Below are 55,866 nucleotides of genomic sequence, written 5' to 3' on the forward strand. Positions count from 1 at the left end.
TGTGAACGTGTTGTGGGCGATGCTCCGCGACGAGGCGGTCTACCAGCCCGCGTCTACCGTCGCGGCGGCTTGACAACTTCATTGAGATTCCTCCTTTTGTGTGGACACTCCTCCTTTATACCCCCTGGGGGTATATCTGTGAAGTGCGTCGACCGGTGCCCGGTGTTCGAGGCCCTCCCGGTAAACTGCTGTTCGTCCGGTGTCCGTCCCCGGGCGCCAGCACTACTACCGAGGAGCAGCACGTGGCTCGTGTCGTCGTCGAAGTCATGCCCAAGGCCGAGATTCTCGACCCCCAGGGCCAGGCCATTGTCGGGGCGCTGTCGCGGCTGGGCTTCCCGGGCGTATCCGATGTCCGCCAGGGGAAGCGCTTCGAGCTCGAGATCGACGGCAGCGTCGACGACGCCGAGCTCGAGAAGATCGCGGAGGGTCTGCTCGCCAACACCGTGATCGAGGACTGGACGGTGCGCCGGATCGACGGTGAAGCATGAGCCGCATCGGAGTCATCACCTTCCCGGGCACGCTCGACGACGTCGACGCGGCCCGCGCGGTCAAGCTCGCCGGCGGTGAGGCCGTGAGCCTGTGGCACGGCGACGCCGACCTCAAGGGTGTCGACGCGGTCATCGTGCCCGGCGGCTTCTCCTACGGCGACTACCTGCGTTGCGGCGCGATCGCGCGCTTCGCGCCCGTGATGGGCAAGGTCGTCGAGGCGGCCAAGGGCGGCATGCCGGTGCTGGGTATCTGCAACGGCTTCCAGGTGCTGTGCGAGGCGGGCCTGCTGCCCGGCGCACTCACCCGCAACGAGGGCCTGCACTTCATCTGCCGCGACCAGTGGCTCAAGGTCGAGTCGAACTCGACCGCATGGACCTCCCGCTACGAGGCCGGGGCCGAGATCCTCGTTCCCCTCAAGTCCGGGGAAGGCCGCTACCAGGCGTCGCAGGAAGTGCTCGACGAACTCGAGGGCGAGGGTCGCGTCGTGTTCCGGTACGCCGGCGACAACCCGAACGGCTCGCAGCGCGGAATCGCCGGCATCGCGTCGGCGAACGGTCGCGTCGTCGGCCTGATGCCGCACCCCGAGCACGCCACCGAGCCGCTCACCGGCCCCAGCGACGACGGCCTCGGCATGTTCTACAGCGTTCTGGACGCGGTCGTCTCCGCCTGACCGACCCCGGCGCCACGGTGATGGGTGCCTCCCTGTTGCTCGACGACAGGGAGGCACCCATCGCTCGTTCCGGGGCCGAAATGTCTCCGCGGAAATGTTCCTCTCCTGTATCGAATGTCTTATTCTCGCCTGATGGATGTGCAGGCCGTTCACGACAAGCTCGAGATCAAAGAGCTGCTCTACCGCTACGCGCGGTCCGTCGACACGAAGGACTGGGAGGCGCTCGCCTCGGTCTTCACCGACGACGCGCACCTCGACTACAGCTCCGTCGGGTATCCGCCGGGGTCGCGCGACGAGGTCGTCGCGATCCTGTCCCGCGCGCTCGACGCGGTGCCCATGACGCAGCACTTCATCAGCAACATCCAGATCAGCCTCGACGGCGACCGGGCCGACGTGACCGCGATGTTCTACAACCCCATGCAACTGCCCGGAATGGACGCGCTGTCGTTCTGCGGCGGCAACTACCACCATCGCGTCGTGCGCACCGCCGACGGCTGGAAGAGCGAGCACCTGGTCGAGGAGAACCTCTGGTTCGTCAACCCGCCCGCTCGGCAGAACGCTCGGCAGAACTAGAGATCCCGAGACAAGGACGAGGGGCTCCGTCGCTGTCCCGATCAGCGGCAAAGCCCCTCGTCCCGAGTGTCCGGGAGCCGACCCCCCGATCGGGTCCCGGATCGATACCGGAATCCTCCCCCAAGGCGCGGTATCGATGATCATTCTGCCCGCTTCACCCACCAGTTTCCTGAGTAGGAATACGCATCTTTGTGGTGTTTCCTTGTGGCGGTCCCAGGCGCCACAAAGGCACACGGGAAGCGTTAGCTTCACTGCATGGCACTCAGCATCGGCATGATCACATTCGACAGCACCGATCCCGGACCGCTCGCCACCTGGTGGGCCGAGCAGACGGGCGGGCGCATCGACCAGGACAACGGTGGATTCTTCTACATCGTCGCCCTGCCGGACTCGCCGCAGCGGCTCGGCTTCCAGAAGGTCGCCGACCCCACGCCGGGCAAGAACCGCGTCCACCTCGACCTCGGCACCGAGAACCTCGACGACGAGGTCGCGCGGCTCGTGGCCGCCGGTGCGACCGAGGTGCATCGCGAGGACATGGGCGCGTTCCGCTGGGTGACGCTGACCGACCCGGACGGCAATCACTTCTGCGTCGCCTCCGGTCACTGAATATTTGCCGGTGTTGCGTTGTGGCGGTCCCAGGCGCCACAACGCAGCACCGGAAGCGGCAGCTTCACCTGGTGTGGATTCCTCGCGGTGGTGCGAGGATGCAGGAATGTCTTCTCTCACACGCGCCGACGCCCAGGGGCTGTGCAATTTCGTCGACCTGTCACCGTCACCGTTCCACGTGTGCGCGACCGTCGCGGCCATGCTCGCCGACGCCGACTTCGACGAACTGGCCGAGACGCAGCCCTGGCCGACCGAGCCCGGGCGGTACTACGTGATCCGCGGTGGCTCGCTCATCGCGTGGACCACCGAGGGGGAGGGCGCGACGGACGCGTCCGGCACGACCCGGCCGTTCCGGATCGTCGGCGGGCACACCGACAGCCCCAACCTTCGGGTCAAGCAGCATCCGGACCTGGTGTCGGCCGGCTGGCGGACCGTCGGCCTCGAACCGTACGGCGGGGCGTGGCTGAACTCGTGGCTGGACCGCGACCTCGGTGTCTCCGGCCGCCTGACGGTGCGCAACGGCGGGACCGCCTCGGACGTGCTCGTGCACGTCGACGACCCGATCCTGCGGGTTCCGCAGCTCGCGATCCACCTGTCGGAAGACCGCAAGGGCGTGCAGCTCGACCCGCAACGCCACGTGAACGCCGTGTGGGGCGTGGGTACCGAACCGCGGTCGTTCATCGGCTATCTCGCCGACCGGGCCGGGGTGGCCGCGGACGCGGTGCTCGGCTGGGAACTCATGACCCACGACCTGGCGCCGAGTTCGCTGGTCGGGGTGGACGGCGATCTGGTCAGCGCACCGCGCCTGGACAACCAGGGCACCTGCTACGCGGGCGTGCACGCGCTGCTCGCCGCGGCCGAGCACGTCGTCCGGAACCCGGGCCCGTCCCCGATGCTCGTGCTGTTCGACCACGAGGAGGTCGGCAGCATGTCGGACCGCGGGGCGTTCTCCGACCTGTTGAACTCGGTGCTCGAGCGGATCGTGCTCGCGCGCGGCGGTGGTCGCGAGGAGTTCCTGCGCACCCTGGCCGGGTCGATCGTCGCCTCCGGGGACATGGCGCACGCGACGCACCCGAACTATGCGGAGCGGCACGAGCCGTCGCACCGGATCGAGGTGAACGGCGGACCGGTGCTCAAGGTCAACCAGAACCTGCGGTACGCGACGGATGCGGCCGGCGCCGCGGCGTTCGCCCTGGCCTGCGACCAGGCCGGGGTGCCGCTGCAACGCTACGTGCACCGCGCCGACCTGCCGTGCGGTTCGACGATCGGGCCGATCACCGCGTCGCGCACCGGGCTGACCACGGTCGACGTGGGCGCCCCGCAGCTCGCGATGCACTCGGCCCGCGAGCTGATGGGCGCCGCCGATGTCGGCTCCTACGCGGACGCTCTGGCCGCCTTCCTGACGCCGGCGGCCTGACCGATCCGGTCCGGCCGGATCGGGCTCACGTCCGGCGGTGGTACGCGACCGCGAGTCGTGCGAGTGCCACGGCTCCGACGAGCAGACCGAAATCGCGCAGCGCGATGTCGTAGTAGCCGGAGTAGGTCAGCAGGTTGACGATGATCCCGGCGAGCCATGCGGCGACGACCCAGGCTCCGATCCGGGGTGCGACGGCGACGAGGATGCCGGCTGCGATCTCGATGACACCGACGAGGTACATGGCCTGCTGCGCGGTGCCGGGGAGGATGTCGTCGATCCACGTGGCCAGGTAGCCGGGCCAGTCGGTCAGCAGGTTGGTGAACTTGTCGAGCCCGAACAGGATCGGGGCGACGGTGAAGACCGTGCGCAGTGCCAGAAACGCCTGATAGCCGGGGTCGTGGAGGTCTGCGCGCGCGGTGATCGCGGTGGGGGATGAGGTGGTGGACATGACGGGTCTCCCTCTGTCCGAGTTCTAAAAACTATCTGCACTGATTTTAGAATCGGCGGCGACATTTAGTCAACGAAAATCGGTTTTACAATCGAGGGATGGACCGCGCGCAGCAATCGGGGATCGCCGCCCTCGCGGCACTCGGCGAACCCGCCCGGAGCCGGCTCTACGACTACGTCGTGAGCCGTCGCGAACCGGTGGGACGCGACGAGGTCGCCGCCGCCCTGGGTATCGCCCGCACGACCGCCGCCTTCCATCTCGACCGGCTCGTCGAAGAGGGGTTGCTCGAGGTCGAGTTCGCCCGCCGGAGCGGGCGCGCCGGGCCGGGAGCCGGACGCCCCGCGAAGCTGTATCGCCGGGCCGCGCGACAGATCGACGTGACTCTGCCCGCGCGGCGATACGAACTGGCGGGCCGGTTGCTGGCGGACGCCGTCGACGAGTCCGACCGCACCGGCGAATCGCCGCGCGCGATCCTGTCGCGGCGCGCGACCGAACTGGGCCGGCGGATCGGGGAGGACGCCGCCGGCGAGCGGACGACCGAGGTCCTCGCGGACCACGGATTCGAACCGCTCGACGACGGGGACGCCATCCGCCTCGGAAACTGCCCGTTCCATGCGCTGGTCGACGGGCACACCGACCTGGTGTGCGGTATGAACCTCGACCTGCTCACGGCACTGCTCGACGGCCTGGGCGACCGCACCCTGCGCGCGTGCCTGGATCCCGCGCCGGGTTTCTGCTGCGTCCGATTGGTGCCGTCCGACCGGATCGACCCCGCCTAAGGCCCACGTGGAGCCGTCCGCGATGCGAGACTGAGTGCACCTTCCCGCCGAGGACGAACGGTGGTGATCGATGATGAGCGGTCCGTCGTTCCCCGACCATCTGCTGACGGTCGACGAGTGGGCGGCCCTGCCCGAGTACGAGCGCTACCGGCTCGAGCTCTGCGAAGGGGTCCTCGTCGTGACCCCGCACCCCGGATACCTGCACCAGCACGTCACGTTCGCACTGGTCGACGCGCTCGCCGAGCAACTCCCCGACGAGCTGTGCGTCCTCGGCGACGTCGAGGTGCTGCTCCCCGGCGAGCCGCCGACGGTCCGCTGCCCCGACGTGATCGTCGTCGACCGGGCCCTCGTCGAGGCCGATCCGGACCGTGCGACCGCCGCCGATGTGCGGCTCGTGGTCGAGGTGACGACCGCCGGAAGCGGGCGGACCGACCGGGTCACGAAGTTCTCCGAATACGCGGAGAGCGGGATTCCGCAGTACTGGATCGTCGATCTCACCGAACCGGCCGTGCTCGCGGCGTTCACCCTCGAAAACGGGTGGTACCGATTCGACGGCGAACAGGCGGGAACGATGACGCTGCCCGTGGCCGGTCGTGACGTGACCGTGGACCTGGAAGCGCTCACCCTCACGCGGGCGAACGCCCGCGGCGTGTCCGCCGACGCACCGGTGGCACCCGATGACGGTCCCCCCCGATAGACTGGCCGCGGCAGTGCGCGCCCGGCCTGCCGTTTCGATCCCAGAGTGAAGGGACCCGACGCCCAGTGTCACCGCAGGTGGATACCGTCACCCACGCCGCCGAGACTTCCGATCTTGCTCAGCCGTACGCCGAGCTGGGTCTGAAGGACGACGAGTACGCCCGCATCAAGGAGATCCTGGGCCGCCGTCCCACGGACGCCGAACTGGCGATGTACTCCGTGATGTGGTCCGAGCACTGCTCCTACAAGTCGTCGAAGGTCCACCTGCGCTACTTCGGGGAGACCACCACCGACGAGATGCGTTCCTCGATGCTGGCCGGCATCGGCGAGAACGCCGGTGTCGTCGACATCGGCGACGGCTGGGCGGTGACCTTCAAGGTCGAGTCGCACAACCACCCCTCGTACATCGAGCCCTACCAGGGCGCGGCCACCGGTGTCGGCGGCATCGTCCGCGACATCATGGCGATGGGTGCGCGCCCGATCGCGGTCATGGACCAGTTGCGTTTCGGTGCCGCGGACCATCCCGACACCCGCCGCGTCGTCGACGGCGTGGTGCGCGGTGTCGGCGGCTACGGCAACTCCCTCGGCCTGCCCAACGTCGGCGGCGAGACCGTGTTCGACGCCTCCTACCAGGGCAACCCCCTGGTCAACGCGCTGTGCGCGGGCGCGATGCGCGTCGAGGACCTGCACCTGGCGTTCGCGTCCGGCACCGGCAACCGCATCATCCTGTTCGGTGCCCGCACCGGCCTCGACGGCATCGGCGGCGTCTCCGTCCTCGCGTCCGAGACGTTCGACGACAGTGCCGGCGGCCGCCCGAAGAAGCTGCCGAGCGTGCAGGTCGGCGACCCGTTCACCGAGAAGGTGCTCATCGAGTGCTGCCTCGACCTGTACCGCGAGAAGCTGGTCGTCGGCATTCAGGACCTCGGCGGCGCCGGCCTGTCCTGCGCGACCTCCGAGCTCGCCGCCGCCGGTGACGGCGGCATGCGCATCCACCTCGACCGGGTCCCGACCCGTGCGAAGGGCATGACCCCCGCCGAGGTGCTGTCCTCCGAGTCGCAGGAACGCATGTGCGCGGTCGTCGCGCCCGAGAACGTCGAGGCGTTCATGGCGGTCTGCAAGAAGTGGGACGTGCTGGCGACCGACATCGGTGAGGTCACCGACGGCGACCGCCTGGTTATCACCTGGCACGGCGAGACCGTCGTGGACGTGCCGCCGCGCACCGTCGCACACGAGGGCCCGGTCTACGAGCGTCCCGTGCAGCGTCCGGACTCGCAGGACGCGCTGATCGCCGACACCACCGCCGGCCTGAAGCGCCCGGAGACGGCCGACGAACTGAAGGCCACGCTGCTGAAGATGCTCGCGTCGCCGGCGCTGTGCAGCCGCAAGTGGATCACCGAGCAGTACGACCGCTACGTGCGCGGCAACACCGTGCTGGCGGAGAACGCCGACGCCGGTGTGGTCCGCATCGACGAGGAGACCGGCCGCGGTATCGCCCTGGCGACCGACGCGTCGGGCCGCTACACCCAGCTCGACCCGTACGCGGGCGCGCAGCTCGCGCTCGCCGAGGCGTACCGCAACGTCGCCACCACGGGCGCGACCCCCAAGGCCGTGTCCAACTGCCTCAACTTCGGTTCGCCGGAGGATCCGGCCGTGATGTGGCAGTTCCAGCAGGCGGTGCGCGGCCTCGCCGACGGATGCGCCCAGCTCGGCATCCCGGTGACCGGCGGCAACGTCAGCTTCTACAACCAGACCGGCTCGACCGCGATCCTGCCGACCCCGGTCGTCGCGGTGCTCGGCGTCATCGACGACGTGCATCGTCGTATCCCGACCGGCCTGGGCCTCGAGCCCGGCGAGACGCTCATCCTGCTCGGCGAGACCCGCGACGAGTTCGACGGATCGATCTGGGCGCAGGTCGAGCACAACCACCTCGGTGGTGTGCCCCCGAAGGTGGACCTCGAGCGCGAGCGGCTCATCGCGGAGATCCTCGTCGCCGGTTCGCGCGACGGCCTGATCTCGGCGGCCCACGACCTGTCCGAGGGCGGCCTCGCCCAGGCGGTCGTCGAAGCGGCGCTCGCCGGTGAGACCGGTTGCCGGATCCTGCTTCCCGAGGACGCGGACCCGTTCGTCACGCTGTTCTCCGAATCCGCCGGCCGGGTGCTGGTCGCGGTGCCGCGCACCGAGGAGTCCCGCTTCACGGGGATGTGCTCGGCGCGCGACCTGCCGTGGGTGCGGATCGGTGTCGTCGACGAGGGTTCGGATTCCGTGGAGGTGCAGGGTCGGTTCGCGGTGACCCTGGCCGAGCTGCGAGAGGTCTACGAGGGCACTCTTCCCGCTTTGTTCGGGTAGCCATGGCCAGTACCCAGGTCGATCGGTTGGCGTTGATCGAGGCTCGCCAGGGCCGGGTCATCGCCGCGGTCACCGATTTCGGTGACCGTCACCCCCTCACCGCGCGGGTGTGGGGGTGGCTGAGCCTGGATTTCACCGGTATCGCCTTCGCGGCGTTGTTCTTCTGCTGGTCGCTGTCGCCGTCGCTGCTGCCGCGCGACTGGTTGTTCCAGGGTCTCATCGGCGGTATCAATGCGGCGATCGGCTACGGCGTCGGATGTGCGGTGGGCTGGGCCGTCTACCGGTTCGTGTTGTCGTGGGCGCGTTGGTGGCCGCCGCCGATCCCCGTGCTGCGGGCGATCAAGGTCGCGGTGCCGGTCGCCGCGATCGTCGCGTCTCTGATGGCGTTGGTGTTCTCGGCGGTCCAGCAGCGTCAGCTCGCGGCGCTGATGGGCGCGGAGGGCACGACGACCAGCGGCTACCTGCGCACCCTGGCGCTGGCGCTCGCGGTCTCCGGCCTGCTCGTGGCCCTCTGGCGCGGTCTGCGCGACATCGGCAGATGGATTGCGTGGCAACTGATCCGGCGTCACCTTCCGGCCGGTCTCGCGCGCACCCTCGGCGTGCTCGTGGTCGTGCTGGTGACGGCCATGCTCATCGACGGCGTCCTGATCCGGGGGGCGTACGCGATCGTCAACTCCGCGTTCAGCATCCAGGACGCCGAGACCCGGCCCGGTGCCGTCCAGCCGATGAACCCGGAGAAGTCCGGCAGTCCCGAATCGCTGGCCCCGTGGGACACCCTCGGTTTCGAGGGGCGCAACTTCGTCTCCCGCGGACTCCACGCCGGCGAACTCGAAGCCGTCAACGGCACCCCCGCGAAGGAACCCATCCGCGTGTACGTCGGGCTCGGCACCGCCGACACCGTCGAGAAACGCGCGGACCTGGTGATCGACGAACTCGAACGCACCGGAGCCTTCGACCGCAAGGTGCTGGTGATCATCCCGACGACCGGTACGGGCTGGGTGAACCCCACCGCCGCGCAGGCCATGGAATTGGTCCACAACGGCGATCTCGCGATGGTCGCGTGGCAGTACTCGTTCCTGCCCAGCTGGATCTCGTTCCTCGCCGACCGGGACAAGGCCGCCGAAGCGGGCCGGATCCTCGTCGACCGTGTCCACGAACGCTGGCTCGCCCAGCCGCCCGACCGGCGACCCGAGCTGTACGTCTACGGGGAGAGCCTCGGAACCCAGTCGGGGGAGGGGGCTTTCGACACCCTCGCCGACATCCGCGAGACCGTGGACGGGGTGCTGTGGGTGGGGCCGCCCAACGCCAACCGGCTGTGGCATCAGCTCGTCGATCGCCGCGACCCCGGCACGCCCGAGGTGCAGCCGGTGTACGCCGACGGCATGGTCGTGCGGTTCACCGACGACGCGGAAGACCTCGACAACCCGCCCAGCCCGTGGTTGAACCCGCGCGTGCTGTACATCCAGCACGCGTCCGACCCGGTGGTGTGGTGGTCGACCGACCTGCTGTTCACACGGCCCGACTGGCTGTCCGAACCCCCCGGGCCGGACCGGCTGCCGCAGATGCGCTGGTTCCCGATCGTCACGTTCTGGCAGGTTTCGGCGGATCTGACGAACGCGGCCGGCGTACCCGACGGGCACGGCCACAACTACGGCACCGAGGTGCTCGACGGATGGGTCGCGGTGACCCAGCCGGAGGGCTGGACCTCCACCGACACCGAACGGGTGCGGTTCGCGCTCGAGGCGCTCGCCGGCACCCAGGGGCCGGAGAAGTGACCCGCTTCGGCCTCGTGGGACCGGCTGTCGCGGCGGGAGCGGTCGTGTGGAGCGCGACCCTGCCGTCGGCACCGCTCGGCGCGCACGGGCGGACGTGGGCGTCGGCAGGGGTGGGGGTGTGCGCGGTGGTCGCCGCCCGCGCGTCGGGCATGAACCGCACCGAGCTGGGGCTCGACCCCGCCCGCGTCCCGTCCGGATTGCGCTGGGGCGGTGCGGTCGCGGCGGCGGTCCTCGGTGGCTACGCGCTCGCCCTGACCGTGCCCGCAGTGCGCGACCGGATCGCGGACTCGGCCGGAGCCGGCCGCGACGACTTCTGGACCTGGATCACGTTGCACATCCCGGTGGGGACCGTGCTCGCGGAGGAACTGCTGTTCCGCGGGGTGCTGACCCCGCTGGTGAGCCCCGCGGTGCACGCCACCGCGTTCGGGTTGTGGCACGTGCGACCGGCGAGGATCGCGGGGGACAGCGTCGCCGGGACGGTCGCGGTGACCGGCCTGGCCGCGCTCGGTTTCGACTGGTTGCGCCGACGCAGCGGCAGCGTCCTCGCGCCCGCCCTCGCGCACCTGGCGATCAACACCGGGGGAGCGGCCGCGGCACGTCTGATGGGGACCCGGCGCCGCCTGCGCGTGTCCTAGGCTGCCTACCCGTGGCACCCCGCAAACCCGTCGACCCCGCCGAACTCAGAGACGCCCTGCTCCGGGTCGCGCCGTGGCTGCGCGGCGAAAGCGACGACCGGCCGGCGCGGGCGGATCTCGCCGCGGCGGTCCGGCTCAGCGCGCGCACCCTCGAGCAGGTGGCGCCGGGAGCCAGCGTGGAGGTACGGGTACCGCCGTTCGTCGCGGTGCAGTGCATCGAGGGGCTGCGGCACACCCGCGGCACGCCGCCGAACGTCGTCGAAACCGAGCCTCGCACCTGGCTGCTGCTCGCGACCGGTCTGCTCGGATACGACGACGCGGTCGCGTCCGGGAAGCTCGATGCGTCCGGGAGCCGGGCCGCGGAGATCGCGCACTGGCTGCCGCTGATGCGGGTCGTGTGACGAGTCCCGGATAGGGGTTACCGGAACCTGCTCGTAGAATGGGTATGCCCCGCCCTTGTCCAGCCCCAGGGAGCACCCCGGTGACCAGTGCCGATCTGTCGGTCCACACTCGCAATCTTCTCGCCTCCGACGAACCCGAAAACGAGCCTCGCGAGGAGTGCGGCGTCTTCGGAGTCTGGGCTCCCGGCGAGGACGTGGCGAAGCTCACGTACTACGGCCTCTACGCGCTGCAGCACCGCGGTCAGGAAGCGGCCGGCATCGCCGTCGCGGACGGCTCGCAGGTGCTCGTCTTCAAGGATCTCGGACTGGTGAGCCAGGTGTTCGACGAGCAGACGCTCGCCGCGATGCCCGGCCACATCGCCGTCGGCCACTGCCGCTACTCGACGACCGGGTCGACGACCTGGGAGAACGCCCAGCCGATCTTCCGGACGACCGCCGCCGGCACCGGTGTCGCGCTCGGCCACAACGGCAACCTCGTCAACACCGCGGAACTCGCCCAGCGGGCCCGTGAACTGGGCATCATCGACCCCGCCCGGCCCGGTGCCGCGACCTCCGACTCCGACATCGTCGGTGCGCTCCTCGCCCATACCGTCGCCGAAGGCACCCTCGAGCAGGCCGCGATGAAGCTCTTCCCGAAGCTGCGCGGCGCGTTCTGCCTGACCTTCATGGACGAGCACACCCTGTACGCGGCGCGCGACCCGTGGGGCATCCGCCCGCTGTGTCTGGGCCGCCTCGACCGCGGCTGGGTCGTCGCGAGCGAGACCGCGGCCCTCGACATCGTCGGCGCTTCATTCGTCCGCGACATCGAGCCCGGTGAGCTGCTCGCGATCGACGCCGACGGCGTGCGGTCGTCGCGGTTCGCGAACCCCGAGCCCAAGGGCTGCGTCTTCGAGTACGTCTACCTCGCCCGTCCCGACTCCACGATCGCCGGCCGGTCGGTGCACGCGACGCGCGTCGAGATCGGCCGTCGTCTCGCGAAGGAACACCCGGTCGACGCGGATCTGGTGATCCCGGTGCCCGAGTCCGGGACACCCGCCGCGGTCGGCTACGCGCAGGGTTCGGGCGTGCCCTACGGGCAGGGCCTGATGAAGAACGCCTACGTGGGCCGCACCTTCATCCAGCCCAGCCAGACGATCCGTCAGCTCGGTATCCGGCTCAAGCTCAACCCGTTGCGCGAGGTGATCCGCGGCAAGCGGCTCGTCGTCGTCGACGACTCGATCGTGCGCGGCAACACCCAGCGCGCCCTGATCCGGATGCTGCGCGAGGCAGGGGCTCTGGAGATCCACGTGCGGATCGCGTCCCCGCCGGTCAAGTGGCCCTGCTTCTACGGCATCGACTTCGCCTCCCCGGCAGAGCTGATCGCCAACGGCAGCGGCACCCGCGACGACGCCGCGCACGTCTCCGAACACGACTTCGACGAGATGGTCGAGATGGTGCGCCGCTCGATCGGCGCCGACTCGCTCGGCTACATCTCCATCGACGGCATGATCGGCGCGACCGAGCAGCCCGCCTCACGGTTGTGCGCGGCCTGCTTCGACGGTCGCTACCCGATCGCGCTGCCGAAGGAGCACGCCGTCGGCAAGGACGTCCTCGAGGGCGTCGTCGACATCGAATCGGATACCCCTACGGTCCTCGACAACGACAACGCGGACGCGTTGAGCCGTCCCTGAGGTCCGGACTTTTCTCTCCTCGCGCACCGACGGTCCCGGCCGGTCCGGTACCGTAGGTGCGCGGCCGGCTGCTTTCGGCGTGCACACGCGCGTCCGAACGACGGTGCCGGCACACCTGTTCACCACAACTCGAGGCTGGAGCCGACAACCCATGACCGAGGACACAACCCCCGGAGCTTCCTACGCAGCGGCGGGCGTGGACATCGAGGCAGGCGACCGAGCCGTCGAACTGTTCGCGCCGCTCGCGAAGAAGGCGACCCGACCGGAGGTGCTCGGCGGCCTCGGTGGATTCGCGGGCCTGTTCGCGCTCAAGGGTGACTACAAGGAGCCCCTGCTGGCGTCGTCCACCGACGGGGTCGGCACGAAGCTCGCGGTCGCGCAGGCGCTCGACAAGCACGACACCGTCGGTCTCGACCTCGTCGCGATGGTCGTCGACGACCTGGTCGTGTGCGGCGCGGAGCCGCTGTTCCTCCAGGACTACATCGCCGTCGGCCGGGTCGTTCCGGAGCGGGTCGCGGAGATCGTCGGCGGTATCGCCGAGGGCTGCATCCAGGCCGGTTGCGCGCTGCTCGGCGGCGAGACGGCCGAGCATCCCGGTGTGATGGCGGACGGCGACTACGACCTGTCCGCGACCGGTGTCGGTGTCGTCGAGGCCGACAAGCTGCTCGGCCCCGACCGGGTCCGTCCGGGCGACGTGGTCATCGCCATGGGCTCCTCGGGTCTGCATTCGAACGGCTACTCGCTCGCCCGCAAGGTGCTGCTCGAGATCGGCAAGATGAGCCTGACGGCGCACGTCGACGAGTTCAGCCGCACGCTCGGCGAGGAACTGCTCGAGCCGACCCGCATCTACGCCAAGGACTGCCTGGCGCTCGCCGCCGAGACCGAGGTCCGCACGTTCTGCCACGTCACCGGTGGTGGCCTCGCCGCGAACCTCGCGCGCGTCATGCCGAAGGGCCTCGTCGCCGAGCTGGACCGCACGACGTGGAGCCCGGCGCCGGTGTTCGGGATGATCGCCCAGCGCGGTCGCGTCGAGCGCGCCGAGATGGAGAAGACGTTCAACATGGGCGTCGGCATGGTCGCGATCGTCGCGCCGGAGGACGTCGACCGGGCCCTGGCCGTGCTCACCGCCCGGCATATCGACTGCTGGACCCTCGGTACCGTCCGCAAGGCGCAGGACCAGGACGACGTGCGGGCCGTGCTGCTCGGCGACCACCCGCGGTTCTAGGGCATGTCTCCCAATCCCCATTTCGGCGCACCCGTCGCCCAATCGCCGCCCTGCTGCGTTGTCGTCGGCGCCGATACAACCCCGGTATCGGCTTCTCCTCCGCCTTGCAGGACGACGATTGTTTCGCCAGGTGCATCCGAGAAGGATTAGGAGACACGCCCTAGCCGGATCGGCTTCCAAGCACAGCACTGCGCCCGGGCCACCTGGATGGCCCGGGCGCAGTGCTTTGTGCTCAGGTGCGTGGCTGAGATCCCGGTACCGGGGAGCATCCGCGCCGACGGGTGCGGAACCCGGACGACGCACCGTGCGCGGGTGCGTCGTGCGCCAGTAAGGGGAGCCGGTGTTGCCGGCTCCCCGATCCGTGCGTGGGATTACTCTGGGTCAGCGACGCCAGTCGTCGTCCGAGTCGTCGTCCCAACCGGAGCGTTGTTCAGCGAAGACTTCGTCCCGGTGCGAGATGGGTTCACCACCAGACAACTCTCGCTGGAGGCTCTCGAAGTCGGTGGACGGCGAGCTGTACTTGAGTTGCCGTGCAACCTTGGTCTGCTTTGCCTTAGCCCGGCCGCGGCCCATGGCTAACCCCCTCGCGCTTTGACGGGGCGGCCTGGGGAATTTGGCGGCCCCGGTGATGTGAGTATTTTCCTGCGCTCCACTCTAGCGTGGAAAAGTTCGTTCCGCCTCCACACACCCCTCCAGGGCCGTGTCCGATGCGTCTCACCTGGGCACGACCTGCGGCGACAGCGCGGTTCGTCGGGGGTTCGTCTGGCGATCGGAGGTCAGAACACCCCCGGAATCGCGCGAACGGTGCCCACACGCTTGCCTCCACCGAGCACCGGCTGCGAGGCGAGCGTCGCGAGTTCCTCCGACAAGTCGACACCGAGACGGTGCAGCAGCGCCGCGGTCAACGGCAGCCGGGCGCGTTCGTGACCGTCGTCGATCTTGAACGCGAACGCGGTGCCGTCCGGCAGCGCGCCGGCGTGGATACCGTCGGCCCCTGCCTTGCACATCAGGCCCGGCACCGCGGTCATCAGGCGGACGTCGTCCTTGCCGGTTCCGGAGATCAGGAACGGGTGGGCGCGCAGCGCGTCGGCGACCGCCCGCTCGGGAGTGTCCGGGGCCGCGGTGACGAGCCGCGAGTACGCGCTCGCGAGGTTGAACAACGGCAGGGGAACGATGGGCAGGCCGCAGCCGTCGATGCCGAGTTCGGCGTCCTCGAAGTCGCCGGCCAGGTCCAGGACGGTGTCGACGACGGCCTGCTGCAGCGGATGGGCCGGGTCGAGGTAGGTGCGCGGATCCCAGTCGCTCGCGGCGCACGCGGCGAGCATCGCGGCGTGCTTGCCGGAGCAGTTCATGTACACCGTCCGCGGCGGCCGCCCGGACGCGAGGACCTCGGCGCGGGCCAGTTCGTTGCCTGGCAGGTCCGCCGGGCACTGCAGGTCGGTCTCGTCGAAGCCGTACTCGTCGAGCAGGTCCTCGACGAGCTCGACGTGCTCGGACTCGCCTTCGTGCGACGCGGTCGCGATGGCCAGCTCGGCCGTGGTGCGCGGGACGAAACCGTTTCGCAGCAGTGCCGTGGCCTGCAGCGGCTTGTTCGACGACCGCGGATAGATCGGCGTGTGCACCTCGCCCAGCGAGATCAGCACCTCGCCGCGCGGGTCCAGGACGATCAGGGACCCGCGGTGCACGCACTCGCGGAACCCGGACCGCACGACCTCCACCAGTTCGACGCTCACATCGCCCCCTGCACCTGTCGTACGGCGAGCCGCCGGCGGACCTTCTCGACGAGGGTCGGCGACAGATCCTGCTGCTGTTCGAGCAGCACCGCGAGCCGATCCGGGTCGCGTCCGGTGAACATATCCCGGACGGTGACGCCGTGTGCGGGAACGGACAGCACTTCGATCGGGTCGCCCGCAGCGACCGGGCCCTCGGCGACGACCTTCAGGTAGGCGCCGGTGTCGCCGCGCTCGGTGAAGCGTTTGACCCAGCGCGGTTCGGCCGCCCACCTTCCGAAGGTTCCGCAGGGGGTGCGCGGCTCGGTCACCTCGAGCACCAGACCACCGGTGCCGACCGCCCACCGTTCGCCGATCACCGCGTCGGTCGTCGGGATGCCGCTCAGCCGCAGGTTCTCACCGAACCAGCCCGCGGGCAGGTCCCGGCCGAGTTCGGACACCCAGCGCTGCGCCTCGTCCTCGCCGTAGACGTACACGGCCTTGTAACGGCCGCCGTGGTGCTCGGTGTCGCACTGACGGTCGCCGGTGAGGCCGTGCGGGCCGACGTGCACCGGATCGGACACAGGACGCTTGTCGATGGCCGTGACGGGAACCCGGCGGCTACCGCTGTCCCGGATCGCATGCACCACACACACCGCGTCCACCCGGCCGAGCCGGATGTCTGCGGCGGTCACCGGCCGCGCAGCCGTTCGACGGCCAGGCGGCCCGCCTGGACACCGGTGTCGTCCGGAACGGAGTCCGCGTCGATCGCCGCGGCGCAGGGTCCGGCGACCAACGCGGTTCCGGCGGGAACGGTGCGCTTGATCAATGCGAGCGCGATCGGGCCGAGTTCGTGGTGGTCGACGACGGTGCCCAGACGGCCCACGGTCCGGCCGTCGGCGGTCACCGGATCGCCGGGCTCGGGCCGTCCGTCGGCGGAACCGTCGAGGTGCAGCAGCACCAGGTGCCGAGGCGGCTTGCCGAGATTCTCGACCCGCGCCACCGTCTCCTGGCCCCGATAGCACCCCTTGTCGAGATGCACGGCACCGAAGCGGTCGGGCCCGCCGATCCAGCGGGCCTCGTGCGGGATGGTGCGCTCGTCGGTGTCGAGTCCGATGCGCGGGCGCACGGCCTCGACACGCAGCGCCTCGAACGCCCACGTGCCGGCGGCGCGGGCGCCGGCTGCGGTGAGCGCCCCGAACACCTCGGTGAGCTTCTCCCGGGGCACCAGCAGGTCGTACGAATGGCCGGTCGGCCACGGCATGCGCCGCACGAACCCGCCGCCGGGCAGCGCGACCGCGTCGTACGGCCGGGCCGGCAGCGCCTCGAGACCCAGCGCGGCGAGGATGCGCGGGTCGCCGGACTCCGGTCCGAGCAGGCTCAGCACCGCCAGCTCGTTCCCGTCGCGGGGTTCGGCCTTGGCCCAGAAGACCATCTTGGTGAGGAACGCCAGCAGATCGGGTCCGCGCCCGGGTTCGGTGTCGATCCACGTGACACCGTCCAGATCGGTCTGCACGAAGTGGTGTTCGATGCGCCCGTTGGCGTCCAGGCTCAGGTTCTCGGCGGAGGTGCCGTCGGGCAGCGCTGCGACGTGCTGGCTCGAGATCGTGTGCAGCCACGAGAGCCGTTCCTCGCCGGAGATCGCGATGACGAACCGCGTCGACCGGTCGATCACCGCCGCTCCGAGCGTCGCGGCGCGCTGTTCACCGAGGGGATCGCCGTGGTGCCAGGGAAGTCCGGCATCGGGTGTGCCTACGGGGGCGGCGACGGCGTCGGGGAGCGCGAGCAGTGGGCTTTCGGTCACGATCGGAAACTCGGCCACGACACCAGTCTATGGGGAACAAGGTCGTGGACCGCCAATGGATAGGGTGGGCGCCATGGCTGATCGGGTGCTGGTGACGCTGGACGGCGAGGTGCGGGACGCGGATGCGCCGCTGCTCCATGCCGACGATTTCGGTGTGCTGCGGGGGGACGGCGTCTTCGAGACATTGCTGGTGCGGGAGGGGCGGGCACGGACCGTCGATCGGCACCTGGCCCGGCTGGCGGCGTCCGCCGAGGCGGCGGGCCTGCCCGAACCGGATCGCGACGACTGGCGGCCGGCGATCGACCTGGCCGTCGAACAGTGGGGCAAGGACCGTGAGGGCGCGCTGCGGCTGGTGTACACCCGGGGCCGCGAGACCGGCGGTGGTCCGACCGCCTTCCTGCTGGTCACCCCGGTCGCGGAGCGGATCGAGGCGGCGCGGCGCGACGGCGTGTCGGTGGTGTCCCTCGAACGGGGATTCTCGGTGGATCTGGCGTCGCGGGCACCGTGGCAGCTCCTCGGCGCGAAGACGCTGTCGTATGCGACGAACATGGCGGCGCTGCGGCACGCCGAGTCCCTGGGCGTGGACGACGTAATCTTCGTCAGCAGCGAGGGATGCGTGCTCGAGGGTCCGCGTTCGACCGTCGTGATCGCCCGCGGCCGGACGTTGCTGACCCCGCCCCCGGCGCAGGGGATCCTGCCGGGAACCACGCAGCAGGCGCTGTTCGAGGTCGCGGAACAACGCGATTTCTCCGTCCGGTACGAAACCCTGCGCCCGGCCGACCTCATCGTCGCCGACGGGGTGTGGCTGGTGTCGAGTGTGGCGCTCGCGGCGCGTGTCCACACCCTCGACGGGCATCCTCTCGAGCGGCGGACTCTGGACCGCGAGGTCGAGGAACTGGTCGATCTGGCGGTCGACACGATCGACTAGAGACCGCGGGCGGCAGGCTCCGGGTGAGCCGGGGGCCTCATTCGGGACGACTGTGTTTGTGGACACCGTGTCCGTATCCGAGGCAAATAGCTACTACAGTTCGTAGTAACACCGGATCGTCCTCGCGCGCGTCGCGGGGCCGATACGTTGTGCACTGAATTCGGGTGTGTCTGCCCACAGCCCGGATTCGGCGATTGTTCCTGGGCGTCACCACGGAGTTGCCATGGATGTGTTGGACCTGTCCCGGTGGCAGTTCGGCATCACCACCGTCTATCACTTCATCCTCGTCCCGCTGACCATCGGCCTCGCGCCGATGATCGCGATCATGCAGACGATGTGGGTGGTCACGAAGAAGGACCACTGGTATCGGCTGACCAAGTTCTTCGGCAAGCTGTTCCTCATCAACTTCGCACTCGGTGTCGCCACCGGCATCGTCCAGGAGTTCCAGTTCGGCATGAACTGGAGCGAGTACTCCCGGTTCGTCGGTGACGTCTTCGGTGCGCCGCTGGCCCTCGAAGGCCTTGTCGCGTTCTTCCTCGAGTCCACGTTCCTCGGCCTGTGGATCTTCGGGTGGACCCGGCTGCCGAAACTGCTTCACCTCGCGACGATCTGGCTGGTCGCGATCGGCGTGAACGCGTCGGCGTTCTTCATCATCTCCGCGAACTCGTTCATGCAGCACCCCGTCGGCGCGATCTACAACCCGGAGACCGGGCGCGCCGAACTCACCAGCATCTGGACGCTCCTGACCAACAACACGGCCCTGGCCGCGTTCCCGCACGCCGTCGCCGGCGCCTTCCTCACCGCGGGCACCTTCGTCGCGGGCATCGCCGGTTGGTGGATGGTCCGGAACATGAGGCGCGCCAAGGACTCCGACGACGCCGTCGAGGCGGACCGGCTCGAGGGCGACGCGCGGGGCATCTTCCGTCCGGCCGCGCGGCTCGGCATGCTCGTGATGATGATCTCCGGCGTCGCCGTGATCCTCACCGGCGACGTCCAGGCCAAGCTGATGTTCGAGCAGCAGCCGATGAAGATGGCCTCCGCGGAATCGTTGTGCCACACCGAGGTCGACCCGAACTTCTCTGTTCTGACCATCGGCACGCACAACGACTGCGACGGCGTCACCCACCTCATCGAGGTTCCGTTCGTCCTGTCCTACCTCGCCGAGGGCGACTTCTCCGGCGTCGAACTGCAGGGTGTGCAGGATCTGCAGGAGCAGTACGAGGATCAGTTCGGTCCCGGCAACTACCGGCCCAACCTGTTCGTGACGTACTGGTCGTTCCGCGCCATGATCGGGCTCGGTGCGGGCTCGCTGGCCCTGGCGCTGGCGGGACTGTGGGTCACGCGCGGCGGCCGTGTCCCCGACCAGAAGTGGTTCGGGTGGCTCAGCGTCCTCGCGATCCCGACCCCGTTCCTGGCCAACAGCGCAGGCTGGATCTTCACCGAGATGGGACGCCAGCCCTGGGTCGTGCACCCCAACCCGACCGGTGTGGACATGATCCGGCTCACCGTCGACCAGGGCGTCTCCGACAATGCCGGTGCCACCGTCATCACGTCGCTGGTTGCGTTCACCCTCGTGTACGCCGCCCTGGGCGTGGTGTGGTTCTGGCTGATCCGCCGCTACACGATCGAAGGGCCCCTGCCGCACGACGCGCACCCGCCGGGCGAGCACGACGAACCCGACGACGGCCGGCCCAAGCAACTGTCCTTCGCGTACTAGGAGAGCACGATCATGGGACTTCAAGAGCTCTGGTTCGTCCTCATCGCGGTGCTGTTCACCGGATACTTCGTGCTCGAAGGCTTCGACTTCGGCGTCGGCATGCTCATGCCCGTCCTCGGACGGGGCGGGGACGAGGTCGCCGACACCCGGCGGCGCGTGCTGCTCAACACGATCGGGCCGGTGTGGGACGGCAACGAGGTGTGGCTGCTCACCGCCGGGGGTGCGCTCTTCGCGGCGTTCCCCGAGTGGTACGCGACGTTGTTCTCCGGGTTCTACCTGCCGCTGCTGCTGATCCTGCTCGCGCTCATCGTGCGGGTCTGCGCGATCGAGTACCGCGGCAAGATCGACGACCCGACCTGGCGTCGCCGCTGGGACCTCGGCATCATCGTCGGATCCTGGGTGCCGGCCGTCCTGTGGGGTGTGGCGTTCGCCAACATCGTCCGCGGCGTCGCGATCGACGAGGACAAGCAGTACGTCGGCGGGTTCTTCGCGCTGCTGAACCCGTACGCGCTGCTCGGTGGTGTCACCACGGCACTCGTGTTCGCCTTGCACGGCGCGGTGTTCCTCGCACTCAAGACCGGTGACGAGGTCCGCGGTGACGCGGTGAAACTCGCGCACCGCCTGTCGATTCCGACGGTCGTCGTGGCCGGCGCGTTCGTGCTGTGGACGCAACTGGCCTACGGCAAGACCTGGACGTGGATCCTCGTGGCGATCGCCGCGGCCGCGTTGCTCGCCGTCGTCGCACTCACCCGCGTCGAGCGGGAAGGCTGGGCGTTCGTGTTCACGACCGTCGCGATCGCGGGCACGATCGTGCTGCTCTTCGGCTCGCTGTTCCCGAACGTCATGCCGTCGACGCTGAACGAGGCGTGGTCGCTGACGATCGAGAACGCGTCGTCGAGCCCGTACACGCTGAAGATCATGACGTGGGCAGCCGTCCTCGTCACCCCGGTCGTCCTGATCTACCAGGGCTGGACGTACTGGGTCTTCCGCCAGCGCATCTCGACCCATCACATCCCGAAGTCGATCGGCCTGCCGATCGGAGCGGGCCGGTCGTGACCACCCCCGACGTCACCCCCGCGCACCGTCCCGATTCCGCGGAATCCGGCGGTGCGCGGGGGCGTCGTCGCCCGATCGATCCGCGACTGTGGCGCTATTCGGCGTCCGTCCGCGGATATCTCGTCCTGTCGGTCGTCGCCGCGCTGATCGACGTCGCGGCAATCGTGGTGTCCGCGTTGATGATCGGCCGGGTCCTCGCCGGGGTCATCACCACCGACGCTCGCGCCCTGGGGGACTGGCGCACCGATCTGATCGTGCTGGCCGCGGCGATCGCGGTGCGTGCCGTCACCACCTGGGTGCGCAGCCGTTACGCGCACCGTTCCGCGAGCCGGGTCGTCGCCGAACTCGAACACGAGGTACTCGCCGCGGCCGCGGCGACGCCGCCCCGCGACCTGGATCCGCGCCGCGACGAGATCGCCACGGTGCTCACCCGCGGACTCGGCGGCCTGACCGAATACCTCACCGGCTACGTGCCGGCGCTGCTGCTCGCGGTCGTGTCCACCCCGATCGTGCTCGTCGCCATCGCGACCCAGGACCTCACCTCCGCGATCGTCGTCGCCGTGACCCTGCCGCTCATCCCGGTGTTCATGATCCTCATCGGCCTGCTCACCAAGGGTCGCGCCGACCGCACCCTGCGCACGATGACCACCCTGTCCGCACAGTTGCTCGACCTGCTCGCGGGCCTGCCGACCCTGCGCGCGCTCGGTCGCGAGAAGGGACCCGCCGGCCGCGTCCGCGAACTCGGGGACGACCACCGCCGCGCCACCATGTCGGCGCTGCGGGTCGCGTTCCTGTCCGGTTCGGTGCTCGAATTCCTCGCGACCCTGTCGGTGGCGCTCGTCGCCGTCGGTATCGGGTTGCGTCTCGTCGTCGGCGGGATGCCGCTCGAGGCCGGGATCGTCGCGTTGATTCTCGCGCCCGAGGCGTATCTGCCTCTGCGTACCGTCGGCGCCAAGTTCCATGCCGCCGAGGACGGAATGGCCGCGGCGGAAAGGGCTTTCGCGATCCTCGACACCGCGTCCCCGGCTGCCGTCACGCCCGCGGGAGGACGCGCACTCGACGCCCGCGGTCGCGACCTCGTGCTCGACGGCGTGTCCGTTGCGGGTCGCGACGGCTACGCCCCGCACGACCTCGACGCGGTGTGCCGCCCCGGCACGATCACCGTGCTCACCGGAGCCAACGGTGCCGGCAAGAGCACCGCGCTGCTCGCGATCCTCGGCCTCGCCGAACCCTCGTCCGGCCGCGTCCTGGTCGGCGGCGACGAAGTGCGCGGCACCGACGCCTGGTGGTCGCAGGTCGCCTGGCTGCCGCAGCGGCCGGTCCTGCTGCCCGGGACCCTCGCCGACAATCTCGCGCTCACCGGCGTCGACGCCACCTCGCCCGGTCTTGTAGATGTCTGTGCTGCAACAGGATTCGACGAGGTGCTGGACGAACTCCCGGACGGATGGGACACCCGGGTCGGAGCCGGCGGAACCGGTCTGTCCCTCGGCCAGCGGCAACGTCTCGCGTTGACCCGCACCCTCGCGTCCCCGCGTCCGGTGCTGCTGCTCGACGAACCGACCGCACACCTCGACACCGCGACCGAGGCGACCGTCCTGGCCGCACTGCGCGAACGCGCGGACCGCGGCGCGACCGTCGTCGTCGTCGCGCACCGGCCCACCCTGCTGGCCGCCGCCGATACCGTCGTGGAGGTGACCGCACGATGACCACTCGCCGCCGAGCCTCGGAGCGAATGTATCGCTCGTCTCCTTCAACCGAGCGAACGATACATTCGCTCGGAAAGGCAGGGGGTGGCCGACGCGACCGCCCGATGGGCGATCTGCGCCGCGCCATGGCCCTGCTCGAACTCGAACCCCGCCGCGTCCTCGTCGCCGTCGCGGCCGGTGTCGCGACCCTCGGGGCCGCGCTGCTGCTGTCGGGGCTCTCGGCGTGGCTCATCATCCGCGCCTGGCAGATGCCTCCCGTCCTCGACCTCACCGTCGCGGTCGTGGCCGTGCGTGCCCTCGGCATCTCGCGGGGCCTGTTCCGCTACTGCGAGCGCCTGGCCACCCACGACGTCGCGCTGCGCGGCACCACCGCCGCCCGCGCCGGGCTCTACCGTCGGCTCGCGGCGGGCGACCCCGCCGCATCCGCAGGCCTGCGCCGCGGCGACCTGCTCACCCGCACCGGCGCCGACGTGGACGCGCTGGGCGATGTGGTGGTGCGCGCGCTCGTGCCCATCACCGTCGCGATCGTGCTGTCCGCGGCCGCCGTCGTCGCGCTGGCCCTGATCTCGCTGCCCGCAGCGGCGATCCTCGCCGGCGCCCTGCTCGTCGCCGGGGTGCTGGCGCCGTGGCTGTCCGCGCGCGCCGCCGCCCGCGCCGAGGCCGACGGAGCCGACGCCCGCGCCCGGTTCGCGCAGGACGCCGTCACCGTCCTCGACCACGCCGCGGAATTGAGGGTCGCGGGGCGGCTCGACGCCACGGTCGGCCGGGCCGAGACGGAGAATGACGCGGTGGTCGCCGCGACCGACCGCGCCGCGGCACCCGCCGCGTTCGCCGAGGCCGCGACCCCGCTCGCGATCGGTGCCGCCGTGCTCGGGTCGCTGCTCGTCGGCATCACAGCGTTCGCATCCGATCCGACCATGAGCCCGATGTCGCTGGGCATCCTCGTGCTGTTGCCGCTCGCCGCGTTCGAGGCGGCGGGCGCGTTGCCTGCCGCCGCGCTGACGTTGACCCGCGCCCGGATCGCGGCCGGCCGGATCACCGATCTGCTCGACCGCGCCGACCGGCCCGTCCCGCACGGAACACGCCCGATCGGCGGTCCCGGGCACCTGCGCGCCACCGGGCTGCGCAGCGGCTGGCCGGGTGGCCGCACGTCGGCCGCGCTCGACCTGGACCTGCCCCCGGGCGCACGCGTCGCCATCGTCGGGGCCAGCGGCAGCGGTAAGACCAGCACGATCATGACGCTCGCCGGGCTGCTGCCCGCAGCCGCGGGGTCCGTCACCCTCGACGGCGTCGCGCTCGACGAGCTCGACCGGACCGAACTGCCGCGTCACGTCGGGTTCTTCGCCGAGGACGCCCACGTCTTCGAGACGTCCGTGCTCGAGAACCTGCGCGTGGCGCGCGGCGACGTCGACGAGAACGACGCGACGTCCGCGCTCGAGGCGGTCGGGCTGGGGGAGTGGGTGTCGGGGCTGCCGGACGGGCTGCACACGACCCTCGAGGGCGGTGCCCGCGCGCTGTCGGGTGGTCAGCGCCGACGACTCCTGCTGGCGCGGGCGCTGCTGTCACCGGCGAAAGTGCTGCTGCTCGACGAACCGACCGAGCATCTCGACGCCGACGACGGCGCGCACCTGCAGCGTCTGCTGTTGGACCGGGACGCCGGGCTGGTCGCCGCCGACCGCACGGTCGTCGTCGTCACCCACCAGCTGCCCGCCGGAACGGCCGCGGATCGGGTCGTCGAGGTCCCGGAGAGCATCCCCGAAAATAATCAATTGCCGACCCTCTGACCGAGGCGTACGTTCGTCCGTACACGAGGAAGGAGGTGGTCTGGACAATGAGTGAATGTCGGACACGTGAGGTGGCTGCCGGCTAGCCGCTGTCGCCGACGACGGTATTCACCGACCGCGCGCGCGGCTGGCGAATCCCAGGTAGTCACCCGGCCCCCGAGCCCCCGGTCTGTCCGGCCGGGACCTGTGAGGGAGTGGATGCGTCCGCCCTCGCCGGTATGGCTCGGGGGTCGCTCCGTGTCTACGGGCGGATCACGGTGTCGGGGGACAGCGATGTCGAGCGCGGGTCGGCGCTCGTTCAGCGGATGTGACCGCTCGGCAGATACGACCGCTCAGCCGATGTGACGCGACAGTCGCGCCGACAGATGCGGCTTCAGGTCGCCGTCCGCGGTGATGCGTTCCTCGACGTACGCGAGGTCGCCGCCTTCGATGATTCCGTAGAGACGCTTGGCGCCGCCGACGACCTCACCGGACTGGCTGCGGATCACCACGTCCGTCGCGATCTCCCACGACGACTGGGTCAGGGCCGTTCCGTAGTAGAGCTCCACGACACCGGAGCTGTGGCTGATCAGCAGTTCGAGGGTTTCGGGATCCTCGCTGCCCACGGCATCCTGCCCGGCGACGCGCCAGTAGCCGCTCTCCCGGCGATCCGGGGCGGCGTACTCGCCGTTCTCGTCGAGTCTCCAGGACCGCGACTCCCACACGAGGTAGTCACCACCGTCGTGCGAGACGACGATCTGCTGGCCGAAGTGGTAGTCGTCGCCGGTCCGGGGATCGTTGCCCTCGCCCTCGCCGCGCCACACGCCGACCATGGGCAGCAGCGCCAGCAGCGCGGGATGCAGATCCGGCCCGAGCCGCAGGTTGGCGGTGTCCTCGGGCAGAGGCAGCCCCTGCAGGACCGGAACGTTCAGGTCCGCGGTCGCCTTGGCGCGCTCGATCGCGTCGGCGACGGCCTTGTCCCCGCTGCCGCGAACGACACCGGGGTTGTCACCGGGTTCGCTCGTCACGACTCGTCGGTGACCAGACGGTAGATGGTGTACAGCGTGAACCACGTGATGAGCAGCGCTGCAAGGACAAGCAGGACCTCGAAGAAAATGACCACGGGCACATCTTAGACCGCGGCCGTGAGGCACGAAAATCGGCCGTCGGCATCAGACCGTGCGGAGGCCCGGCTGGACGAATAAGGTACTTCCGATCCGGCAGCATCGGCCGGACACACGCATTTCGGAGGTCGCGTGCGCCCGTTTCGCACTACTGTTCTGTCCGCAGCGGCGCTCGCTGCCCTTTCCGTGCCCGTGCTCGCGCCCGTCGCCGCGGCGGCGCCGGGGAGCGGTTCGAGCCTGCCCGGCTCCGGTCCGGTGATCCATCCCGACAACGCGGCGCTCGACTGCCCGGACCTGCTGATCGTCGCCGTCTCGGGTGCCACGGATTCGACCGCCGACCGGAATCCGGTCGAGGAGGAAACCCGCCAGTTGTGGTCCAACTGGGTCGGCAACGTGACCGTCCCCGCGGGCGAGGCCAACAGCGCGGATCCCGGCTCGGTGGGATGGATGTACGTGCCCTATCCCTCCACCTACGGCCTCGGCCTGTTCGAGGACGTGCCCACCTACCAGGATTCGGTGGCCGCGGGGGTCGCGTCGACGAACCGCATCCTCGACGAGCAGAAGACTCGGTGCGGGGACAGCACGCGATTCGTGCTCGTCGGCTACAGCGTCGGTGGGGAGGTCGTCGAGCGCGTCACCCGGGAACTCGGGCATCGTCCCGCCGATGCCCACGTGAGCCCCGACGACGTCGCCGGGGTCGTTCTCATCGGCGACCCCTACCGGCCCGCCGGGGCCGATTCGTTCGGTGAGCCGGGCCCGGCCGGCGGCGGTTTCATGTCGTCCGAACCCGCCGACTACGGCGCCCTCGCCGACCGCGTCCGGTACTCCTGCCGCCCCTACGACATCGCGTGCGACGCCCCCGAGGACATCGCGATCCTCGAACTGGCGCTCGGCGTCCTCGGGCAGATGCGCTTCACCCTTGCGAACCCCCTGCAGACGATCACCGACGGTGAGCGGGTGATCTCCGCGATGGCGGCCCGCGCGGCCGCGCACATCGTCTCCGAGGAGGACTGGTGGCAGTCCGACGAATCGCTGCTCGACGTCCTGCGCACGGTCGCGGACCAGAGCCGCCGGGTGCCCGGCGAGGACCGCGGCCCCGAGCGGCTCCGGGAGCTGCTGGACTGGGCCATGGGCCCCGGAATGCCGGTCGTCCAGGAGAAGCTGCGCGCCGAGGGCGCCGGTTTCGTCGAGGACAACAGCGGCGTGGTCGATCTCGTCCTGAAGCCGTACATCTTCCTCGCGTTCTTCCAGCACATCGCGTACTGGAACAACAACCCCAACGACCCGTGGTACTGGGAGAGCGAGAAGATCGTCGACTGGATCAGTGAGCTTGCCCGCGCCGAGCGCGGGGACGAGCTCGCCCGCGCCGAGCGGGACCGGGATCCGGCCGGCAACTGACGCGAACCGAGCGAAGGGGCCCCGTTCCGATCCGGAACGGGGCCCCTTCGCTGTGTCGGTGCTTGTTACTTGGCGACGGTCACGTCGACGTTGTGCACACCGGCCGCGGTCGGGCTGATGGTGGAGTCGCCGTTGCCGACGCTCGAGAGTGCACGGACCTTCCAGGTGCCGGGCGCGGCGAAGAAGCGGAAGTCGCCGGTCGCGGAGGCGACGACCTCGGCGGTGAACTCATCGGTGCCGTCGAGCAGGCGCACGAATGCACCGCCGACGGGCTGGCCGTCTGCGTCGAGGACCCGGCCGGTGATGACCGTTTCCTTCTCGACGTCGACGCCGGCAGGCAGGCTCTGGCTCTGAACGGGTGCTCCGCACATGTTTCTTACGCTCCCAACTCGATCGGTGCGCCGACCAGCGAGCCGTACTCGACCCAGCTGCCGTCGTAGTTCTTGACGTTCTTCTTGCCGAGGATCTCCTGCAGCACGAACCAGGTGTGGCTCGAGCGCTCGCCGATGCGGCAGTAGGCGATGGTCTCCTTGGAGTCGTCGAATCCCTTGTCCGCGTACAGCTTTGCAAGGTCCTCGTCGGACTTGAAGGTGCCGTCCTCGTTGGCGGTGGTGCTCCACGGGATGTTGATGGCACCGGGGACGTGGCCGCGCTGCTGCGCCTGCTCCTGCGGGAGGTGCGCCGGCGCGAGGATCTTGCCGGAGTACTCGTCGGGGGAGCGCACGTCGACCAGGTTGGCCTTGCCGATCGCGGCGATCACGTCGTCGCGGAACGCGCGGATCGAGGTGTCCGGCGCGGCGGCCTTGTACTCGGTGGCCGGGCGGGTGACGGGCTCCTTCGACAGCTCACGACCGTCGAGCTCCCACTTCTTGCGGCCGCCGTCGATCAGCTTGATGTCCTGGTGGCCGTACAGCTTGAAGTACCAGTACGCGTAGGCCGCGAACCAGTTGTTGTTGCCGCCGTACAGCACGACGGTGTCGTCGTTGGCGACGCCCTTGGCGGACAGCAGCTCGGAGAACTGCTCCTGGTTCAGGAAGTCGCGGCGCACGCCGTCCTGCAGGTCCTTGCGCCAGTCGAGCTTGATCGCGCCGGGGATGTGGCCACCGTCGTAGGCGGTGGTGTCCTCGTCGACCTCGATGAAGACGGTCTTCGGCGCGTTGAGGTTCTGCTCGGCCCAGTCTGCAGAGACCAGGACGTCGGAGCGAGCCATGGATATTCCTTTCGGTGGTGACTGAGGAAGTCGGTGGGGGCGGGTCAGGCGGACGCGGGGCGCAGGCGCGTCACCAGCGGGTAGATCCGGCAGCCGAGGCACAGGCCGAACGCTGCGTTGAGCAGCGCGGCGAACAGTGCGAACCCGGTGGCGACGGATCCGACCACGACGGCTCCGGCGAGGAACCCGACGGTACCGACGGCGGCGAACACGAAACCGACGAACTGCGCGAAACGCAGCGGCGGCACGGGCTCGGTTTCGGTCGGTGCTCCCAGACGCGGCGCGATCAGCGTCGCGTAGAGCAGTCCGTACGGGCTACGGCGCGGGCCGAACACCGCCCCGAGTGCGAACACCAAGGTCTGTGCGGCGAGCAGTACGCCGGCTGCCGGGACGGAGAACGTCGCGACGATCAGCACGACGACGAGGACAGCGGTGGTGACCCAGGCGGCGAACCGGGGGCCGCGGACGTCGACCTGGTCGACGGTGCGGGATTGTGGAATTGGAACGGACATCGGAGTGCTCCTGCGGGATTCGAGGGCGCGCTCGTAGCGGGATCGAGGTGCCGGATGCGGTCGGTGGACCGCGGGGCGATCACATCGGGCGTGTGCTGGTGACGTACCGGAGGGTGATGGACGTCGAGGTCGAGGTGATCAGCAGGAACAACAACAGCCACCGAGGCGGCACAGATCGACTGCGCGGCGTCGGGTGAGCATCAGCTCTTGGCGGTAATGCACGTCAGGGAGTGTAGCGAAGTTCTCAGGAAAGCAAATCCCCAGGGGCACGCAACGGCACCAGGGCAGATGTCAGATCCGCCGCGGTCGGAACTCCCGAAACCCGGAACCGTTCGGTGCCGTCCGCGCCGAACAGGAACGTCGTCGGCAGCGACAGAACTCCCAATTTCTTTGCCAGCTCCGGATTTTCGTCGAGATCGACCTCGACGTCCCGGGGAATCGGCAGGCCGTCCTGCGTGGCCGCGAAATTGTCGACGACCTGCGTGACGACGCGGCGCACGGCGCTGCACGGGCCGCACCACGGTGCGGAGAAGTGCAGCACCACCGGTTCCGGGCCGTCACCGATTCCGAGCGCGGAGAGCAGCGGGTCGACGCCGGCCGTGTCCGATTCGGCGGCGACCTCGCGCACGGCGCCGGACCGCGACCGCAGGACCGTGCCCACCCCGAGGGCGGCGACGAGGACCACGAGAAGAACGATGATTCCGGTCACAGTCGCTGCACTTCCTCGAGGTCGATGACGGTATCGCGGGCTTCACCCTCGATGACGATCTGCGAGCCGCGCGCCTCCACCGACGTCGGATACACACCGAACGGCAGATCCTGCGGTTCGATCGTGGTGGTGAACAGACCGAGCACGACGGGCTTCAGCGGATCGGGCACCGTGAAGTCGGCGTTGCCCTCCGGTCCGAAGTACAGATCCGAGGCGACGATGCGGACGCTGTCGTCGTCGAGCAGCAGATCTGCCTGGACGCTCACCTGCGCGGTGACCGGACCGACCGGGACGGTGCCGGTGAGCACGACGCCGCCGGCGGTCGTCGGGCCGGACCCGCCGGAGCCTCCGGTGCCGTCCGATTTGCTGGCCGGCGGAGCGGAAATCTGCAGGTCAGGGATGTTGTAGAGGCGTCCCAGTTCGGTCGCGTCGATGCGGACACGCCCGTAGAGCAGGTCCACCGGCACCGACCGGATCGACCCGTCGAGCAGGTCCGCGGCCTGCGCGTGCGCACCGATCAGGTTCGCCTCGACGGTGATGTCGCCGAGCATGTCGCTGTGGACGCCCTGGGCGCGGATCTCGACGTTCTCGTAGTGGCCGTTGCGGGCCTGCTGCAGGAACGGGAAGCCGTGGATGGTCACCGCGGGATCGGCGGTCAGGGCGCCGCCCTCGCGCAAGGCACGCGAGACCCGGTACTCGGACCACGCCGCCGCGCCGAAATCGACGAGAAGGGCGAGTCCCAGGAGGACGACGAGGCCGAGGATCAGTTTCCGCACCAGACCATTGTTACCGACGCAACGACGCGCGCCATTCGGCTGCTTACACGGCGGTAACAAAAGGGGGGCTAATCTGTAGCGCGTCGTTCATACGTGAATGAGCGCCCTCGTGACACCAAGAATGGAGGCCCGGTGGAACTGCTCCTGCTGACCTCCGACCCCAACCCGGACGCGGTGTTGCCGTCGCTGGCGCTGCTGGCGCATTCCGTCCGGCCCGCGCCGACCGAAGTGTCGTCTCTGCTGGAGGCGGGTTCGGCGGACATCGCGATCGTCGATGCCCGCACCGACCTGGCCGCGGCCCGCGGACTGTGCCGACTGCTCGGCAGCACCGGCTCGGCGGTTCCCGTCGTCGCCGTGCTCACCGAAGGCGGTCTGGTGGCGGTCAACCCGGAATGGGGTCTCGACGACATCCTGCTCACCAGCACCGGGCCCGCCGAACTCGATGCGCGGCTGCGGCTGCTGCTCGGTCGTTCCGGTGGTGCGGTCGCGCCCGAGAACACCGGCAAGATCACGCTCGGTGAGCTGACCATCGACGAAGGCACCTACACCGCCCGGTTGCGCGGTCGCCCGCTCGACCTGACGTACAAGGAGTTCGAACTCCTCAAGTACCTCGCACAGCACGCCGGCAGGGTGTTCACCCGTGCCCAGTTGCTGCAGGAGGTGTGGGGATACGACTTCTTCGGCGGCACCCGCACCGTCGACGTCCACGTCCGGCGCCTGCGCGCCAAGCTGGGGCCGGAGTACGAGTCGCTGATCGGCACCGTCCGCAACGTCGGTTACAAGGCGGTGCGGCCCACGACCAAGTCCGGCAAGGGCGGCGTCCCCACCGTCGAGTTCGAGGACCCCGAGACCGAGTTCGCCGACTAACCTCGGCGGGATGGAATTCGACACTCGTCCGTCACCCGACGTCGCCGCCGCAGTACGCGCGGTCCTCGACCGCGCGACCGCCGCCGACGGCACCGCTCCCGTCTCGGAACAGGGCGTGCACTCGCTCGGCCGCGACGACGACACCCGTCACCTCGTCGTGCGTGCCGACGGTGAGGTCGCGGGCTGGGCGGTCCTCGTGCCCGGCCACGGCGAACACAGCGCGATGGCCGAGGTCGTCGTCGATCCCGCCCACCGCGGTCGCGGGCTCGGCACACAACTCGTCGAGGCCGCCCTGGCGGCCGGGGGTGCCGGTACCCGGGTCTGGGCTCACGGCGACCTGCCCGCGGCGCGCGCGGTCGCGGCCGGCCTCGGGCTTTCCGGAGTACGCGAACTGCTGCAGATGCGCCGCTCCCTCACCTCCCCGGAACTGCCCGGCGTCGAGGTCCCGGACGACCTGCTCGTGCGCACCTACCGCGGGCCCGAGGACGACGCCGAACTGCTGCGGGTCAACGCGGCCGCATTCGCGTGGCACCCGGAACAGGGCCGCTGGACCGAGACCGATGTCGCCGAACGCCGCGCCGAACCCTGGTTCGACCCGGCCGGGTTGTTCCTGGCGTTCGACCGCGCAGACCCCGAGCGACTGCTCGGCTTCCACTGGACGAAGGTGCACGCCGCCACCGACACCGAACCGGCACTCGGCGAGGTGTACGTGGTGGGCATCGACCCGCAGGCGCAGGGTCGCGGCCTCGGCCGGTTGCTGACGCTGGCGGGGCTGCAGTATCTGCGCGACCGCGGCCCGGGAACGGTCCTGCTGTACGTCGAGGGCGACAACACGGCGGCGCTGAACACCTACGGCCGGCTCGGCTTCGACCGGTTCCACGTCGACGTCGCCTACGCGCGGGACACCGAGCCCACCTCGTGACCGTGTGACCGGTGTCACCGTCGTCGGTGAACGGACTGTGACGGACCCGATACACCCATCATGTGTTCGGTGCCGGTTAACCTTCCGTTCACCGACGGTCCCCTGATCGGCCACTGTCCGCCTCTAGCTTCGCTACGGGTCGAGCCACTCGGCCCGGCACCGGAACCGACCGGTGTCCGCCCGGTAGTGAATTCCGGAGGAGACAAGGTGAACTTCAAGCGCAGCGGCGCCCTGTTCGGCGCGCTGGCCGCAGGAGCCGTCACACTCGCCGCGTGCGGTACCGACGACAACTCCGCCGACGTCGACGTCGACGCATCCGCCTCGGCCGCGACGTGCGAGGGCAAGCCGACGCTGTCGGCCGCAGGGTCCTCCGCCCAGAAGAACGCCATGGACGCGTTCGTCTCCACCTACATCGCGGTGTGCTCGCAGAAGGACGCGAACGTCAACGTCGCGTACAACCCGTCCGGATCCGGTGACGGCCGCACCCAGTTCATCGCGAAGCAGATCGACTTCGCCGGCTCGGACTCCGCGATCAAGGGTGAGCAGGCTGCGCAGGCCGCCGAGCGGTGCGCCGGCAACCCGGCCTGGAACCTGCCGCTCGTGTTCGGCCCGGTCGCCATCGCCTACAACCTCGAGGGTGTCGACAACCTCGTGCTCGACGGACCCACCATCGCGAAGATCTTCGACGGTGGCATCACCAGGTGGAACGATCCGGCCATCGCCGCGCTGAACAACGGTGCGGCCCTGCCGGATTCGGCCATCGCCCCGATCGTCCGCTCCGATTCCTCGGGTACCACCGACAACTTCCAGCAGTACCTCGAAGCCGCTTCGGCCGGTGCCTGGACCACCGGCGCCGGCTCCGACTTCACCGGCGGTGTCGGCGAGGGCGCGAAGGGCTCCGCCGGTGTCGCGCAGGCCGTCGCGAGCACGCCGGGTGCGATCACCTACGTCGAGAGCTCCTTCGCCGAGCAGAACGGCCTCAGCATCGCGCAGATCGACAACGGTTCCGGCCCGGTCGAACTCACCGCGCAGACCGCCGGCAAGGCCATCGAGGGCGCCGCGTTCGCGAGCACCGGCGGCGGCGACCTCACCCTCGACCTGTCCTCGATCTACGGCAGCACCGAAGCCGGTGCGTACCCGCTGGTCCTCGCCACCTACGAGATCGTGTGCTCCGCCGGCTACGACGCCGACACGTCGGCCGCGGTCAAGTCGTTCCTCACGAGCGCCGCCAACGAGGGACAGGCGGGTCTGGCGGAACAGGGCTACGTCCCGCTGCCGGATTCGTTCAAGACCAAGCTGACCGAGTCCATCGACGCCATCGCCTGATCCGCTGCAGTGCAACGACCGCCCGGAACTATATTCATGCCTAGAGAGATTGCGAGCGCAGATGAGTGACGCGCCCACCACTTCGGCACCTCGCACCCCGATCCTCGATTCCGAGGGTGCGGGGGCGGGCGGACCGCACGGCAGCATCCCGGAGGCCACGATTACAGTTCCCGACCCCGGCCGCCGGAAACCGGTGAGCAGACCCGGCGACAGGATCTTCGGTTCGCTGGCCGCCGGGTCGGCCGTCCTGGTCTCGCTGATCATCGGCGCCATCGCCGTGTTCCTGGTGTGGCGGGCGGTCCCGGCACTGCAGCGCAACACCGCCAACTTCCTCACCAGCCGTGAGTGGGTCACGCAGGACATCGAGAAGATGGCCTTCGGAGTGCTCGACCTGTTCCAGGTCACGGTCCTGGTGTCGGTGTTCGCGCTGATTCTCGCGATGCCCGTGGCGCTGGGCATCGCCATCTTCCTGACCTCCTACTGCCCCGACCGGATCAGGCAACCCCTCGCGTACGTCATCGATCTGCTGGCCGCGGTGCCGTCGATCGTGTACGGCCTGTGGGGTCTGCTGGTGCTCGCGCCGGCCATCCGCCCGTTCGCGCAGTGGCTCAACGACAGCCTCGGCTGGTTCCCGTTGTTCGCGGACGGTTCCGGGTCCATCGTCGGCGGCGGGACCATCTTCACCGCCGGAATCGTCCTCGCCGTGATGATCCTGCCGACCATCGCCGCAGTCAGCCGCGAGGTGTTCGTGCAGACTCCGATCGCGCACATCGAGGCCGCGCTCGCGCTCGGCGCCACCCGCTGGGAGGTCGTGAAGACCACGGTCATCCCGTTCGGCAAGTCCGGTTACATCAGCGGATCGATGCTGGGCCTCGGCCGCGCGCTCGGCGAGACGATGGCCCTGTACATGATCCTGCGCACCACGTCGCAGGCGTTCTCGTGGTCGCTGTTCGACGCAGGCTCGACGATCGCCTCCAAGATCGCCCTCGGGTACGCCGAGTTCAACAACGACATCCAGGCCGGTGCCTACATCGCCGCGGGCCTGGTCCTGTTCGTGCTCACCTTCGTGGTCAACGCCGCGGCCCGCATGATCGTCGCCGGAAAGAGGAACTGACCGATGTCGACCACCGTTCTCGACGCCCCCGTCAAGGGGCCGACCTTCCGAGGTGTGGGAGTACGCCGGCGTCTGGCCGACTACACCGCGACCGTCCTCGTCACCCTCTCGGTGCTGGTCGCGCTGGTGCCGCTCGCGTGGGTGCTCGTCACCGTGATCGCGAAGGGCCTGCCCGCGCTGCTCTCCGCAACGTGGTTCACCCATTCGCTCAGCGGCCTGACCGCCTCGTCGACCGGCGGCGGCATCTACCACGCGCTCGTCGGCACACTCATGCAGGGACTGGTCTGCGCGCTCATCTCCATCCCGATCGGCGTGTTCGTCGCGATCTACCTCGTCGAGTACGCGGGCGATTCGAAACTCGCCCGGATCACCACGTTCATGGTGGACATCCTCAGCGGTGTTCCCTCGATCGTCGCGGCACTGTTCATCTACGCCCTGTGGATCACCACCTTCGGATTCCCGAAGTCGGCGCTGGCGGTGTCGCTGGCGCTGGTGCTGCTCATGGTGCCCGTCGTGGTGCGCAGCACCGAGGAGATGCTGCGCATCGTGCCGCAGGATCTGCGTGAAGCGTCGTACGCCCTCGGCGTCCCGAAGTGGAAGACGATCGCCCGCATCGTGCTGCCGACCGCGCTGCCCGGCATCATCACCGGCATCATGCTCGCGCTGGCCCGCGTCATGGGCGAGACCGCGCCGCTGCTGATCCTGGTCGGCTACGCACCCTTCATCAACTTCAACCTGTTCGGCGGTGAGATGGGCTCGCTGCCGGGCGTCATGGTCGCCGAGATGAACAACCCCACCGAAGCCGGTTCCATGCGCATCTGGGGCGCCGCCCTGACCCTCATCCTGGTCATCGCCGTGCTCAACATCGCCGCCAAGCTCATCGGCCGCTTCTCGCAGATCGGCACCTCGAAGTAGCCGGCCCGCCCGCCACCACTCGTCGAGTTCGAAACACCATTTAGGGAGCCGACAATGGCCAAGCGTCTGGACCTGAAGGACGTCAACATCTACTACGGCAAGTTCCACGCCGTGTCCGACGTGACCCTGTCGGTGCCTCCGCGCAGTGTCACCGCGTTCATCGGCCCGTCGGGCTGCGGCAAGTCGACGGTGCTGCGATCACTCAACCGCATGCACGAGGTGACCCCGGGCGCGCGCGTCGAAGGGTCGGTGCTGCTCGACGGCGAGGACATCTACGACCCGTCGGTCGATCCGGTCGGCGTGCGCAAGACCATCGGCATGGTGTTCCAGCGCCCCAATCCGTTCCCCACGATGTCGATCCGCGACAACGTCGTCGCCGGCCTGAAACTGCAGGGTCTGCGGGACAAGAAGAAGCTCGACGAGATCGCCGAGAAGTCGCTGCGCGGCGCGAACCTGTGGAACGAGGTCAAGGACCGGCTCGACAAGCCGGGCGGCGGACTGTCGGGTGGTCAGCAGCAGCGCCTGTGCATCGCCCGGGCGATCGCGGTCTCGCCGGACGTGCTGCTCATGGACGAGCCGTGCTCGGCGCTCGACCCGATCTCGACCCTCGCCATCGAGGACCTGATCACCGAACTCAAGCGGGACTTCACGATCGTCATCGTCACCCACAACATGCAGCAGGCCGCGCGGGTGAGCGACCAGACCGCGTTCTTCAATCTCGAGGCCACCGGCAAGCCGGGCAGGCTCGTCGAGATCGACGACACCGAGAAGATCTTCTCCAACCCGACGCAGAAGGCCACCGAGGACTACATCTCGGGCCGCTTCGGATAGGCATCCACCGAGTTCCGGAACGAGTGGGGCCCGGCCGGAGAATCCGGCCGGGCCCCACTCGTGCGCTGCGTCGCGTGGGCTACTGTTCGGCGTCCGGGTGGACGGTGAGGTTGTCGACCTTGTTGCGGAAGGCGCGGAAGTCGTCGTCGGTCGGCAGCTTGCCGGTGACGAGGAAGACGACCCGACGCCCGACCTCCACGGCGTGGTCGGCGAAACGCTCGTAGAAGCGGCCCAGCAGCGTCACGTCGACGGCGGCGGCGACCCCGTGATCCCAGTTCCGGTCCATCAGGACCTTGAACAGGTGACGGTGCAGGTCGTCCATCGCCTCGTCCTCCTCGTGGAGCCGCGCCGCCCGCTCGGGGTCGCGGGTCTCGAGGATTTCCTTGGTGGCCGCGCCCAGTGCCACGGCGATGCGCCCCATCTCGGCGAAGTAGCCGTTCACTTCCTCGGGCAGCACGTGGTTGGGGTGGCGCCGGCGCGTGGCCTTCGCCACGTGCAGGGCCAGCGCCCCCATCCGGTCGATGTCGGCGACGATCTGGATGGCGCTGACGACGGCCCGCAGGTCGCCGGCGACCGGCCCCTGGAGGGCGAGGAGCGCAAAGGCCTTCTCCTCGCAGAGCGCACTGAGTTCGGTGATCTTGTCGTGCTCACCGATGACGATCTCGGCCAGTGGCAGATCGGCATGGAGGAGGGCATCGGTGGCCCGTTCCATGGCGAGGCCGGCCAGCCCGGCCATCTCGCCGAGGAGGTCGGCGAGCTCTGTCATCTGTTCGTTGTAGGCGACGCGCATAATTTCACAGCCTACGGCGGTGAGAAAGCCACGTCACAAGCGCTGGGTGAATGCTCGGTGAACGACCGGGCCGAGCGGTCGGGCGCGGATCGTGACCGGTCAGCTGCAGGAGTCGTCGCCGGCGTTCGTCACCGCGAGATCGACGGGAAGCTCGATCGCGTCCGCGGGGGCGTCCTCGACGGGCATGGGCTTCAGGAGCGTGCCGGGAAGCCGAGGTTCCGCGATCGTGCCGTCGAAGCCCGACCCGAGCACGACCTCGACGACGCCGAGACGATCGGCGGAGGACGACAGCTTCTGGAGCACGGCACCGGGGATCATCGAGGCGACCGTGGCGGCTTCGGCTTCCTGGCCGGGGGTGAACCGCACGATCGTCTGCGCGCTGGTGCCGGAGTAGTTGCCGACGGCGTAGATGGAGTAGCCGTACGCGCCCAGCGTCTCCGCGGTCCGCGCGGCGAGACCGGCTTCACCGGAGGCGTTGGACACCTGCAGCGTGATGTACGACGTGTCGACGAATTCCTGGGCCGGCAGCACCGGTGCCGGCCCCGACGGTGCCGCCGTCGTGGCCTCGGCCGCGGTTTCGCTCGGTTCGGGTTCGTCCCGCTTCTCGCCGGGCAGCGGCTCGTCATCGATGATGGCCTGGAAGATCGCCTTGATGTCGTCCAGGCGCGGGATCTCGTTGCCCCAGTCGTTGGTGCCGTCCGTCGGCACGGTCAGGAAGGTGACCGCACCGGCGTCGACGTTCTGCAGGGAACGGCCGAGTTTGACCAGCGACTCGGTGTTGACGTTCTCGACGAAGGTGGCCTGGGTGAACGCGTTGATGAAGCCGTTGAGCTTGCCGGGATCGAGCAGCACCTTGTTGGACAGCGCCGACCGCAGGAGGGACGACAGGAACTTCTGCTGCCGGGCGATCCGGCCGTAGTCGCCGTTGCCCTCGGCTTCGACCTTGCGGGCGCGGACGTAGTCCAAGGCCTTCCGGCCGTCGAGCGTCTGCCGGCCCGCGTTCGGGAGGATCTCACCGAGCTCGCCGTCGATCAGCGGTGCGGTGGTGCACACCTCGACGCCGCCGATCCCGTCGACCATGGATTCGAACCCGGCGAAGTCGATCCCCACGAAATGTCCGATCTTCAGACCGGACATCTTCTGGATCACCTTCACCAGGCACTTCGGTCCGCCCAGCGCGTAGGTCGCGTTGAGTTTGTCGCCCTCGGCCTCCGGATAGATGTCGGTCGAGTAGTCGCCGGTGACGCTGTCCCAGCCGCGGCACACGGGACGTTCCACATCGAGGTCGCGGGGGAACGACACCGCGACGACCCGGCTGCGATCCGCAGGGATGTTGACGAGGATGACGGTGTCGGCACGTGCACCCTCCGCGTCCTCCACCGTGCCGGCGCCGATCGAGCCGCTCGCCCCGGCCCGGGTGTCGGTACCGACGATCAGGTAGGTCTCGTCGCCGGTCTGCCCGACCGGGTCGACGATGTCGGTGGACTCGGTGTCCAGCGCGGCGATCTGGGAGAAGCCTGCCTCGGTGGACCGCATGTAGCCCCAGATGCCGCCGGTGCCGACCAAGGTCAGCACCGACGCGAGGGCAACTCCTGTCCGGCCCAGAGCTGCGAGCCGGGACCTGCGTCTGCGTTTGCTGAGCGCGAGCCGGCTGAGCCCGTCGGTCCTGCCCGGCGGCTTCCGTGTGTCCGCGCCTGTGCGTTCCTCCGGCTGTTCCGGGGGCTCGACGGACTCGCCCGGATCCACCGCCTCGATCTGCACGGTCGGTTCGTCGTCCGGAGCCACCGGTTCGCTGCGCGGTCGGCGCGGGGGTGGCAGCGTCGTCGCGGTGACCCGCGGTGGTTCGACGACCGGTGGTCTCTCGGCCCGGGGCTGGGCGGCACCCCGGGCTGGTTCGGGAACCCGGGGTGGTTCTGCGATCCGGGTCTGTTCGGCGGCCGACTCCGGCGGCGACGGTGCGGGCCGGGCAGGCGGAACCGGCCGGGACACGGGCATCGACCGCACGGGCGGTGCCGGCGGAACCGGGGGCGGTACCGGCGCCGGCGGTTCGCGTCGGGCCGCGGGTGGCATCGGCGCAGGTGGTGTCGGCGGGGGTGGTGTCGGCGCAGGTGTCCGATCGGGTGGGGGAGCGGCCTGCTCGCGGCGTTCCACGGGGGCGCTGTCGCGGCCCACCTTGTTCATCAGGTCGGCGACGGTGAGCTGCTCGGAATCGCCGGGCTGCGCGGCCCTGCGGTTGCGGCCTTCGGTTCGGCGGGACGTCGCCTCGGGAGCGCTGTGCCGTCGATGCGGCTGGTCGGGGTCCTGTCGCTCCACGCGGCCGGTGTGCGCGATCGGACGTTCCCAGGGAGCGCGAGAGTCGGGCAGGCCCGAGTCGTGCTCCTCACCCACCGATCCCTCGCCTCTCCGCGGATGTCCCGCTTCTCGTTGCATCCGCCGTGTCGGCGACCCCGTCATGATACTGACCGACGAGTATTGCATCGAGATGTCCGACGGAATGCTCGGTATCTTCGCCGGTCCGGCGCGTCAGGTGCCGGTATGCGCCTGTGCGATCTAGCCGCCCGAATGCATCATGTCGGCACCGGCGGGCACCAGGGTGTCCTCGGGGTCGTCGAGCCATCCGTCGGGCAGGGCCACCGCACTGGGCGAACCCTGGCGGCCGCGGGGCCCTTCGGCGTCCTTCGGGAACGGCACGTCGGGATCGAGGCGACCGAGCAGGTCGTCGAGTTCGGCGAGGCTCGAGACGCGCGCGAGCCCGTTGCGCAGATCGGATCCGGCGGGGAACCCGCGCATGTACCAGGCGATGTGCTTGCGGATCTCCCGCATGCCCTTGTCCTCACCGTGGTGATCGGCGAGCAGCCGGGCATGACGCCGCATGATCTGCGCGACCTCCCCGAGCGTCGGGGGAGTGGGGATCTCCCGGCCGTTCAGTGCGGCCGACAGCTCCGCGAACAACCACGGGCGACCGAGGCAGCCGCGGCCGACGACGACGCCGTCGCATCCGGTCTGCTCCATCATCTTCGCGGCGTCGGTGGCGTCGAAGATGTCGCCGTTGCCGAGCACCGGCACACCGGTGACGTGTTCCTTGAGGCGCGCGATCTCGTTCCAGTCGGCGGTGCCGGAGTAGCGCTGGGCCGCGGTGCGGGCGTGCAGGGCCACCGCGGCGGCGCCCTCGGCCGCGGCGATGCGTCCGGCGTCGAGATGGGTGTGATGCTCGTCGTCGATGCCGATGCGGAACTTGACGGTCACGGGGATGTCGGTGCCCTCGGTCGCCCGGACCGCGGCCGCGACGATCTGGCCGAACAGGCGGCGCTTGTACGGCAGCGCGGAACCGCCGCCCTTGCGGGTCACCTTCGGGACGGGGCAGCCGAAGTTCATGTCGATGTGGTCGGCGAGATTCTCGTCGACGATCATCTTCGCCGCGGCGTACGTGATGTCGGGGTCGACCGTGTAGAGCTGCAGCGACCGCGGCGTTTCGGTGGGACCGAAGGTCGTCATGTGCATCGTCACGGGATGGCGTTCGACGAGCGCGCGGGCGGTCACCATCTCGCACACGTACAGGCCCGACGTGCTGCCGGCGCGTTCGAGCTCGAGTTCACGGCACAGGGTGCGGAACGCGACGTTGGTGACCCCGGCCATCGGGGCCAGCACGACCGGACTGTCGAGTTCGAGCGAGCCGATGCGAAGGCGGGACATGCAAACCTCGGAAAGAAACGATGTCGGAAGCAGGGGCGAGATTCCGCCCGAACTGAGCAACTGTGCCCGGCGCCGAAATCGTTCGGTGCCGGGCACAGGATATCCGGTGGACGCCACCGGCACGGAATCGCCGCGGTCAGACCGCGGCTTCGACGCGTCCGCGGCGCGCGGCCTCACGGGCCAGCGAGCGGTCGCGCATCTCCTCGAACTTCACGGCCTGACGTTCCAGTTCTTCGAGGAACGTGCCCAGCTCGTCGAGGGTCTCGGCGCCGTCGGCCCCGAAGTCGCGCTCGAAGATGTTCCACTTGCGCAGCACCGGCTGGACGACCTCGTCCAGGTGCTGGCGCAGGTCGTAGATGCCGTGCTTGGCCATGAGCACGCCGTTGCGGCGGAAGTTCGGCATTCCCGCACCGGGCATCTGGAAGTTCTTCAGAACCTGGGTGATCGCCTGCAGTGTCTGGACGGGCGCGACGTCGAGTGCGGCCTCGCAGATGTTGCGGTAGAAGATCATGTGCAGGTTCTCGTCCGCTGCGATGCGCTGGAGCATCTTGTCGGCGATCGGCTCGTCGCACGCCTTGCCGGTGTTGCGGTGCGAGACCCGGGTGGCCAGTTCCTGGAACGTCACGTACGCGACCGAGTGCAGCATTCCGGTGTCGCCGGGCGAGGAGAATCCGTTGGTCATGTGTTCCATGCGGGCGTTCTCGAGCGCGACCGGGTCGACACCGCGGGTCACGACCAGGTAGTCGCGCATGACGATGCCGTGCCGGTTCTCCTCGGCGGTCCAACGGCCGACCCACGTACCCCAGGCGCCGTCGCGGGAGAAGTTCTCGGCGATCTCGCGGTGATAGGACGGCAGGTTGTCCTCGGTCAGCAGGTTCGTGATCATCGCCGCCTTGGCGACCTCACCGAGCCGCGACTGCTCCGGGTCCCAGTCCACGCCGCCCATGGCCGCGAAGTTGCGGCCCTCGTCCCACGGCACGTAGTCGTGGGGGTGCCAGTCGCGCGCCATGGAGAGGTGCCGGTTGACGTTCGCCTCCGCTACGGGCTCCAGCTCGCGCAGTAGCTCCAGCTGAGTCATGACTCGCGTCATTCCGATTTCCCTCCGTGGTTGATTGACGCACTCCAGCCTACGGCACCGTAGGTTGCGTTCGGACGAACTGTAGGCACGATCGGTGGCGCGCATCTCGTCGTTTCGGACGAGTGCTTCAGATCACATCACGTGCCGTGGGACACGGTACAGGCTCCTGTGGGCGATCCCGACCACGACGCACGGTGATGCACGGAACGCACGAAAGTCGAGCCGTGACACGACTCGGGGCGGCGACATCGCAATGTCGCCGCCCCGAGTGGAGGTGTTGTCAGCGCTTGCCGCCGCCGAGCAGACCGCCCAGCAGGCCACCGAGTCCGCCACCGGCGTTGCCGCCCAGCACACTGCCGAGAACGTCGCCGAGTGCGCCTGCACCGCCGGAACCGCCCGCCGCGCTGCCGAGGAGACCGCCCAGCAGATCGCCGAGGCCGCCCTGGCTCGGAGCCGATGCCGTCGCCGTGGTCGCGCCCTGTCCGCCGCCGGTGAGCTGCTTGGCGATGAACGACAGCACGATCGGCGCGAGGATCGGCAGGAGCTTGGCGACCAGTTCGTTGCCGCCGGTGCCGTTGACGCCGCCGAGGGTGCTGATGACCTGGTCCTTGTTTTCACCGAACACGTTGGCGACGATCTTGCTGCCGTCCTCGGTGTCCACGTCGGCCACGTTCACGCCGCCCTCGACGAGGTCACCGGAGTGGTTGTCCAGGGCGGAGAGCAGCGAGGCGGCACCGGCCGGATCCTTCGCGTTGGCGTCGAGACCACCGACGAGGGTCGGCAGTGCGGCGCGCACGGCCGTCTCCGCGGTCTGCTGGTCCACGCCGAGCCGCTCCGCGATCTGAGCGACAGGAATCTGGGAGAGAAGGTCGTCGAGAGTTGCCATGAGAACCTGTCTGGGTAAGGGGCGCTCCAGGATGCGATTTGCCCGTTGTGGCGAAGCCTAACCAGTCGTTCCCCGTCAACCGTGCAAATTCGGCGCGCGTCGTTCGTGTGCCGAATGTCCGTTCTCGATCACACGCCGGACTGCGCTGTGGGCCTGCGCACGGAGAGCAGGCCGCACAGCAGTGCGACCACGGTTCCGCTCAGGAGCAGGACGAATCCGTTCTGGTTCGTGAGCACGGTGCTGTGGTTGTCCCGGATGTACTCGCCGAACGACTGCTGCACCCGCACCGCCAGCACGACGACGACCGCGGTGCCGAGGATCGCGCCGGCCCACGCGGCCGCGACCGAGTCGAACAGTGCCGCGACCAGCAGCAGGATCGCGGCTGCGGCCAACGGCAATGCGAGGGACAGGTGCAACGGCAGATCGGGGCCGGCGAGCGCGCTCAGTTCGCCTCCCTCGAAACCGTCCCGCAGCGAGGCGAGTGGAATCTCGGTTGCCCGCACGCCTCCGACGACGGGAAGGAACGTCCCGATCCCCACTGCGATTGCGGACAGGAACAGACCAAGGTCGACGAAACTCCGCATGCCACTCCCATCGATCGTCGGATCGTTTCCGTGAGCGACCACACGGTATCCAAATTCGGCGCCGATTCCCGGATGAAAGGCGGGGCCGTGCCGCGATCCGTAGGGTGGAATACGCACGAAACGGACAGAGGGAAGGTGCGACATGTCGGACGAGACGCTCGAATCCGGGGTCGCCCGGACCGGCGCGCCGAAGTGGGTGAAGAGGACCGCGTGGGTGTTGCTGGGGCTGGTGGCCTTGGTCGTCCTCTACTTCGTCCTCGCGGCGTTCGTGCCCCGCTGGTGGGCCCAGCGGATCGCGGGCCTCGCCGACGGTGGGATGGTGCGGGGAACGTTGTGGGGCCTGATGTTCGGCTTCCTGTGCACGTTCGTGCCGCTGGCGTTGTTGTCGTGGGTGTGGCGCGTGCGCGACTGGCGGTATCACCGCGGGCTGCAGATCGTGCTCGCGATCGTCGCGCTCCTGGTCGCCGTGCCGAATCTGATGACCCTGAGCATCGTGCTCGGTGGCGGCAACGCAGCCCACGCGGGTGAGCGCATTCTCGATGTGGACGGTCCCGGCTTCCGGGGTGCGTCTCTCATCGGTGCGATCCTCGGGTCCCTGGTGTTCGTGATCGCCGCCGTCGTGAGCATGCGTCACCGCAAGCGCGGTGAGGAACTGCGCCGCGCACGCGGCGAACTGGAACTGCAGCGCGCCGAGAAGGAAGCGGCAGCCGAGCGGGAAGTGCGGGAGCTGGAGCAGCGGAGAAAGTCCGACGCGGCGGACTGATCGGATCAGCCCGCCACGTCTCGGTGCCCCCAGTAGGGCTCGAACCTACGACCTGCGGATTAAAAGTCCGTAGCTCTACCAACTGAGCTATAGGGGCGTGGGCGCACAGTGTAACCACAGAGTGCCGCGCGGGGGTATCCGGGAACCGAAACTCTCTCGGTGGCTCGGATGCTCACCCCCTGCGTCGCACCCGAGCCGTAGAAGATCGTACCACCCGGTGTGTTCTTCCAGCGCCACCGTGGGGGACCGTTTGCGCTGCTACGCGCGGGTGCGGCGGCGATATCCGGAGGACGTCTACAGTTGTCCGCGGGGGCAGACTATTGAGGGGGCGGTCAGGTTCGGAGGCTTCACCCCATGGCACCTCAACAGGAACGCGCGAGGCGCACGCGGGCAGCGATCGTGGAATCCGCTGCGGCGGAGTTCTCCAAGCGCGGCTACGCGGCGGCGTCGATCAACACGATTCTCGAGCATTCGAACGCCACCAAGGGCGCGATGTACTTCCACTTCGACTCGAAGGAAGCGCTCGCCCGTGCCGTGCTCGAGGAAGGGCTCGCGCGATACCGAACGCTCGTCGACCGGTGGGTGCAGGCTCCCGGGCTCGATCCGTTCGAACGATTGCACGGAATGGTCACCGAACTCGCGGACGCCCTGCAGCGGGACGTCATCATCCGCGCCGAGTTCAAGCTCGTGATCGAGCCGGAGTTCGAATCCGAGGCGCGGTTGCGGGGCGGCTCCGTGTGGGGAACGGCCGGGTATCGCCTCGCGGAGGAGGCGCAGCGCGAGGGGCTGTTCCGGCCGGGCGCCGACATCCGGCGCTTCGTCGAGGTGATCAGTGCGGCGCTGGCGGGACAGCGGTACATGACCGACCTGACGTCTTCCGATGTCGACGTACGCGCGCGGTTCGAGATGTGCCTGGAGGTCCCGCTCGAGGCGATGGCGTCGCAGGAATGGCTCGACCGGTGGCGCCGGGAGGGTTGGCCGGCCGCGGCGAATCCCCCGCAATAGAGCCTGTGACCTGCTGATTTGTGAATCGGGAAAGCGGTGTCCTAAGCTATCCAAGCTCCCAACGGAACACGAACGCCGTTGAGGGTGCGGGTCGGAGCAATCCGGTCTGGGCCCCCTTCGTCTAGCGGCCTAGGACGCCGCCCTTTCAAGGCGGTAGCGCGGGTTCGAATCCCGTAGGGGGTACTCTTCGGTGTACACCGGAGGGTGCAGTACAAGTGAAGAATGTTCTGGCCCTGTGGCGCAGTTGGTTAGCGCGCCGCCCTGTCACGGCGGAGGTCGCGGGTTCGAGTCCCGTCAGGGTCGCAGAGAATATGCGATCGGCATTCGGTTCGGGTGCCGTCCCGGCCAGGTAGCTCAGTTGGTACGAGCGTCCGCCTGAAAAGCGGAAGGTCGCCGGTTCGATCCCGGCCCTGGCCACCATATAACTTCATACTTCGGACCCACCGTTCGCGGTGGGTCCTGCTGTGAGAATCCGTCAGGGTTCTTTCATGGCCCTGTGGCGCAGTTGGTTAGCGCGCCGCCCTGTCACGGCGGAGGTCGCGGGTTCGAGTCCCGTCAGGGTCGCTTCAGGCGAAGGCCCGGTATCGATGAGATACCGGGCCTTCGTCGTATACCGTTACTGATCTTCCGAAAGTATCCGGGCGGTCCCAGTGTCGTGACCTCGAACAAGAACATGTTCTAGAGTGGTGCGATCTTGGTCGGACGCCGCCGGCGACGAGGAACGAGGTGACCGTGCGAATTGCTCTCCTGTCGTACCGGAGTAAGCCGCACTGCGGCGGCCAGGGCGTCTACGTCCGGCACCTGAGCCGAGAACTCGCCGCCCTCGGGCACGACGTCGAAGTGTTCTCGGGCCAGCCCTACCCGGAGCTCGATCCCGGCGTCACCCTCACGAAGGTCCCCAGCCTCGACCTCTACCGCGACGACGACCCCTTCCGCACCCCGAAACCCCGGGAGTTCCGCGACCTCGTCGACGTCCTGGAGGTCGCGACGATGTGGACCGCGGGCTTCCCCGAGCCGCTCACGTTCAGCCTGCGGGCGGCGAAGCTCCTTCGCGCACGGGCCGGCGAATTCGACGTCGTGCACGACAACCAGTGCCTCGGGTACGGGTTGCTCCGCATCGCCGACGCCGGACTTCCCCTCGTCGCGACGATCCACCATCCCATCACCCGCGACCGCGAACTCGATCTCGCGCAGGCCACCACGTGGCGCCGCAAACTGACCCTGCGCCGCTGGTACGGCTTCCTGCGCATGCAGGCACGGGTCGCCCGCCGGATCGGAACGCTGCTCACCGTGTCCGAGTCCTCGGCGGACGACATCCGCACGGCGTTCGACGTCGACCGGGAAAGTCTGCACACGATCCCGCTCGGCGTCGACACCGAACTGTTCGCCCCTCCCGCCGGCGCCCGGGTGCCGGGACGCATCGTGTGCGTGGCGAGCGCCGACGCACCGCTCAAGGGCGTGTCGACGCTGCTCGGCGCCGTCGCCAAGCTGCGGACCGAGCGGACCGTCGAACTGGTGCTCGTCTCGAAGCTCGCCGAAGGCGGTGTGACCGCCCGGCTCATCGACGAACTCGGCATCGGGGACATCGTGCGCACCGTGTCGGGCATCGGCGACGCCGAGCTCGCCGCGCTCCTCGGTTCCGCGGAGATCGCCGCGGTCCCGTCGCTCTACGAAGGTTTCTCACTGCCCGCGGTGGAGGCCATGGCATGCGGGACACCGCTCGTCGCGAGCCGCGCAGGCGCGATCCCCGAGGTCGTCGGCGATGCCGGTGTGCTCGTTCCCCCCGGCGACGGCGAGAAACTCGCGGCAGCGCTCGCGGCGCTCTTCGACGACCCGGCCGAACGGGACCGGCTCGGTGCGGCGGCCCGGCAACGGGTCCTCGACCGGTACAGCTGGTCGGCAGTGGCCGCACAGACCGCATGCGTCTACGACGACGCGATCGCAGCGCAGACACGAAAGGCGAACCACTGATGCTGACCGTCGATTTCGACCGTCTCGGAGTTGCGCCCGGCCACCGCGCCATCGATATCGGCGCGGGCGCCGGCCGGCACTCCTTCGAGCTGTACCGGCGCGGGGCGGACGTCGTCGCGTTCGACCGGAGCGCGGACGACATGAAAGCGGTCGCCGAGATGTTCGCGGCGATGGAGCTCGAGGGCGAGGTCCCCGCCGGGGCACGCGCGCGCGCCGAAGTGGGTGACGCGCTCGAACTGCCTTACGACGACGAGACGTTCGATGTGGTGCTCATCTCCGAGGTGCTCGAGCACGTGCCGCAGGACGTGCGCGCGATCGAGGAGTTCACCCGCGTGCTCAAGCCGGGCGGGGTCGCGGCGATCACGGTGCCGCGCTGGTTCCCCGAGAAGATCTGCTGGGCACTGTCCGATGCCTATCACGAGGTCGAGGGTGGACACATTCGCATCTACAAGGCCGACGAACTCGCCGCCAAGCTCACCGCGGCCGGCCTGAAGATCCGCGGTCGCGACCACGCGCACGCCCTGCACGCGCCGTACTGGTGGCTCAAGTGCGCGGTCGGCGTCGACAACGACGATCACGTGCTGACGAAGGCGTATCACAAGCTGCTCGTGTGGGATCTGATGCACAAACCGTGGCTGACCCGCACCCTCGAATCGGTCCTCGATCCGATCATGGGAAAGAGCGTGGTCTTCTACGTCGAGAAGCCGGTAGTCCCCGTTGCGGCGCGCTGACAGGGGCGCACCAGCGGTTCCGTCGGTGCCGGGCGTGCTCTCCGCCCAGGAGTGCCTCCGCACCGGGCACGCCATCGCCGACATGCAGCAGTCCTCGGGAGCGATCCCGTGGTTCCCGGGCGGGCATACCGATCCGTGGGACCACATCGAATCCGCGATGGCGCTGACCGTGACCGGGCTGCGCGAGGAGGCCGAGGCTGCGTTCGAATGGTCGCGGCGCACCCAGCGCGCGGACGGGTCGTGGCCGATGCAGTTCCGCGGCGACACGATCGAAAACGCCGACTCCGACAGTAATTTCGCGGCGTACATCGCAGTCGGGGTGTGGCATCACCATCTCGTCACCGGCGACGTGCGGTTCGTCGAGCGCATGTGGCCGACGGTGAAGGCCGCACTCGAACATGTGCTGTCCATGCAGGCGCCCGGCGGTGAGATCTTCTGGGCTCGAAACGAATCCGGTATCGCGGAGGAAGCCCTCCTCACCGGGTGTTCGAGCATCCATCACGGTTTCCGGTGCGCGTTGCGTCTTGCGGAGGTCGTGGGTGATCCGCAGCCGGAGTGGGAGTTCGCGCTGTACCGGCTCGGGCACGCGCTGCGGCGGCACCCGGAGGTGTTCACCCCCAAACCGGAATACTCCATGGACTGGTACTACCCGGTCCTCGGGGGAGCCGTCCGTGGAACCGTTGCGCACGAACGCATCCGGGAACGCTGGAACGACTTCGTGGTGGACGGGCTGGGCATCCGGTGCGTCGATCACAAACCGTGGGTGACGGGCGCCGAGACGTGTGAGCTGGTCCTGGCCCTCGACGCGCTCGGAAGCAACACGCGCGCAAAGGAACTGTTCGCGGCGATGCAGCACCTGCGCGATCCGGACGGATCGTACTGGACCGGACTGGTTTTCAGTGACGGCAAACGCTGGCCGGTGGAGAAGAGTTCGTGGACGAGCGCCGCGGTGGTTCTCGCCGCCGACGCGCTCTCCCGCACCACCGGTGGCAGCGGACTGTTCCGTGACGCGGCGGCGCCTGCGGAACTGGTGGGTGCCGACCGCTGCAGCGAAGGCTGCGGCGTCCGCGTCTGACAGCAGCCGAGTCCGACACCGGCCGACGGAAAAGTCCGCCGCGCGGTGTATGCCCCGCGCGGCTGACTTTCTCGACGGCGGACGGTCACGCGCCCGGCAGGACCCCGACCGTGCCGCCCGTGCGTTCGAGAACTCGCAGCGACCCCGTCACCGACACCTCGGTGAACTCGCCGCTGTCGAGTGCGCGGCAGTAGATCTCGTACGGGGGACGACCGCCGTCGGCGGGGTCGGGGAACACGTCGTGGATGATCAGGGCGCCGCCGACGCGCACCCACCGCGCCCAGCCCTCGTAGTCGGCCTGCGCGGCCGCGCTGCTGTGACCGCCGTCGACGAACACGAACGACGCCGGGGTGCGCCAGAACCCGGCGACCTGCGCGGAGGCGCCGATCACCGCGACCACGTGCGTTTCGAGGTCGGCATCGGCGAGGGTGTGTCGGAGTCGTCCGGCCGTGTCGAGCAGGCCGGTGTGGGGGTCGACGAGTGTCTCGTCGTGGTACTCCCAGCCGGGCTGGTGTTCTTCCGACCCGTGGTGGTGGTCGACGGTGACGATCGTTCCGCCGGTCGCCTTCGCGGCCGCACCGAGGTACACCGTCGAGCGCCCGCAGTAGGTGCCGATCTCGACACCCACCCCATCGCCGAGATACCGCACCGCCGCGTCGTGCAGCGCCGTGCCCTCGTCCTCCGGCATGAAACCCGGTGTCGCCTCGGCAAGTTCGACCATCTCGCGGGGCAGCGTGGTGCGGGTCATCGGCACAGTCTCCGTTCGCTGGATTGCTGTTCGGTGGCTCACACTACCGACGGGAGCGGCGCCGCGGAACCACCGTCCCGAGATCATCGGAAGCGGAATCCGGTACCGCCCGGCTCGCCCCCGCGACTAGGGAGTGAGGGAGGGGAACCTCCAACTCCCGTCGAGGATTTCCGGCCGCGGCCGGTAGAGCCGCACGAGGTAGTTCCAGCCCTCGGTGATCGGAATGCTGTTGGGAGCACCGTCGGTGCCCCCGAACCGGACGGTGACCGAGCCGTCGTCGTTCGGGACGGCGGTGATGTTGTTGACGCTGTAGACGCCGCGGTCGTTGGGTTCGAAGTATCCCTTCGCGTTGTACACCGACAGGGACCAGAATCCGTCGACGGGTACATCGCGCACCGTCAGTTCGTACTCGCCGACCGGCAGTCCCGGGTCGACACCGATGTAGGTGGCCTCCTCGGTCGGGAGCCCACCCCATCCGGCGGCGGTACCGATGAGGTGGCGCACGGGGTCGACCTGGTCCTTGCGGCCGAACGTCCGATCGAACGCCGTGAGTCCGCGCGCCAGATCGAGCAGCGCATCGCGGGTCGCATCGAGGCTTGCGGTGTCGTACCCGGGAGACGTGAACGGGACCACCGAGCCCGCATCGATGCGGAACCGGTCCTGGAGTTCGGTCGCCGCACACACATCGTCCGCGTCGGCCGGATCGGCCAGGATCCGGACCGCGACGGTGACATACGACGTGGGGAAATCGCCGGAATCGAGACGGTGTTCGCCGGGATCGTGCAGGATCCGGTTCACGTAGTGGTCCTGGTCGACGACCATCACCGAGGCGTACCGGCGGCCGCAGTCGGGAACGGTGACGACCGCACCGGCCGAGACGTCGACGACCGCGAAGCTGTAAAGGGTGTCGCGGTTCAGCCGGATCACCGTCTGGTGTTCGACCGACGCCGCTTCGCGATTGTGGCGCAGCACGTTGACTCCGCCGCAGTCCCGCTGGAGGTCGGAGAACATTCGATCCGTTTCCGCACGAACGAAGTTGTCCACATTCACCGGAATGCCCGTCATGTCGGCGAGCCTAGCGGCGTCGTCGCGGTCCCGCGGCGTGAAACGCCCATCGATTCCGCGTGAAACGCCCATCGATTCCGCGTGAAACGCCCACCGGTTCCGGGTCCAGGAATCGGTGGGCGTGGCGATCACGAGCGCGCGGCGGCCCTGCGCTGATGCAGCACCTTGCCGACGGTCGTGTCGAGCTTGGTGCCGAGCGGCCAGCCGACGTAGTGGCACAGGAACAGTGCGATCTCCCGCAACTGCTCTTCGTCGAGTTCCTCGTTCTGCAGCGCCGCGTTGATCTGGATCTCGGCAATGTCGGTCAGGCCTTGCGCGGTCAGCGCACCCAGTAGCAGCAGCCGACGGTCCCGGATGCTCAATCCGGGGCGGGTCCAGATCTCCCCGAACAGGTGATCGGCGGTGTAGGCGAAGTGGTCGCCGGGCCCGTCCTGCATCTCCCAGCCGTAGACCTTCGACATCATGTCGAGGCCCCGCTGTCGTCGTTCGTCGGTCACGCGTTCTCCTTCGTCGAACGTTGTTGTGCCAGTTCGCCGGGGCCGACACCGAGCCCGGTGCCGAGATCGGCGAGTGCCCGGGTGCCGAGCGGCAGGTCGACGCCGAGCCGCTCGCCCAGCTCCAGCGCCAGCGTCAGGTCCTTCTCGCCGAGCGACCGCGCGTGCGCGAGGATCGGGAACCACGGATCGTCCGGTGCCAGCGCAGCGGTGGTGTCGCGCAACATGATCGCTCCGGCTCCGCCGGTGATCGTGTCGGTGTGCCGCACCACCTTGCCGAGTGCGGTGATGTCGAGCCCGGCGGCCTCGGCCAGCCGCTGGGCTTCCGCGGCCGCGTTGAACGAGATGAAGTGCAACAGGTTGCGCGCCAGCTTCATTCGCGTTCCCGCTCCGACCGGACCGGCGTGGACGACGAGACCGGCCCAGGCGCCGAACGGCTCGCGGACCTTCGCGAACGCCTCTTCGTCCGCGCCGACCATCACGGCCAGTGTGCCCTTCGCGGCACCGACCGCCCCACCGGAGACCGGAGCATCGACCAGATGGACGCCCCGCTCGGCGCAGACCGCGGCGAGGTCGACGGCGGTGGTGTCGGAGATCGTCGAGTGCACGGCGACGACGGTGCCGGGCCGCGCGGTCGACAGCAGGCCGTCGGGTCCGGCGACGACCTCGCGCACCTGCGCGTCGTCGAGCACCGTCACGGAGACGACGTCGCACGTGGCGGCCAGTTCCGCAGCACTTCCGGCGGCGGTCGCGCCGGCCGCGGTGAACGGTTCGACGGCCTCGGGGCGCATATCGAGCACCGTCAGTCCACCGGGCCAGTCGAGGAGCCGCTTGGCCATCGGCGCACCCATGTTGCCCAGGCCGATGTAGCCGACGGACACGTCGGAAGGCGCGGTCACGACCGGATCACCTGCCCGCCGTCGACGTTGAAGATCTGCCCCGTCACCCAGCCGGCCTCGTCGGACAGCAGGAACAGGCACATGCCCACCAGGTCCTCGGGCGTGCCCATCCGCTTGAGCGGGAGCCTGCCGACCATGTCCGCCACCATGTTGCCGGGCGTGACGGTGCGGGTGGCCTCGGTGTCGATCGGTCCGGGGGCGATCGCGTTGATCCGAATGTTGTTGCCGCCGAGTTCGACCGCGAGCTGCTGGGTCAGACCGTTGACGCCGACCTTGGCCAGGCCGTAGAACCCCGAGTAGAGCCACGCGGCGGTCGACGACTGGTTGACGATCGAGCCGCCCTTCTTCCTCATGTGCGGCCACACGGCGCGCGTGACGTTGAGTGCGCCGTCGAGGTTCACGCTCATGAACTTCTTGTAGTAGTCCCACGGCACCGTGAGCAGCAGGTCCAGTTTCATGCCGCCGTAGATCGCGGCGTTGTTGACCAGATGGTCGATCCCGCCGTAGGTCTCGACGGTCCTGGCGGCGAGTTCGGTGGCCGAGTCCGGGTCGGCGACGTCGACGGGCAGGAAGACGGCGCTGCCGCCGTCCGCGACGATCTGTTTGGCAACCTGTTCACCGGCCTCGGCGTTGAGGTCGGCGACCACCACGTTCGCGCCCTCGGTGGCGAGCGCCCGGGCGTAGGCCTCGCCGATTCCCTGCGCGCCACCGGTGACGATGGCGGTTCGATCGGTGAAACGTCCCATGTCGTGAACCTTTCTAGGACGCCGCGGGTTCCGCGACGAGCTTGGTCTCCAGGTATTCCTCGAAGCCGGCCACACCCATTTCACGGCCGATTCCGGATTGCTTGTAGCCGCCGAAGGGCGCGTCGGCGGCGTACCAGATGCCGCCGTTGACACCGAGGGTGCCGGTGCGGATCCCGGCGACGACACGGGCGACGCGGTCGGGGTCGGTGCCCCATACCGAGCCGGACAGGCCGTAGGGGGAGTCGTTGGCAATGCGCACCGCGTCGTCGTCGCCGTCGTGCGGCAGGATCACCAGGACGGGACCGAAGATCTCCTCCTGGGCGACGCGGGCGTTGTTCTCCAGGCCCGCGATCAGGGTGGGTTCGACGAAGAAGCCCTTGTCGTGCTCGGCGGGACGGCCACCGCCGACGACGATCGTGCCGCCCTCCTCGACCGCCAGTTTCAGATAGCCCTCGACGCGGTCACGCTGCCGAGCGGAAATCAGTGGCCCGCACACAGTTCCGGGTTCGTTCGGATTGCCCGGGCGAATGCCGCGCAGCGCTTTCGCGGTGAGTTCGACGGCCTCGTCGTAGCGTTCGCGGGGGACGACGAGACGGGTGGTGATCGCGCAGCCCTGCCCGGCGTGCGTGCACACGGTGAACGCGGCGATCGAGCAGGCGCCCTTCAGGTCGGCGTCGTCGAGGACCACGAAGGCGGACTTGCCGCCGAGTTCGAGGAAGACCTTCTTGAGCGTCTCGGCGGCCGCGCGCATCACGGCCTTGCCGGTCGCGGTCGAGCCGGTGAAGGAGACGAGGTCGACGCGCGGGTCGGCGGCGAGCCGGGCGCCGACGGAATGGTCGCTCGACGTCACGATGTTCACCACGCCCGGCGGGATGTCGGTCTCCTCGGCGATGATCCTGCCGACCAGCGCTGCGCACCACGGGGTGTCGGGTGCGGGCTTGAGGACGACGGTGTTGCCGGCGGCGAGCGCGGGACCGATCTTGGCGAAGTTGATCTGGTGCGGGAAGTTCCACGGGGTGATCGCGCCGACGACACCGACGGCTTCCTTGAGCAGGTAGCGGTGCGTCGGGATGCCCATGGGGCTCGCGTTGCCGAGATCCTGCTTCCACTCGTACTTTTCGGCGAGGTCGGCGAACCACAGCAGGTCGTCGACCGGGCCTTCGAGATGTGCTGCGGAGGTGAGGAATCGGGGCGCGCCGACCTCGGCGATGGTGATCTCGCGCAGTTCCTCGATGTGCCCGCGTAGTGCGTCGCGCAACTGGCGCAGGCAGCGGGCGCGGAAGGCGTGGTCGCGGGACCAGTCGGTGGTGTCGAAGGCCTGCCGGGCGGCGGCGATGGCCGCGTCCATGTCGGCGGCGGTGCCGTCGGCGGCGTGGCCGAGCGTTTCCTCGGTCGCGGGATCGCGGGTCTCGAAGGTGCCCCCGGAGCCGGGGACGAGTTTGCCGTCGATCAGCAGGGGAGTGCTGTCGGTCGGGCTGTTCCTGGGGCGCAGGGCCATGTGTGGTGCTCCCGTTCTGGCGGTTCGGTGGCAGACGTCGGTCGACGTGGAGCGTGTGACGGTCCTCATAATCTGGACACTTGTCTGGACTATAGTTCGGACAGATGCGCGGTGCAATATCGCGCCGGACGGGAGGGGGCGGGATGGCGGATCGGGCGGCGATCGTGACCGGAGCGAGCCGGGGGATCGGCCGGGCGGTGGCACTCGAACTGGCGGCCGCGGGCACCGCCGTGGTGGTCAACGGGCGCGCCGAAGACGCGGTGCACGACACGGTCGCGGAGATCGAAGCCGCAGGTGGGCGCGCTGTCGGGGTCGCCGGATCGGCCGCGGCGCCGGGCGTGGCCGAGGCGTTGCTGGCCGCCGCGCTCGACGAGTTCGGCGACGTCGATGCCCTGATCAACTGTGCCGGTATCGCCGAGCCCGTCGGGTCGTCGATCCTGTCGGTGACCGACGAGCAGTGGCACGAACTGCTCGACGCCCACCTGACCGGCACGTTCCGGACCTGCCGCACCGTCGCGCCGCACCTCGTGGCGCGCGGCGGCGGCGCCGTCGTCAACACGAGTTCGTTCGCCTTCCTCGGTGACTACGGCGGTACCGGCTACCCGGCGGGCAAGGGTGCGGTCAACAGTGTCACCCTGGCGATCGCCGCGGAGTTGCGTGAACACGGGGTCCGGGCCAATGCGGTGTGCCCGGGGGCGCGAACGCGGCTGTCGACGGGCGACGAGTACGAACGGCAGATCGAGCAGCTCCACCGCCGGGGCCTGCTCGACGACGTGAGTTATCAGGGCTCGCTCGACCCGGCGCCGCCCGAGTACGTCGCCCGGCTCTACGCGTATCTCGTCGACGAGCGGTCGGCGGGGGTCACCGGCGAGATCTTCGCCGGCTCGGGGTGTTTCGTCGGGCGCTTCCCGCGGCCGCAGCCGAGCCTGCTGGCGTGGCGAGACCACAGGGCCGAGCCGCCGTGGACGATCGAGGAGATCGCGGGATTCGTCGGAGGGTAGCCGGGGTCAGTCGCGGGACGGTGACGCGGTGATCGACGCGAGCGCGCTGTCCACCACCTTGTCGAAGATGCGGTCGAGATCCATCTCGTCGCCGAGGAAGCCGGTGCCCTCGATCATCGCGAAACCGTGTACCGCGGCGAACAGGGCGACCGCGGTGTCGAGCGAATCCTCCTCGGGGACACCGCACGAGACGAGCATCGCCCGCAGAGCGCTGTTCGCGTCGAGCGCCGAGGTGATCAGTGCGTCGCGGTCGATCGGGGCGGCGGTGAGGGCCTCGTAGCGGCGGTGATTCGCGACCGCCCACGACCGATAGGTCGCGATGAGGTGCCGCAGGCCGTCGATTCCGCTGCGGCCCATGGCTTCTTCGCGCAGCCGGTCGCCGAGGGCGATCATCGTCCGGATCTGAACCTCGGACCGGACGTCGTCGAGGCCGCGCACATGGTTGTACAGCGACGCGCCCACTACACCCACGCGGTTCGCCAGGGTGCTCATCGTCAACTGCTGCCATCCGTGTTCGTCCACGACGGCGAGCGCGGCGTCGATCACCTTGTCGCGGGTGAGCGTACGGCGCCGGACGGGGCGTTCGTTGTCACGTGCCATAAAGCGATCTTAGGGGTCTTCCATTCCAAACGAATGTGAGTAGTTTGTAAACGAGAGCCATTCGTTTCTTGCTTCCACGACACCCGAGGTAACCCCCATGACGGCGTCACGCACAGATCTCA

General features: G+C 69.2%; 57 protein-coding genes and 5 tRNA genes (1 of these 62 only partly in view). 36 read left to right on the plus strand and 26 right to left on the minus strand.

The window, feature by feature from the left end; genetic code table 11:
• The first annotated feature begins 242 nt into the window (after positions 1-242).
• From purS to ACWDTS_RS15395, 5 genes are all read left to right on the plus strand, one after another.
• Complete coding sequence (gene purS, locus ACWDTS_RS15375) at positions 243-488, plus strand: phosphoribosylformylglycinamidine synthase subunit PurS (RefSeq protein WP_072809682.1); 246 nt, start codon at positions 243-245, stop codon at positions 486-488.
• Positions 485-1,159, plus strand: a complete 675-nt coding sequence (gene purQ / locus ACWDTS_RS15380; protein ID WP_197253387.1) for a phosphoribosylformylglycinamidine synthase subunit PurQ — start codon at positions 485-487, stop codon at positions 1,157-1,159. The genes purS and purQ overlap by 4 nt, the downstream gene beginning before the upstream one ends.
• 132 nt (positions 1,160-1,291) lie before the next feature.
• Positions 1,292-1,732: a nuclear transport factor 2 family protein gene (locus ACWDTS_RS15385; protein WP_450111769.1), complete on the plus strand. Its 441-nt coding sequence runs from the start codon at positions 1,292-1,294 to the stop codon at positions 1,730-1,732.
• Positions 1,733-1,987: 255 nt separating this feature from the next.
• Complete coding sequence (locus ACWDTS_RS15390) at positions 1,988-2,338, plus strand: VOC family protein (RefSeq protein WP_197253384.1); 351 nt, start codon at positions 1,988-1,990, stop codon at positions 2,336-2,338.
• Positions 2,339-2,444: 106 nt separating this feature from the next.
• Positions 2,445-3,755 (plus strand): M18 family aminopeptidase, encoded by a 1,311-nt coding sequence (locus ACWDTS_RS15395; RefSeq protein ID WP_450118537.1) that lies wholly within the window; start codon positions 2,445-2,447, stop codon positions 3,753-3,755.
• A gap of 25 nt (positions 3,756-3,780) precedes the next feature.
• Here the strand turns inward: ACWDTS_RS15395 and ACWDTS_RS15400 are convergent, their stop codons facing one another.
• Positions 3,781-4,203, minus strand: coding sequence for an Rv2617c family stress response/phage resistance protein (locus ACWDTS_RS15400; RefSeq protein WP_420753145.1), 423 nt, complete (start codon positions 4,201-4,203; stop codon positions 3,781-3,783).
• A gap of 98 nt (positions 4,204-4,301) precedes the next feature.
• On the opposite strand from ACWDTS_RS15400, the gene ACWDTS_RS15405 reads away from it, so the two are divergent.
• The 8 genes from ACWDTS_RS15405 to purM all read left to right on the plus strand — a co-directional run bounded on the left by ACWDTS_RS15405 (position 4,302) and on the right by purM (position 13,730).
• Positions 4,302-4,982 carry a helix-turn-helix transcriptional regulator gene (locus ACWDTS_RS15405; protein ID WP_450110374.1) on the plus strand — a complete coding sequence of 227 codons (681 nt, stop codon included), beginning with the start codon at positions 4,302-4,304 and terminating at the stop codon, positions 4,980-4,982.
• A 73-nt stretch (positions 4,983-5,055) separates the two neighbouring features.
• Positions 5,056-5,679 (plus strand): Uma2 family endonuclease, encoded by a 624-nt coding sequence (locus ACWDTS_RS15410; protein WP_450118538.1) that lies wholly within the window; start codon positions 5,056-5,058, stop codon positions 5,677-5,679.
• 65 nt (positions 5,680-5,744) lie between these two features.
• Positions 5,745-8,024, plus strand: coding sequence for a phosphoribosylformylglycinamidine synthase subunit PurL (purL, locus tag ACWDTS_RS15415; protein ID WP_248673584.1), 2,280 nt, complete (start codon positions 5,745-5,747; stop codon positions 8,022-8,024).
• Positions 8,025-8,026: 2 nt separating this feature from the next.
• Complete coding sequence (locus ACWDTS_RS15420) at positions 8,027-9,799, plus strand: alpha/beta hydrolase (protein WP_450118539.1); 1,773 nt, start codon at positions 8,027-8,029, stop codon at positions 9,797-9,799.
• On the plus strand, positions 9,796-10,434 hold the full coding sequence (locus ACWDTS_RS15425) for a CPBP family intramembrane glutamic endopeptidase (RefSeq protein WP_450118540.1): 639 nt from the start codon (positions 9,796-9,798) through the stop codon (positions 10,432-10,434). The genes ACWDTS_RS15420 and ACWDTS_RS15425 overlap by 4 nt, the downstream gene beginning before the upstream one ends.
• Before the next feature lie 11 nt (positions 10,435-10,445).
• Positions 10,446-10,835, plus strand: coding sequence for a sterol carrier family protein (locus tag ACWDTS_RS15430; RefSeq protein WP_197253370.1), 390 nt, complete (start codon positions 10,446-10,448; stop codon positions 10,833-10,835).
• Positions 10,836-10,915: 80 nt separating this feature from the next.
• A complete protein-coding gene (gene purF / locus ACWDTS_RS15435; protein ID WP_450118541.1) occupies positions 10,916-12,505 on the plus strand; it encodes an amidophosphoribosyltransferase in 1,590 nt (529 codons plus the stop codon).
• Positions 12,506-12,656: 151 nt separating this feature from the next.
• Entirely contained in the window at positions 12,657-13,730 is a 1,074-nt protein-coding gene (purM, locus tag ACWDTS_RS15440; protein ID WP_197253366.1) for a phosphoribosylformylglycinamidine cyclo-ligase, read from the plus strand.
• A 381-nt stretch (positions 13,731-14,111) separates the two neighbouring features.
• Here purM and ACWDTS_RS15445 read toward each other — a convergent pair whose 3' ends face one another.
• The 4 genes from ACWDTS_RS15445 to ygfZ form a co-directional block, all read right to left on the minus strand.
• Positions 14,112-14,303 (minus strand): DUF3073 domain-containing protein, encoded by a 192-nt coding sequence (locus ACWDTS_RS15445; RefSeq protein WP_197253364.1) that lies wholly within the window; start codon positions 14,301-14,303, stop codon positions 14,112-14,114.
• 203 nt (positions 14,304-14,506) lie between these two features.
• Positions 14,507-15,463, minus strand: coding sequence for an asparaginase (locus ACWDTS_RS15450; RefSeq protein WP_197253362.1), 957 nt, complete (start codon positions 15,461-15,463; stop codon positions 14,507-14,509).
• Positions 15,460-16,134 (minus strand): MOSC domain-containing protein, encoded by a 675-nt coding sequence (locus tag ACWDTS_RS15455; RefSeq protein WP_197253360.1) that lies wholly within the window; start codon positions 16,132-16,134, stop codon positions 15,460-15,462. The genes ACWDTS_RS15450 and ACWDTS_RS15455 overlap by 4 nt, the downstream gene beginning before the upstream one ends.
• The gene (gene ygfZ, locus ACWDTS_RS15460) at positions 16,131-17,261 is read right to left on the minus strand and encodes a CAF17-like 4Fe-4S cluster assembly/insertion protein YgfZ (protein ID WP_450118542.1); all 1,131 of its coding nucleotides are present in this window, start codon (positions 17,259-17,261) and stop codon (positions 16,131-16,133) included. The genes ACWDTS_RS15455 and ygfZ overlap by 4 nt, the downstream gene beginning before the upstream one ends.
• Before the next feature lie 55 nt (positions 17,262-17,316).
• Between ygfZ and ACWDTS_RS15465 the strand changes: the two genes are divergently transcribed.
• From ACWDTS_RS15465 to cydC, 5 genes are all read left to right on the plus strand, one after another.
• Complete coding sequence (locus ACWDTS_RS15465) at positions 17,317-18,171, plus strand: aminodeoxychorismate lyase (protein WP_450118543.1); 855 nt, start codon at positions 17,317-17,319, stop codon at positions 18,169-18,171.
• Between the two features lie 223 nt (positions 18,172-18,394).
• Positions 18,395-19,888: a cytochrome ubiquinol oxidase subunit I gene (locus ACWDTS_RS15470; RefSeq protein ID WP_197253251.1), complete on the plus strand. Its 1,494-nt coding sequence runs from the start codon at positions 18,395-18,397 to the stop codon at positions 19,886-19,888.
• 12 nt (positions 19,889-19,900) lie between these two features.
• Positions 19,901-20,944, plus strand: a complete 1,044-nt coding sequence (cydB, locus tag ACWDTS_RS15475; RefSeq protein ID WP_197253249.1) for a cytochrome d ubiquinol oxidase subunit II — start codon at positions 19,901-19,903, stop codon at positions 20,942-20,944.
• A complete protein-coding gene (gene cydD, locus ACWDTS_RS15480; RefSeq protein WP_450118544.1) occupies positions 20,941-22,650 on the plus strand; it encodes a thiol reductant ABC exporter subunit CydD in 1,710 nt (569 codons plus the stop codon). The genes cydB and cydD overlap by 4 nt, the downstream gene beginning before the upstream one ends.
• A gap of 104 nt (positions 22,651-22,754) precedes the next feature.
• Complete coding sequence (gene cydC / locus ACWDTS_RS15485) at positions 22,755-24,434, plus strand: thiol reductant ABC exporter subunit CydC (protein ID WP_450118545.1); 1,680 nt, start codon at positions 22,755-22,757, stop codon at positions 24,432-24,434.
• Between the two features lie 332 nt (positions 24,435-24,766).
• Here cydC and ACWDTS_RS15490 read toward each other — a convergent pair whose 3' ends face one another.
• Complete coding sequence (locus ACWDTS_RS15490) at positions 24,767-25,441, minus strand: FABP family protein (RefSeq protein ID WP_450110380.1); 675 nt, start codon at positions 25,439-25,441, stop codon at positions 24,767-24,769.
• A gap of 228 nt (positions 25,442-25,669) precedes the next feature.
• Between ACWDTS_RS15490 and ACWDTS_RS15495 the strand changes: the two genes are divergently transcribed.
• Positions 25,670-26,935: a cutinase family protein gene (locus tag ACWDTS_RS15495; protein WP_450110381.1), complete on the plus strand. Its 1,266-nt coding sequence runs from the start codon at positions 25,670-25,672 to the stop codon at positions 26,933-26,935.
• Positions 26,936-27,000: 65 nt separating this feature from the next.
• On the opposite strand, the gene ACWDTS_RS15500 is transcribed toward ACWDTS_RS15495, so the two are convergent.
• From ACWDTS_RS15500 to ACWDTS_RS15525, 6 genes are all read right to left on the minus strand, one after another.
• A complete protein-coding gene (locus ACWDTS_RS15500; RefSeq protein WP_197253243.1) occupies positions 27,001-27,306 on the minus strand; it encodes a DUF1416 domain-containing protein in 306 nt (101 codons plus the stop codon).
• 5 nt (positions 27,307-27,311) lie between these two features.
• Positions 27,312-28,145 carry a sulfurtransferase gene (locus ACWDTS_RS15505; protein ID WP_450110382.1) on the minus strand — a complete coding sequence of 278 codons (834 nt, stop codon included), beginning with the start codon at positions 28,143-28,145 and terminating at the stop codon, positions 27,312-27,314.
• Between the two features lie 44 nt (positions 28,146-28,189).
• A complete protein-coding gene (locus ACWDTS_RS15510; protein WP_450110383.1) occupies positions 28,190-28,657 on the minus strand; it encodes a DUF4395 domain-containing protein in 468 nt (155 codons plus the stop codon).
• A 138-nt stretch (positions 28,658-28,795) separates the two neighbouring features.
• Positions 28,796-28,927, minus strand: a complete 132-nt coding sequence (locus ACWDTS_RS15515; RefSeq protein ID WP_450110384.1) for a putative leader peptide — start codon at positions 28,925-28,927, stop codon at positions 28,796-28,798.
• A complete protein-coding gene (locus tag ACWDTS_RS15520; protein ID WP_450110385.1) occupies positions 28,902-29,366 on the minus strand; it encodes a thioredoxin family protein in 465 nt (154 codons plus the stop codon). Before ACWDTS_RS15520 ends, ACWDTS_RS15515 begins: the two co-directional genes overlap by 26 nt.
• Positions 29,363-30,142: an LmeA family phospholipid-binding protein gene (locus ACWDTS_RS15525; RefSeq protein ID WP_450110386.1), complete on the minus strand. Its 780-nt coding sequence runs from the start codon at positions 30,140-30,142 to the stop codon at positions 29,363-29,365. The genes ACWDTS_RS15520 and ACWDTS_RS15525 overlap by 4 nt, the downstream gene beginning before the upstream one ends.
• A 132-nt stretch (positions 30,143-30,274) precedes the next feature.
• Here ACWDTS_RS15525 and ACWDTS_RS15530 point away from each other — a divergent pair, with 132 nt between their 5' ends.
• From ACWDTS_RS15530 to pstB, 6 genes are all read left to right on the plus strand, one after another.
• Positions 30,275-31,009: a winged helix-turn-helix transcriptional regulator gene (locus ACWDTS_RS15530; RefSeq protein ID WP_420753073.1), complete on the plus strand. Its 735-nt coding sequence runs from the start codon at positions 30,275-30,277 to the stop codon at positions 31,007-31,009.
• A gap of 10 nt (positions 31,010-31,019) precedes the next feature.
• A complete protein-coding gene (gene mshD, locus ACWDTS_RS15535) occupies positions 31,020-31,931 on the plus strand; it encodes a mycothiol synthase (protein WP_450110387.1) in 912 nt (303 codons plus the stop codon).
• A 207-nt stretch (positions 31,932-32,138) separates the two neighbouring features.
• Positions 32,139-33,257 carry a phosphate ABC transporter substrate-binding protein PstS gene (gene pstS, locus ACWDTS_RS15540; protein WP_450110388.1) on the plus strand — a complete coding sequence of 373 codons (1,119 nt, stop codon included), beginning with the start codon at positions 32,139-32,141 and terminating at the stop codon, positions 33,255-33,257.
• Positions 33,258-33,318: 61 nt separating this feature from the next.
• Complete coding sequence (pstC, locus tag ACWDTS_RS15545; protein ID WP_450110389.1) at positions 33,319-34,371, plus strand: phosphate ABC transporter permease subunit PstC; 1,053 nt, start codon at positions 33,319-33,321, stop codon at positions 34,369-34,371.
• A 3-nt stretch (positions 34,372-34,374) separates the two neighbouring features.
• Positions 34,375-35,286: a phosphate ABC transporter permease PstA gene (gene pstA, locus ACWDTS_RS15550; protein WP_450110390.1), complete on the plus strand. Its 912-nt coding sequence runs from the start codon at positions 34,375-34,377 to the stop codon at positions 35,284-35,286.
• A 54-nt stretch (positions 35,287-35,340) separates the two neighbouring features.
• Complete coding sequence (gene pstB, locus ACWDTS_RS15555; RefSeq protein ID WP_450110391.1) at positions 35,341-36,117, plus strand: phosphate ABC transporter ATP-binding protein PstB; 777 nt, start codon at positions 35,341-35,343, stop codon at positions 36,115-36,117.
• A 79-nt stretch (positions 36,118-36,196) separates the two neighbouring features.
• Here pstB and phoU read toward each other — a convergent pair whose 3' ends face one another.
• From phoU to ACWDTS_RS15585, 6 genes are all read right to left on the minus strand, one after another.
• Positions 36,197-36,907, minus strand: coding sequence for a phosphate signaling complex protein PhoU (gene phoU / locus ACWDTS_RS15560; RefSeq protein ID WP_450110392.1), 711 nt, complete (start codon positions 36,905-36,907; stop codon positions 36,197-36,199).
• 99 nt (positions 36,908-37,006) lie between these two features.
• Complete coding sequence (locus ACWDTS_RS15565; protein WP_450118581.1) at positions 37,007-38,977, minus strand: LCP family protein; 1,971 nt, start codon at positions 38,975-38,977, stop codon at positions 37,007-37,009.
• A gap of 480 nt (positions 38,978-39,457) precedes the next feature.
• The gene (gene dusB / locus ACWDTS_RS15570; protein WP_450110393.1) at positions 39,458-40,600 is read right to left on the minus strand and encodes a tRNA dihydrouridine synthase DusB; all 1,143 of its coding nucleotides are present in this window, start codon (positions 40,598-40,600) and stop codon (positions 39,458-39,460) included.
• Between the two features lie 136 nt (positions 40,601-40,736).
• Positions 40,737-41,690 (minus strand): acyl-ACP desaturase, encoded by a 954-nt coding sequence (locus tag ACWDTS_RS15575; protein ID WP_450110394.1) that lies wholly within the window; start codon positions 41,688-41,690, stop codon positions 40,737-40,739.
• A gap of 268 nt (positions 41,691-41,958) precedes the next feature.
• Positions 41,959-42,564, minus strand: a complete 606-nt coding sequence (locus tag ACWDTS_RS15580) for a DUF937 domain-containing protein (protein ID WP_450110395.1) — start codon at positions 42,562-42,564, stop codon at positions 41,959-41,961.
• Positions 42,565-42,692: 128 nt separating this feature from the next.
• Entirely contained in the window at positions 42,693-43,148 is a 456-nt protein-coding gene (locus tag ACWDTS_RS15585; RefSeq protein ID WP_420749916.1) for a hypothetical protein, read from the minus strand.
• A gap of 142 nt (positions 43,149-43,290) precedes the next feature.
• Here ACWDTS_RS15585 and ACWDTS_RS15590 point away from each other — a divergent pair, with 142 nt between their 5' ends.
• Positions 43,291-43,911: a hypothetical protein gene (locus tag ACWDTS_RS15590; protein ID WP_450118546.1), complete on the plus strand. Its 621-nt coding sequence runs from the start codon at positions 43,291-43,293 to the stop codon at positions 43,909-43,911.
• Positions 43,912-43,935: 24 nt separating this feature from the next.
• Here ACWDTS_RS15590 and ACWDTS_RS15595 read toward each other — a convergent pair.
• Positions 43,936-44,008, minus strand: a tRNA-Lys gene (locus ACWDTS_RS15595).
• 257 nt (positions 44,009-44,265) lie between these two features.
• On the opposite strand from ACWDTS_RS15595, the gene ACWDTS_RS15600 reads away from it, so the two are divergent.
• The 8 genes from ACWDTS_RS15600 (at position 44,266) to ACWDTS_RS15635 (ending at position 48,693) form a co-directional block, all read left to right on the plus strand.
• On the plus strand, positions 44,266-44,916 hold the full coding sequence (locus ACWDTS_RS15600; RefSeq protein ID WP_450110397.1) for a TetR family transcriptional regulator: 651 nt from the start codon (positions 44,266-44,268) through the stop codon (positions 44,914-44,916).
• A 110-nt stretch (positions 44,917-45,026) separates the two neighbouring features.
• Positions 45,027-45,099: transfer RNA gene (locus ACWDTS_RS15605), tRNA-Glu, on the plus strand.
• Between the two features lie 46 nt (positions 45,100-45,145).
• Positions 45,146-45,219, plus strand: a tRNA-Asp gene (locus ACWDTS_RS15610).
• Between the two features lie 40 nt (positions 45,220-45,259).
• Positions 45,260-45,336: transfer RNA gene (locus tag ACWDTS_RS15615), tRNA-Phe, on the plus strand.
• Between the two features lie 70 nt (positions 45,337-45,406).
• Positions 45,407-45,480: transfer RNA gene (locus ACWDTS_RS15620), tRNA-Asp, on the plus strand.
• A 168-nt stretch (positions 45,481-45,648) separates the two neighbouring features.
• On the plus strand, positions 45,649-46,887 hold the full coding sequence (locus ACWDTS_RS15625; protein WP_450110430.1) for a glycosyltransferase family 4 protein: 1,239 nt from the start codon (positions 45,649-45,651) through the stop codon (positions 46,885-46,887).
• On the plus strand, positions 46,887-47,618 hold the full coding sequence (locus ACWDTS_RS15630; RefSeq protein ID WP_197254586.1) for a class I SAM-dependent methyltransferase: 732 nt from the start codon (positions 46,887-46,889) through the stop codon (positions 47,616-47,618). Before ACWDTS_RS15625 ends, ACWDTS_RS15630 begins: the two co-directional genes overlap by 1 nt.
• Positions 47,619-47,643: 25 nt before the next feature.
• On the plus strand, positions 47,644-48,693 hold the full coding sequence (locus ACWDTS_RS15635; RefSeq protein WP_450118547.1) for a prenyltransferase: 1,050 nt from the start codon (positions 47,644-47,646) through the stop codon (positions 48,691-48,693).
• A gap of 85 nt (positions 48,694-48,778) precedes the next feature.
• Here ACWDTS_RS15635 and ACWDTS_RS15640 read toward each other — a convergent pair whose 3' ends face one another.
• The 6 genes from ACWDTS_RS15640 to ACWDTS_RS15665 form a co-directional block, all read right to left on the minus strand.
• Positions 48,779-49,441 (minus strand): class I SAM-dependent methyltransferase, encoded by a 663-nt coding sequence (locus ACWDTS_RS15640; RefSeq protein ID WP_248673572.1) that lies wholly within the window; start codon positions 49,439-49,441, stop codon positions 48,779-48,781.
• A gap of 126 nt (positions 49,442-49,567) precedes the next feature.
• The gene (locus tag ACWDTS_RS15645) at positions 49,568-50,506 is read right to left on the minus strand and encodes a DUF1254 domain-containing protein (protein WP_450118548.1); all 939 of its coding nucleotides are present in this window, start codon (positions 50,504-50,506) and stop codon (positions 49,568-49,570) included.
• Between the two features lie 128 nt (positions 50,507-50,634).
• Complete coding sequence (locus ACWDTS_RS15650; RefSeq protein WP_450110400.1) at positions 50,635-51,003, minus strand: carboxymuconolactone decarboxylase family protein; 369 nt, start codon at positions 51,001-51,003, stop codon at positions 50,635-50,637.
• Positions 51,000-51,899 carry an NAD(P)-dependent oxidoreductase gene (locus tag ACWDTS_RS15655; protein ID WP_450110401.1) on the minus strand — a complete coding sequence of 300 codons (900 nt, stop codon included), beginning with the start codon at positions 51,897-51,899 and terminating at the stop codon, positions 51,000-51,002. Before ACWDTS_RS15655 ends, ACWDTS_RS15650 begins: the two co-directional genes overlap by 4 nt.
• Positions 51,896-52,645, minus strand: a complete 750-nt coding sequence (locus ACWDTS_RS15660; RefSeq protein ID WP_450110402.1) for an SDR family oxidoreductase — start codon at positions 52,643-52,645, stop codon at positions 51,896-51,898. The genes ACWDTS_RS15655 and ACWDTS_RS15660 overlap by 4 nt, the downstream gene beginning before the upstream one ends.
• Positions 52,646-52,658: 13 nt before the next feature.
• Complete coding sequence (locus ACWDTS_RS15665; RefSeq protein ID WP_450118549.1) at positions 52,659-54,143, minus strand: aldehyde dehydrogenase; 1,485 nt, start codon at positions 54,141-54,143, stop codon at positions 52,659-52,661.
• 143 nt (positions 54,144-54,286) lie between these two features.
• Between ACWDTS_RS15665 and ACWDTS_RS15670 the strand changes: the two genes are divergently transcribed.
• Positions 54,287-55,144: an SDR family NAD(P)-dependent oxidoreductase gene (locus tag ACWDTS_RS15670; RefSeq protein WP_450118550.1), complete on the plus strand. Its 858-nt coding sequence runs from the start codon at positions 54,287-54,289 to the stop codon at positions 55,142-55,144.
• A gap of 6 nt (positions 55,145-55,150) precedes the next feature.
• Here ACWDTS_RS15670 and ACWDTS_RS15675 read toward each other — a convergent pair whose 3' ends face one another.
• The gene (locus ACWDTS_RS15675; protein ID WP_450118551.1) at positions 55,151-55,744 is read right to left on the minus strand and encodes a TetR/AcrR family transcriptional regulator; all 594 of its coding nucleotides are present in this window, start codon (positions 55,742-55,744) and stop codon (positions 55,151-55,153) included.
• A gap of 97 nt (positions 55,745-55,841) precedes the next feature.
• Here ACWDTS_RS15675 and ACWDTS_RS15680 point away from each other — a divergent pair, with 97 nt between their 5' ends.
• Positions 55,842-55,866, plus strand: partial view of a cytochrome P450 gene (locus ACWDTS_RS15680; RefSeq protein WP_450118552.1) — the 5' end (the start) only. The gene runs 1,202 nt beyond the window's last position; the window shows 25 of its 1,227 coding nt (coding positions 1-25); it begins with the start codon at positions 55,842-55,844; the stop codon falls past the right edge of the window.

It is taken from the genome of Rhodococcus sp. NPDC003383 (assembly GCF_053589115.1).

What these genes read in the sequence shown, in the direction of transcription:
- purQ (WP_197253387.1), top strand. Translation starts at nt 485, where the DNA reads ATGAGCCGCATCGGAGTCATCACCTTCCCGGGCACGCTCGACGACGTC.
- ACWDTS_RS15385 (WP_450111769.1), top strand. Translation starts at nt 1,292, where the DNA reads ATGGATGTGCAGGCCGTTCACGACAAGCTCGAGATCAAAGAGCTGCTC.
- ACWDTS_RS15390 (WP_197253384.1), top strand. Translation starts at nt 1,988, where the DNA reads ATGGCACTCAGCATCGGCATGATCACATTCGACAGCACCGATCCCGGA.
- ACWDTS_RS15395 (WP_450118537.1), top strand. Translation starts at nt 2,445, where the DNA reads ATGTCTTCTCTCACACGCGCCGACGCCCAGGGGCTGTGCAATTTCGTC.
- ACWDTS_RS15400 (WP_420753145.1), bottom strand. Translation starts at nt 4,203, where the DNA reads ATGTCCACCACCTCATCCCCCACCGCGATCACCGCGCGCGCAGACCTC.
- ACWDTS_RS15405 (WP_450110374.1), top strand. Translation starts at nt 4,302, where the DNA reads ATGGACCGCGCGCAGCAATCGGGGATCGCCGCCCTCGCGGCACTCGGC.
- ACWDTS_RS15410 (WP_450118538.1), top strand. Translation starts at nt 5,056, where the DNA reads ATGAGCGGTCCGTCGTTCCCCGACCATCTGCTGACGGTCGACGAGTGG.
- ACWDTS_RS15420 (WP_450118539.1), top strand. Translation starts at nt 8,027, where the DNA reads ATGGCCAGTACCCAGGTCGATCGGTTGGCGTTGATCGAGGCTCGCCAG.
- purM (WP_197253366.1), top strand. Translation starts at nt 12,657, where the DNA reads ATGACCGAGGACACAACCCCCGGAGCTTCCTACGCAGCGGCGGGCGTG.
- ACWDTS_RS15445 (WP_197253364.1), bottom strand. Translation starts at nt 14,303, where the DNA reads ATGGGCCGCGGCCGGGCTAAGGCAAAGCAGACCAAGGTTGCACGGCAA.
- ACWDTS_RS15465 (WP_450118543.1), top strand. Translation starts at nt 17,317, where the DNA reads ATGGCTGATCGGGTGCTGGTGACGCTGGACGGCGAGGTGCGGGACGCG.
- ACWDTS_RS15470 (WP_197253251.1), top strand. Translation starts at nt 18,395, where the DNA reads ATGGATGTGTTGGACCTGTCCCGGTGGCAGTTCGGCATCACCACCGTC.
- cydB (WP_197253249.1), top strand. Translation starts at nt 19,901, where the DNA reads ATGGGACTTCAAGAGCTCTGGTTCGTCCTCATCGCGGTGCTGTTCACC.
- cydC (WP_450118545.1), top strand. Translation starts at nt 22,755, where the DNA reads ATGGGCGATCTGCGCCGCGCCATGGCCCTGCTCGAACTCGAACCCCGC.
- ACWDTS_RS15500 (WP_197253243.1), bottom strand. Translation starts at nt 27,306, where the DNA reads ATGTGCGGAGCACCCGTTCAGAGCCAGAGCCTGCCTGCCGGCGTCGAC.
- ACWDTS_RS15505 (WP_450110382.1), bottom strand. Translation starts at nt 28,145, where the DNA reads ATGGCTCGCTCCGACGTCCTGGTCTCTGCAGACTGGGCCGAGCAGAAC.
- ACWDTS_RS15510 (WP_450110383.1), bottom strand. Translation starts at nt 28,657, where the DNA reads ATGTCCGTTCCAATTCCACAATCCCGCACCGTCGACCAGGTCGACGTC.
- mshD (WP_450110387.1), top strand. Translation starts at nt 31,020, where the DNA reads ATGGAATTCGACACTCGTCCGTCACCCGACGTCGCCGCCGCAGTACGC.
- pstC (WP_450110389.1), top strand. Translation starts at nt 33,319, where the DNA reads ATGAGTGACGCGCCCACCACTTCGGCACCTCGCACCCCGATCCTCGAT.
- pstA (WP_450110390.1), top strand. Translation starts at nt 34,375, where the DNA reads ATGTCGACCACCGTTCTCGACGCCCCCGTCAAGGGGCCGACCTTCCGA.
- pstB (WP_450110391.1), top strand. Translation starts at nt 35,341, where the DNA reads ATGGCCAAGCGTCTGGACCTGAAGGACGTCAACATCTACTACGGCAAG.
- phoU (WP_450110392.1), bottom strand. Translation starts at nt 36,907, where the DNA reads ATGCGCGTCGCCTACAACGAACAGATGACAGAGCTCGCCGACCTCCTC.
- ACWDTS_RS15565 (WP_450118581.1), bottom strand. Translation starts at nt 38,977, where the DNA reads ATGCCACCCGCGGCCCGACGCGAACCGCCGGCGCCGGTACCGCCCCCG.
- dusB (WP_450110393.1), bottom strand. Translation starts at nt 40,600, where the DNA reads ATGTCCCGCCTTCGCATCGGCTCGCTCGAACTCGACAGTCCGGTCGTG.
- ACWDTS_RS15575 (WP_450110394.1), bottom strand. Translation starts at nt 41,690, where the DNA reads ATGACGCGAGTCATGACTCAGCTGGAGCTACTGCGCGAGCTGGAGCCC.
- ACWDTS_RS15580 (WP_450110395.1), bottom strand. Translation starts at nt 42,564, where the DNA reads ATGGCAACTCTCGACGACCTTCTCTCCCAGATTCCTGTCGCTCAGATC.
- ACWDTS_RS15585 (WP_420749916.1), bottom strand. Translation starts at nt 43,148, where the DNA reads ATGCGGAGTTTCGTCGACCTTGGTCTGTTCCTGTCCGCAATCGCAGTG.
- ACWDTS_RS15590 (WP_450118546.1), top strand. Translation starts at nt 43,291, where the DNA reads ATGTCGGACGAGACGCTCGAATCCGGGGTCGCCCGGACCGGCGCGCCG.
- ACWDTS_RS15600 (WP_450110397.1), top strand. Translation starts at nt 44,266, where the DNA reads ATGGCACCTCAACAGGAACGCGCGAGGCGCACGCGGGCAGCGATCGTG.
- ACWDTS_RS15630 (WP_197254586.1), top strand. Translation starts at nt 46,887, where the DNA reads ATGCTGACCGTCGATTTCGACCGTCTCGGAGTTGCGCCCGGCCACCGC.
- ACWDTS_RS15640 (WP_248673572.1), bottom strand. Translation starts at nt 49,441, where the DNA reads ATGACCCGCACCACGCTGCCCCGCGAGATGGTCGAACTTGCCGAGGCG.
- ACWDTS_RS15645 (WP_450118548.1), bottom strand. Translation starts at nt 50,506, where the DNA reads ATGACGGGCATTCCGGTGAATGTGGACAACTTCGTTCGTGCGGAAACG.
- ACWDTS_RS15660 (WP_450110402.1), bottom strand. Translation starts at nt 52,645, where the DNA reads ATGGGACGTTTCACCGATCGAACCGCCATCGTCACCGGTGGCGCGCAG.
- ACWDTS_RS15665 (WP_450118549.1), bottom strand. Translation starts at nt 54,143, where the DNA reads ATGGCCCTGCGCCCCAGGAACAGCCCGACCGACAGCACTCCCCTGCTG.
- ACWDTS_RS15670 (WP_450118550.1), top strand. Translation starts at nt 54,287, where the DNA reads ATGGCGGATCGGGCGGCGATCGTGACCGGAGCGAGCCGGGGGATCGGC.
- ACWDTS_RS15675 (WP_450118551.1), bottom strand. Translation starts at nt 55,744, where the DNA reads ATGGCACGTGACAACGAACGCCCCGTCCGGCGCCGTACGCTCACCCGC.